The sequence below is a fragment of the Pseudoalteromonas sp. AOP31-A2-14 genome (genome assembly GCF_052378035.1).
In the GTDB taxonomy this organism is placed as follows: domain Bacteria; phylum Pseudomonadota; class Gammaproteobacteria; order Enterobacterales; family Alteromonadaceae; genus Pseudoalteromonas.
Map to the genome: position 1 here is coordinate 967,058 of NZ_JBQSXI010000001.1, position 57,047 is coordinate 1,024,104.

Here is a 57,047-nt window from a genome sequence, read left to right on the forward strand (position 1 = left end):
TTTTTCTTGATTATATAATTTTGGTTGGCTCTGCTGGCCAAGACTTCATTTCTGGCACTAAATGTAGAGCAATTGCTTTACCTATGCCTCCGTTAAGTGAACAGCACCGAATCGTTGCTAGGGTCGATGAGCTACTGGCACTCTGTGATCAACTCAAAGCCCGTTTAACCGACGCACAAACCACTAAACTTCACCTAACCGACGCCATAGTCGAGCAGGCATTATAACTATGGCGTATAACAAACCTTGGCTTGGCTTTGATGAGCAGCTTGCTAAATTACAACAACGCGGCTTGATTGTGACCGATAAAGCCGCGGCGCTGAACTACATTGAGCGCATAGGCTACTATCGTTTAAGTGGTTACTGGTACTCTTTTAGAGAGCGCTCAGGTAAGGTGTGTGAGTTAGTTTATAAAGGTAATAAAGCGCAAAAATCAAAAGAAACCACACTCTCTTTCGAAACCTTTAAAGCGGGTAGCTGCTTTACAAATGCGGTTGAGCTATATGTGTTTGATAAACGGCTACGTATGCTTGCGATGGATGCGTTAGAGCGTATAGAGGTTGCCTTAAGAGTGGATATATCGCATACACTTGGCGAGAAACATCCCTTTGCCTATTTAAAGCCTGAATGCCTATTTCCTGATTTTAGTGAAGTACTCGACGGGCGCAAAGGTGTAACAAAACATCACGAATGGCTTGGTGGTCACGCTAAACTAATAAGCCGTTCAAAAGAAGAGTTTGTTAAGCATAATAAAGCGAAGTATGGGTTACCTTTACCTATCTGGGTTGCCTGTGAGGTATGGGATTTTGGTACTATGTCGCGCTTATTTGATGGAATGCTAGAGGCTGACCAAGACGCTATAGCAAACCGTTATGGTATAAGTAATGGCCGGATATTTGCCTCTTGGCTTAGAAGCCTCAATTACTTACGTAATGTGTGCGCGCACCATAGCCGATTATGGAACCGTAATATGACAGAGCAACCAAAATTACCGTCAAAAACGGAACACCCTTGGGTAAATGACTACATTACGAATACACACGCCCAGGCCCGTTGTTATTTATTACTTCGTATCTGTTTAGTACTAATGAAACGAATAAACCCTAACTCTAGTTGGCCAGAGCGAGTAAAAGAGCACTTAGAGTCATTTCCAAACTTAGAACATTTGAAGTTAAACTTAGTAGGGATGGGCGCGCCAGTTAATTGGCTAAATGATTGGCAATAATATTACAGCCATAAAAAAACCCCTAAGCAGTTGTTACTTTCGTAACATTACCGATAGGGGCCGTGTTGCTGATAATATTAACGCAAAGGAATAAAAAAGCAAATATATTTAGTGTTTTGCTTATGGTTATTGATGGGCATTTACATAGAGCTCAATTATTTATGCTGTAGCGGTTGAAGCTACAGTTTTATCTAAATTAAAATTTAGCTAGTCACTGACTTTAGTGTGAGGTTTTAAAGGGAAGTATATGAAAAAAATATTTATAATTTTTAGTATTTGGATCGTGACAACTTTTGTTCTATCTGGTTGTGCAACAAAATTAAGCGAAAAAGCATCATTGGTCCAAATAGCCGATTTTAATATGATCAAAGATTGTATATTTTTAGGTGATGTTCACGGCTCTTCTGGTTGGGGGGGAGGTGCTGCTTCACAAGGTATGCAAAACTCAAGAAATGAGGCTCAAGAAAAAGCTTATTTACTTAATGCAAGTCATATTGTTTGGGTTAATATTTCCGGCGGATATAGCCCATTTGCTGTAGGTAAAGCTTATAAATGCACCAAAGAATAAAAAGGGGGATTCAATTTTAATAACATCAAACGACTAAGTTGAGACTTATTAAACCCATCGCCATTAAGTATTTAGTTTAATACATAATAATGCCTACCTTAGATTTTTATTTTATAAGGTTAGCAATACAATAACTAATACAGAGAAGTTTTTAGTTACACTGTAAGTTACACTGCCTGCCTGCCTTTTCCTTTTGTTATATCATTAATAATCAGATGTTTAGGTTTTTGATTTGGTGGTTGCAGGGGCTACCAGTTTGGTAGGTACAAATAATAGATTTATGAATTCACAAATAAAGGAGGCTGTGGCCTCCTTTATTTAAGTAAATTGAGTTTAGTTACCAGGACCGCATTCTAGGCACTGATTAACAATGTCTGGACCAAATTTAAGCTTGGCGTTTACGTTACGAAGTGCAGTACGTAGGCCTTCTTCAATTACTGGGTGATAAAATGGCATGTCGAGCATTTGTGGTACGGTCATTTTGTTTTGTACCGCCCAAGCCAATAAATGAGCTATATGTTCGGCTTGTGGTCCGATAAACTCCGCACCTAAGAATAGTCCGGTGCCTTGCTCTGCGTAAACATGCATGTGACCTTTGTTTTTTAGCATTACGCGGCTACGGCCTTGATTTTCAAAGCTCACTTCACCAACTTCAAAACAACCACATTCACCTAAGCGATCAGTGATTTGTTTGTAGGTTTCACCGACCATAGCAATTTGCGGGTCGCTGAATACGGCGGAAATAGAGGCACGGCGTAAGCCATTACGTATATCAGGGAAGCGTCCGGCATTTTGTCCTGCAATAGTGCCTTGATCGCTTGCTTCGTGCAGTAGTGGCAGCATGTTACTGGCATCACCGGCAATAAATATATTTGAATCGCCGCACTGCATGGTGTGCTCATCAGCTAGAGGAACGCCACGTTCGTTAAGCTCTATGCCTGTGTTTTCAAGACCCAGTTTATCGGTATTTGGTACGCGGCCAGTGGCAGCGAGTACATAATCAAATTGTTCGGTTTGTTTGTTACCATTTTTATCTGTATAGGTAAGTTGTGCTTTATTGCCAACTTGTTTCATGTCAGAAACGTCAGAGTCAGTATCAACATAGAACTCTTCGGCAAATACGGTATTTGCGTAATCTTTAATAGCAGGGTCGGTTATGGGGCCTATTGCGCCACCAACCCCAAATAGTTTTACTTTAACACCTAAGCGGTGCAGGGCTTGGCCAATTTCAAGGCCAATAACGCCGGGACCAAATACAGCAACTGATTCTGGTAGGTCTTGCCAATCAAAGACATCATCGTTGATGATTAATCGATCGCCAAAGTTATTAAATACACCTGGGTAGGCTGGGCGAGAGCCGGTGGCGATTACAAAACGTTTAGCGGTAATAATAGTGTGATCGTCAATTTGTATACGGTTGGTATCTAAAAATGTTGCATGACCACGAATTTTATCTTCACTTGGAAGTTCCTCAACAGTTTCAACAACAAAGCCTGCAAAACGATCACGTTCGCTGCGTACGCGTGCCATAACCGCTTTACCGTCTATTTCTGGTGTTGAGCTATGAACGCCAAATGCCGGAGCTGCTTCAATTGCGTGCGCTGCTTCAGCCGCCGCAATTAACAATTTACTCGGCATACAACCAACGCGAGCACACGTAGTACCATAAGGACCTGATTCAATCATTAATACGTTGGCAGTATGTTGTTTTGCGTTACGGTAGGCGCTTAAGCCAGCAGTGCCTGCGCCAATTACTACTACGTCAGTTTGCAGTTCTTTCATTGTATTTCCTTAAAATAAAAAAGGGGCTAACAGCCCCTTTTAATAGCATTGGGAGTGTTAAATACTAAGCAAAGTATTTTTCTAAATCGTCAGAGCCACCGATGTGCTTACCACCAATAAATATTTGCGGTACTGTTTCACGACCTGAAATTGCTTTTAAGCTTGTTAACGAAGTGCCAGCACCCATGGTGATTTCTTCATAAACAAGGCCTTTGCTGTGTAATAGCTCTTTCGCTTTTTTGCAAAATGGGCAGCCTGGTTTAGTAAATACGCTTACTGCTTCTGGTTTAACTTGCTCAGGGTTGATGTAGTCAAGCATGGTATCAGCGTCTGATACTTCAAACGGGTCGCCTGGCTTCTCTGGTTCGATGAACATTTTTTCAATTACGCCATCTTTTACCAGCATAGAATAGCGCCAGCTGCGTTTGCCAAAACCTAGGTCATTTTTATCTACTAACATGCCCATGCCGTCAGTAAATTCACCGTTACCATCAGGAAGTAGGGTAATGTTTTGTGCTTCTTGGTTTTCAGCCCATGCATTCATTACAAAGGTATCATTTACGGATAAACATACAATATCATCAACACCATTTTGCTTAAGTACACCAGCTAACTCGTTATAGCGTGGTAAGTGTGTTGATGAGCAAGTTGGTGTAAATGCCCCCGGTAATGAAAACATAACAACCGTTTTACCTTTGAAAATGTCATCTGTAGATACTGATTTCCATTCGTCATTTTGGCGCGTTGCGAATGTAACTTGTGGTACTTTTTTGCCTTCAATATTGTTTAACATATTTTAGTTCCTCTTGATTTGTTGATAATCATTATGCGTTTAAATTAACGATAGGTCTAATCGTTTGTTTGTATTATATTGATTTGTAAAATCGATTGAATGATTGTTGTTATATAATTGGTGCTTTGCTGTTATATAACTGCGTTACTAAACGAATGTAAAGTAATAGCGTTTTTTTAGTTTAATTGCTAGGCAATATAATAAAACGACATGAAGATTTATTGACAATTACCTTAACAAACTGAGCTGAACTTAAACTTTATCAATGAGATAAGCTTAGAATAAGGAGGAATAATATCGAATGGTGCTAATGCAAAAATAGATTGAAGAGGAGTTAAAGCGGCTTATACCCATATATAGGTATAAAAGCCGCTACTTTATATTTAATGAGGTACTTATTGACTTACTAATTCAACCACATCATTTATTTGTACGTTGGGTAGCGGTTGGTCATCAATGCTTATCGCAATGGCTGATTGTTGATATAGCTGCATCATTTTAATTTTATTTAATGTGGTAATACGATTAGACACTTTATTACCTGCAGCGTCGGTTAAATAATTGCGATGAGCAATACTGAGTACTTGGCCTTGCTGTAAGCCATTGTAGATTGTAGGTGGTAGGCAATTGTTTGCTGAAAATATTTGCTGAACACATCAATCAATTCCACTTTCTCAAAAGCACTGATACCCCATCGTAATAGAGGGAGTCAGTATTTTCCCACAAGATATACTGAACGACTTGTTGAAGTAGGCAGTCTGCAGGTAACCCAATAACAAAATCGATAAATTATTGATTTAAAGTGGAAAATATTCATATTAACACCACGTGGAGAAACGTTGATGCTGTTGAATATGCGACCTTAGAGTGGGTCAGTTGGTTTAACAATCAATGGTTATATCTTCAATTAGGTCTGTTTCACTAGTTTAATGTGAAGCAAACTACTCGTTTTAATTTAAGCGAGTCAGGTAAAGTGGCCTAACTTAAATAAATGGGTCTGCGATAAACTCGGGGCGATTCATATTCGTATTACCCTACCATTATGGTAAACTAACGCCTAATTTTGGTTAAGAGAATAGTTATCTTGTTACACATTAAGTCCGTCTCCTGCATCAAGCAAGAACGTTGTTTGTTTGCGGATCTTAATTTTAGCCTGAAATCAGGTCAAATCATGCAATTGGCGGGGCCTAACGGCGCTGGTAAAACATCTTTATTGCGTATAATTGCGGGTTTTGCTACGCCTGATGAAGGGCAGATTTTGTTTCAAGATAAACCAATTGATTGTCACTATGATGAATTTGCCCGCGAGTTATTATTTATTGGCCATAAAACGGGAGTCAATACTCAGCTCAGTGCCATTGAAAATGTACGTTTTTGGTTACAGATACAAGGTTATACCTGCCCAGCGGATCTTTATCCGGTGATGGCTAAAATTGGCTTGGTTGGTTTGGAAGATGTACCTGTTAGAACTTTATCTGCGGGTCAGCAACGCCGAGTCGCGTTAACCCGATTATGGCTCAGTGATGCCAAGGTTTGGGTATTAGATGAACCTTTCACTGCACTCGATAAAGCCGGGGTAAGTTACCTTCAGCAGCGTTTTATTGAACATTTGGATAATGGTGGTGCTATTTTGCTTACTACTCATCAAGATTTAACCGCTCAGTTTAGTGAACTAAAAACTGTGACGTTGGAGTACCACCACTAATGATTCGTCAGCATTCATATTGGCGCTTATTTTGCGCTGTATTGAACAAAGACTTACGTTTGGCGTTTCGCAAGCGTGCAGAAATTGTTAATCCCATATTATTCTTTTTAATTGTTATTACTTTATTTCCGTTAGCAATTGGCCCAGAACCCGGTCTACTTGCTCGTATGGCGCCGGGTATAATTTGGGTTGCGGCCTTATTATCGACTATGTTGGGGCTTGATAAGTTGTTTCGTGATGATTACCACGATGGCAGCTTAGAGCAACTTATTGCCTCGTCCTATCCATTACCTGTTACTGTATTAGCTAAAGTGACAGCGCACTGGGTCATTACTGGTTTGCCGTTGGTACTTATGACGCCAGTGTTTGCATTATTACTCAATTTAGAGACAACGGCGCTCAGCGCTACAGTACTTACCTTGTTGCTAGGCACACCATTATTAAGTTTTATAGGTGCTATTGGTGCAGGGCTTACTGTGGGTCTACACAAGGGGGGCATTTTAATGAGTTTACTCGTCTTACCTTTGTATATTCCGGTACTTATTTTTGCAACATCTGCTATTGATACCAGTGCAATGTCATTGGATTACAGCGGACAGCTTGCCATCCTTGGTGCTATGTTAGTGGTTGCAACCCTTAGCGCACCAATCGCCATATCGTCAGCATTGAAAGTGAGTGTAAGTTAATATGTGGAAATGGTTACATCCCTATGCAAAAGCAGAACGTGCCTACCAATTGTGTAACACGTTGTTGCCTTATTTTGCCGTTGTTACGGTGATCTGTATGTTAGTTGGTTGGGTGTGGGGACTTGCCTATGCCCCTGCAGATTATCAACAAAAAGACAGTTACCGAATTATTTTTATTCATGTGCCTTCAGCTATATTATCAATGGGAGCGTACTCGTCGATGGCGATTGCTGCGGTGGTTGCGCTAGTGTGGCAGTTACGTAATGCCGAGCTTGCGGTGATAGCGATCGCGCCAGTAGGTGCTTGTATTACGGCTATCGCACTTATTACCGGTGCTGCGTGGGGAAAGCCTATGTGGGGAGCTTGGTGGGTGTGGGACGCGCGTTTAACCTCTGAGCTTATTTTGTTATTTTTATATTTAGGGGTGCTGTCTTTATATCATGCTTTTGAAGATAAAAAAGCGGCAGGGCGTGCCGCATCAATACTCGCGATTGTTGGAGTAATTAACTTACCTATCATCCACTTTTCAGTGGAGTGGTGGAATACCTTACATCAAGGTGCCACTATCACTAAATTTGATACAGAAGCTATTGATTCTAGTATGTTTTGGCCATTAATGGTTAACATTGTTGCGTTTGCAGCCTTTGTTGGTACGGTGACATTAATGCGCTTAAAAAATGAGATTCTTCAACGTGAGAAACAACGCCCTTGGGTGCGTCAGCTTGCGGATAAGGGCTAATTATGCAGTTTGATTCTTTTTCTGATTTTATTGCCATGGGTGGCTATGGCTTTTACGTATGGTTATCGTTTGGTAGCTGTGCATTAATTTTATTAGGTATTTTGTTTATGTCTCGTAATGATACCAAACGTATTTTAACCGATGTTAAGCAGCAAATGATTCGTGAAGAGCGTATCAAAAAGGCCAAGCAGGAGCAGCAATTATGAACCCAAGGCGTAAGAAGCGTTTACTAGCGGTTGTGGCTATTATTTTTGGGGTTGGCGCAACGATTGGTTTAGTATTGTATGCTTTACAAGAAAATATAAATTTATTTTATACCCCAAGTGAGCTTATAGAAGGTAAAGGCCCAAATAAAGAAAAGCCATTTGTAGGTCAAAAATTACGTATTGGAGGCATGGTTGTACCAGGCTCTGTGGTGCGTAATGAAACGAGTCTTAACGTGAGCTTTAAACTTATTGATACAGGCCCGCTTGTGACTATTAAATACCAAGGGATTTTGCCTGATTTATTTCGTGAAGGACAAGGTATTGTTGCACAAGGTGTGCTGATAGAACCAAATGTAATAGAAGCATTTGAAGTACTTGCTAAGCATGATGAAGAGTATATGCCTGCAGAAGTCGCCGAGGCTGTTAAAGGCATTAAGCACGAGAAACCGAAATATAATATAGATTACGGTAATTAAATATGATCCCAGAAATCGGATATTTTTCCTTAACACTAGCGATGGTGCTCAGTGTTTTACTGTGTATTTTTCCTTTATGGGGAGCTCATACGGGTAACTTACGGCTAATGCGAGCAGCGCCCTCGTTGGCAATTGGTCAATTTGGCTTTGTGGTTATTGCATTTGCGGCGCTTATATATGCAAGTTTAACGGATGATTTTACTGTTTCTTATGTGGCCTATCATTCAAGTAGTACCTTACCTTGGTATTATAAGATCACTTCAACATGGGGTGGCCATGAAGGCGCTATTTTATTATGGCTGGTGATGCAAGCTGGCTGGACAGCACTTGTTGCTGCGCGTTCTAAATCATTACCTTGGGTACTGCGTGCTCGAGTACTCGGTGTACTGGGCTTTTTAGGTGTGGGCTTTATGCTTTATACCTTATTGCTTTCTAGTCCATTTGAACGTTTATTACCCTATTTTCCTGTTGAAGGGCGTGACTTAAATCCATTATTGCAAGATCCTGGGATGATAATTCATCCGCCACTTTTGTATATGGGTTATGTTGGCTTATCTGTTTCATTTGCATTTGCTATTGCTGCACTATTAACTGGTAAATTAGATAATACGTGGGCTAAGTGGTCACGTCCTTGGACAATGACAGCATGGGGATTTTTAACCTTAGGTATTACTATTGGCAGCTGGTGGGCTTATTCTGAGCTTGGCTGGGGTGGCTGGTGGTTTTGGGATCCTGTCGAAAATGCATCATTAATGCCTTGGCTTGTAGCTACTGCATTACTGCATTCGCTAACGGTGACTGAAAAGCGGGGGGTGTTTAAGTCGTGGACGGTATTACTAGCCATCGCTGCATTTTCATTAAGCTTATTAGGCACGTTTATTGTACGCTCAGGTATTATTGTATCGGTGCATGCATTTGCTACCGATCCTGATCGTGGTTTATTTATCTTGGCCTTTTTGGGCATCGTAGTGGGTGGGGCTTTAACCTTGTACGCCTTACGTGTATCACAAGTGCGCAGTGAAGGACGCTATAAATTTATGTCACGCGAAGTGGCGTTATGGCTCAATAATATATTTTTAATTGTGGCCACATTAATTGTTTTACTAGGTACCTTATTACCGATGGTTCATAAAGAAATGGGGCTGGGTAGTATATCAATTGGCGAACCGTTCTTTAATAAGATGTTTGCGATTTTAATTGTGCCATTCGTTATTTTAATGGGTATTGGTCCATTACTTCGCTGGAAGCAAAATAAACTTATTTCACTACGTAATAAACTGATGTTCGCAGCATCTATGAGTGTGATCGTTACTGCTACGTGGTTATATTCAAGCTATGACGTAGTTGCACCACTGACTATGCTGGCAACAACCTTGGCCGTTTGGATTTTATTCGCTACTGGTGCTGATCTGTATAGTAAAGTATCGGTGCAAACAAGCCTAAAAGAAGGCTTTAAGCGTTTAACACTTAGTTACTGGGCAATGGTACTTGGCCATGTTGGTTTAGCGTTTGTGATTGCTGGTGTAACATTAACCTCTGCTTATTCTGTCGAGCGTGATGTGGCAATGGACCCCGGCGATGTTGTGCAGTTGAATCAATATGAATACCGTTTTGAAGGTGTAAACACCATTCGTGGCCCTAATTACAGTGGTCATGCGGGGGAAGTGAGTGTGCTTAAAAACGATAAGCTAGTAACCGTTTTACACGCTGAGAAACGCCGTTATGATATTGGTATGCAATTTATGACTGAAGCCGCAATTGATGCCGGCTTTACCCGCGACTTATATTTAGCGCTTGGCGAACAGCTAAGCCATGGTGCATGGTCATTACGTATCTATCACAAACCTTACGTTCGCTGGATGTGGATTGGCGGTATTTTAATTTCACTAGCAGGCTTTTTAGTCTTGGGTGATAAACGTTATCGCACGAAACTCAAAACGCGACAGGAGCGTGATGTATGAACCGTAAAGCTGTCGCTATTTTACCGTTATTAATTTTTGCCTTTTTGTGTGTGTTTTTATATCAAGGTTTATTTGCTAATCCAAGGGAGTTACAAACAGGGCGGATTGGCCAAACTATGCCAGAATTTAATTTACCTGACTTAATGCAAGATGATAAGCGCTGGACACAAAATGACTTAGACGGTGATGTATACTTGCTCAATGTATGGGGCACTTGGTGCCCAACGTGCTTAGTGGAGCTTGACTATTTAACTCAGCTACGTGAGCAAGGGGTTAATATTATTGGTTTATATTATGTACAAAGCTATGATTCTGACTTTGACGGTCCATTTGATATGCAAGCACTACGAAATGATGTATCAAGCATGCTCGCGCGAACAGGTAACCCTTATCAGTTTAACATTTTAGACTTAGACCGAACCCTAGCTCTTGATTTAGGAGTCTCTGGTGCACCTGAGACATTCTTAGTAAACAGCGAAGGGGTGATTTTGTTGCATCACACTGGCGATATTAATCCACGTGTTTGGCGCGCTAAATTTGCACCATTAATGCAGGAGCTCACACCATGAAATATATTTTAGCCTGCTTTTTACTCGTTATGAGTATTACAGTTCATGCTGAACAAGACCGTTATCAATTTGCTAATGATGAACAAGCTCAGCGCTTTAGTGAACTAACAAAAGAGCTACGTTGCCCTAAGTGTCAAAATCAAAATATTGCTGATTCTGATGCTGTAGTAGCAAAAGATTTACGTGATAAAGTGCTTGCGCTAGTTCACGAAGGTAAAAGTAAGGATGAAGTGATTGATTATATGATTGATCGCTATGGTTACTTTGTGCACTACGATCCACCAGTTACCCCTGCTACTTTGGTGCTGTGGGTATTACCTGTATTGATAGTTATTGTGGGCTTTGGTTTTATTGTTATTCGTCAGCGTAAAGCGTCTGTTAAACAAACGTGGAGTGCTGAGGATGAAGCATTACTGGCAAAACTTATCAAACAAAATCAACGTCAGGAGCAAAACTAAATGGCATTAATGTGGGCTTCTTTTGCATTACTCACTCTGCTGGCATTGCTCTTTGTTTGTGTGCCTTTTTTGCGTAAAGAAAAGGTACAGCAGTTAGATGCTAATGCGAACTCAGAACTAATTAATATTTATCATCAACGTTTAGAAGAATTACGTGCAGATCTTGAAAATAAACGTATTGAACAGCAAAGCTATGATGAGTCAATAATCGAATTGAAATGCCGCTTACTCAATGAGCTATCATTCGAAAAATCATTGAATAGTAAAGGTAATAATCGTATTTTCGCGCTTACGGGTAGTGCCTTTTTAGTGGTGTTGACGGGAGTGTTTTATAGTTTTACTGGCAGTGAAACACAAATAAAAAACTGGCATGATGCAATGGCTAACTTAGCAAGTTTCGGTGAGCGTGCTGTTATGCAACAAGGTGAGCCCCTTACCCCTAATGAATTACAAGCGTTTGCGCTTGGCCTTAGAACTAAACTTGACCAAAGTGGTGACGACGAAGTCGCGTGGATGTTATTAGGCCGTGTTGCCATGTCGTTGAATGAGTATGATATGGCGCAGCAGTCATTTGATAACGTGTTGCGTATGAATCCAGATAACCAACAAGTATTAGTGAGCTATAGTCAAGTATTACTACTTGAAGGCAATGAAGCTAATATGACCCGTGCAGCAGGTATGTTGTCAAAGGTTTTAAAAGATGATCCGACTAATTTAGATGCTATTTCATTATTAGCGTTGATTGCCTATGAACGTAAAGATTGGCGACAAGCAAAGTTAGCTTTTGAAGTGCTGTTATCGAGTATGGACAAAAGCGACTTACGTTATTCCATGATTAAACAACGAATTGAAGAAATTGATCAGCAAATTACCTCACAAAGTGATACACAAGCATCGGAATCTATATCGGTCAAAAGCAACCCAGTCAGCCATACTGCAAAAATAGCTATCACTGTAGATATAGCGCAATCACTCATTGAACAGTTGCCCACAGAAGGTACTTTATTTGTATTTGCTAAAGCAGCAAATGGGCCACCCATGCCGCTTGCGGTAGTAAAACTTACAGAGTATCAATTCCCACTAACTGTTGAGCTTAGTGATAGTAATGCGATGGTTGAGGGACTTACTTTATCAAGCGTTGAAGATATTATATTAACGGCGCGTATCTCAAAAGATGCCACGGTAATGCCATCAGCAGGAGAGCTTGAAGGGCTGTCAAAAACCCTAAAACGCAGCGAAACGACTAACTATCAGTTAAAGATTGATACCGTAATACAATAAGGATAGAAAATGTTGATACGAGGACTTTTTTTGAGCGCAATAATGATACTGAGTGGTTGCGCTCAAGTTCCAGACGAAAAGGTCGATGAGCGGGATCCTTTACAGTCTTTTAATCGTCCTATGTACGATTTTAATATGGATGTGCTGGATGCTTATTTATTGCGTCCGGTGGCTGTAGGTTATGTGGCGGTCACTCCGGTAGCGGTCAGAAGTAGTATTGTTAACTTCACTGATAATATTTCTGCCCCTACCGATGTGATCAATGCATCTCTTCAGGGGAAAGCTGGTAATGCGGGCATTAGTATGGCGCGCTTTTTAGTAAATTCTACGGTGGGTCTTTTTGGTTTATTTGATGTTGCAAGTTCGCTCGGGTTGAATATAGTCGATGAGGATTTTGGGCAAACTCTAGGGGTATGGGGCGTTGGCGATGGTGCTTATCTAATGCTACCTGGTATGGGGCCGTCAACAGCACGTAACCTAAGTGGCGATGTGGTAGATGGCTTTATACTGCCTAAAATCACACTAACTACACCAGAAACAGTGCTCGTGTTTGCACTAAAAGCTGTTGAGGCACGAGCATCACTTATTCCACAAGAAAGCTTATTAAATGAGTCACTCGACCCGTACATATTTATGAAAGATATCTATTTTCAACGCCAGTTATATGAACTGCACGATGGTAACCCACCGATTGAAAAAGAGCCTGATGACTTTGATGAAGACTTTTTAGATAGTCTATAATTAATACGCAAGTATAAAAAATGCCAGTAAATTACTGGCATTTTTATTTATATCCCTTTGCAGTGATATAAATTTATTAGTCACCGAATACAGATATTTGCTCACTGGCCCAGTTTAACGCATCGTGATAAGCGTCAGTCACTTTTTTATCCGCTAACCTGTTGAATAGACTCTAAAATTTAAACTGCAATTTTATCTTTATCTAATAAGGTAGGGGAGCCCTTTTTTAGAGTTGCCTTTTTTAGAGTTTCAAGGGTAAAGATGGTATAGGCTAGCTTGCTATCAGTTAAATCTTCTAAGGCGAAGTTAAATTGGCTTCCTTCGTTCTTTTTTCAGGTGGCTTCATCACCGTCAATGCCTGGGAAAACATTATCTATCCCATCACGAAAAAGTAACTCGTAACCTATTAGCTTTTTATCACGGGCTTAAGTTTGTTGGCGAGCAGCATAAAAATACATAAAAAGTCGATCCAAATCAGTTAATCGATACACCTGCAACATATTGTAAAATATTTTAAATTGCATTAATAAAAAGGTTAAAGTAAATCTATAGTGCTGAACTATTTATAATTATTGTTATAATTTTGGGTAAGCAGAATAAAATAACCATTACCTTGCGATAAATATAAATGTTTGTAATTATTAATACAAAGTGAATAGTGTTAAACGCAGCCGAGTGGAGTTATCGGCTAAAGCCATGATATAGTCAGATACTGAGTTGGTTTTTATACCAATAATGTCTTTTATAGCAGCAATGTGAGTCATTATTAGGATTAAGAGCCAAATTTTAAACGTCTACTGCTTAGATTGGAGGCAAATTTGGAAATTGGAATGATAATTTCGCTAGGACTGTACTTTGTAGTCATGCTGGGGATAGGTTTTTACGCATACAAACAATCTACCGGTGATGTATCAGGCTATATGCTAGGTGGTCGTAATCTGCCACCGAGTGTTGCTGCGTTGTCGGCAGGTGCGTCTGATATGAGTGGCTGGTTGCTCATGGGCTTACCCGGGGCAATGTATTTATTTGGTTTAAGTAAAGTATGGATTGCAATTGGTTTAGTTGTGGGTGCTTGGGCAAACTACTTTTTAGTGGCGCCAAGGCTTCGTGTTTATACTGAAAAAGCTAATGATTCTATTACCATTCCAGACTATTTTTCTAATCGCTTCGCCGATAATAAAAATATTCTTCGTGTAATTTCAGCTATTGTGATCATCGTTTTCTTCACCTTATATACATCATCCGGCGTAGTTGCAGGTGGTAAGTTGTTTGAAAGCTCATTTGGTATGAGCTACGAAATGGGTCTTTATGTTACTACCAGTGTGGTGGTGGTTTACACCTTGTTTGGTGGTTTTTTAGCCGTAAGTTTAACTGACTTTGTGCAAGGGTGTATTATGTTTATCTCTTTGCTTGCGGTGCCAATAGTTACTTACACCATGCTTGACCAGCCGGTATTAGATACACTGTCCAGTGCAAGTTATGATTTATTACTGAGCTCGCCAAAAGAAGATGAAATACATTCATTAAATATGCTGGATTGGTTTGCCGGAGGCTCAACAATTGCAATTATTTCAGCGTTAGCGTGGGGCCTAGGCTACTTTGGCCAACCGCATATTATTGTGCGTTTTATGTCAGTACGTTCCGTGAAAGATATGCCCGCAATGCGTCGTATTGGTATGTCTTGGATGACTTTATCAGCAATCGGTTCTGTGCTTACTGGTTTATTTGGTGCAGCATTTATAATAGAAAACCAAATGCCACTTGAAGATAAAGAAACAATCTTCTTAGTTTTATCGGAAGTAGTGTTTCATCCACTAATCGCTGGCTTTTTATTAGCTGCTATTTTAGCGGCCATAATGAGTACCATTTCGTCTCAGTTGCTGGTTTGTTCAAGCTCATTAACTGAAGATTTTTATAAAATATACTTGCATCGTGATGCGTCTCAAAAAGAGCTTGTGTCAGTGGGCCGAATTAGTGTGTTATTAGTGGCATTATTTGCAATATATTTAGCTTATGACCGTGATAGTTCAATTTTAGACTTGGTGAGCAATGCATGGGCTGGCTTTGGTGCCGCATTTGGTCCATTGGTGCTGATCAGTTTATATTGGAAGCGTATGAACTTTTATGGTGCGTTAGCGGGTATGGTTGTTGGTGCATTAACAGTATTGGTGTGGATATACGCGCCAATAACCATCGATGGCAAAGCATTAAGTTCGGTTGTTTATGAAATTATACCAGGCTTTATTTTATCTAGTATCGCCATTGTTGTGGTAAGTCTGGCAACCCCTGCGCCTGATGATGAAATAGTTGAATTATTTGATGAAGTAGAACGTTTACTTTAATAAAAATATAACAGCATAAAAAAAGGGACAACACTTGTTGTCCCTTTTTTGTTTGCCCAGCGAAGCTGGCAAACCCGATAGGCTGAAAGATGCCTTATCACCCTGACTAAGGGGAAGATAATCTGAATGGCAAGGGCGTCACTGGCCAACGGTGGGGTCTGAAGGAAGCCATAAGAAGTTAGAGGTACACAACTAACCGTAACCTGTTTCGGCAGTATTGGTGGGTCAGCGTGCAAAATAGCGCAACGCCCTATACTTAGTCAGACCAATACTGTGCTTGAGGGTGGGATTTCTAACAGGGAGCCAGTGCAGTAACTGGGGAAGCCTGGCATCTAAACTTAATGAGAGTAAGTGGCCTAAATTCAAGGTGAAAGCCAAGATTTAGTGTCGGTGTGAGGTGGCAGATGAACCCGTAGTAGTGAGTAAGGCTAGGCCGATGAAAGCCAGTAATGGTGTGGAGGGGAAAACCAAGCCGACCATCAACATTATGTTTGATGGGGTCAACTTTAGCCAAAAGCTTTAATTGATTGCGAAGGGGGGAAGTATTCTTTAAGCGTATGAAAGACGGGAACTTTTGTTTATCGGCTCACAAGTATTTCGACGGAAATAGCCAAAATATGACGGCCAAACAGGAATGTAGACGCTGAGAATTGAAGGGCGAGCAATGGAGTAATGACTGACCACTTAGGCAGATTGCCAAAAAAGGCTAGCACACCTAATGTCATCATGAAGAATCAGCGATAAGTAGAGTGACACGAGCAGACATACCGCAAGCAAAGGCAGAAAATGACAGTTTACTACAGCTTGTACGGACAATTATTAGACATTAATAACCTGTACAAGGGATTCAAAAAAGTGAAAGCAGCTAAAGGAGCGGCCGGAATAGATAGGCAGACCGTAGGCGCATTCGCCCTGAATTTAGAAGCAAACTTAAAACAACTGCAACTTGAGCTGCAAACCAAGCAATATAGGGCACAACCTGTCAAACGGGTGGAAATACCCAAAGATGATGGCGGTGTCAGAATGCTAGGTATCCCCGCAGTTCGAGACCGAATAGTGCAACAAACACTATTGAACATACTCCAACCGATATTCGACATCGACTTTCACCCATCGAGTTATGGGTATAGGCCGAAACGAAGCTGTCATGACGCTATCAGTAAAGCAAGTGTATTTATCCGTAAATACCATCGCGACTGGGTCGTAGACATGGATTTGTCGAAGTGTTTTGACCTGCTTGATCATGCTTTGATAATTAGGAGTGTTAGACGCAAAGTGACGGACGGTAGTATTTTAAAACTGATTAATCAGTTCTTAAAAAGCGGAGTAATGATAGGTGAACACTGGGAGGCTAGTACGATAGGAAGCCCACAAGGTGGCGTAATTAGCCCGTTATTGGCCAATATCTACCTAGATGCTTTCGATCAAGAAATGAAAAAGCGTAATCACCGAATAGTGAGGTATGCAGATGATATCTTGATTTTGTGCAGCACAGAAAAAGCAGCGCAAGAAGCACTTAAGGCATCCACCCAGATACTAGAGCGAGACTTGAAATTAACCGTGAACCAAAATAAAACCCATATTGCTCATAGCAGCAAAGGAGTGAAGTTTTTGGGAGTAGAGATAGGTAGCCAGTGGACACGGATACAAGCATCAAAACTCATCGGGTTTAAACAAAAAGTGAAGCAATTAACAAAACGTAACGGCGGCATAAATTTAGCAGAAGTAATAAAACGGCTAAATCCAGTTGTGCGCGGTTTTGTAAATTATTTTAGTATAGCCAATTGTAAACGAGAGCTAAAAGCCTTGGCAGGTTGGATCAGACGAAGACTAAGGGCAATACAGCTGAGGTTGTGGAAGAAGCCATCAAGGCTACATCGACGACTAAAGCAGTTAGGAAAAAAGCCACCGTTTAAGTTCATTAAGATGAACTCGTGGCGTAACTCACTAAGCCCTTTATCTTGTGTATCGATGCCAAACCAATGGTTTGAGGAGCTTGGTTTATATCCAATAGAAAAAGTGAATACGGGATGGCTTGCTTTATCGGCGTTTAGGAAATAAGTTGATAAAATGTGAAGGGTACAGGAGCCGTATACGAGGTCCGTACGTACGGTTCTGTGAGAGGGATGAGGCATAAGCCTCACCCTACTCGATATATTGCTTGTCCTTATTTGTGCTACACATTTAGGACTTAAAAGTAAATTAATTGGCCGGTTTATCTTTGGCTTCTTTGGTAGACTCGGCGGTTGGTGCTTTGGTTTTTTCGGCTTTTTTTACCGATTCTTTATTGCCTTTTAATACGGCCATAAACTGATCTTTTTCTTTTGCTATTTCAAGTGCTAACGACTCTATTTGCTGTTCACTTAATGGCACATCGACTTTTTCAAGTATTACTTCAAGTGATTCTGCAATATCGAGCATTTTATCATACGCATCCGCTTCTTTTTTGCTTGTAAACGTCATACGCTCGACTCCACTTCTTTCTACCACATATTTAATAACAACAGCCATGATCTCTCCTGCCAGCTTAGAAGGTAAATAACTACCTCAATTGAATACTGTTTTTTTATACAGTAAAGGTTTGCTGTCATTTTTGCAAGTGAACATTTTTATTTTTTATTATAGGTACATTGACAAAAAAGCGTCAGTCTACTTTAGTTAGTAAGGTCGAGCTTTTAGCTGACTTTATTTGGCGTTAGTCTAAAAGTAAGGCTTTTATTTTTAAATTTGCAACTATTAACAGTGTCCATGTAAGGACATCACGGAGGAAGAACATGAAGTTTATAACTTTAATAGTGGTATTACTACTGAGCTTATCATTTTCACATGTAGTAACAGCTGAGCCGGCTAAAAGTAAACCGATGAGTGAAATGAAAAGTGACAAAGTGAATATTAACAGCGCAAGTGCTGAACAATTGGCTATGCTGCCTGGAATTGGTGAAAGTAAAGCACAAGCAATTATTAATTATCGCACGAAGAAGGGAGAATTTAAGTCAGTTGAAGAACTGACACAAGTAAAAGGAATTGGCGATAAGCTACTGAGCAAGTTAGAAGGTAAAGTGACGCTCTGAGAGCTGTATAGCACAGGGCGAATTATTCGCCCTGTTTAAATTGCTGTATTGCTTTTGTTAAATGAGGTTTTGCAAACATGATCTCTACAGGTACAGTTAAAAGTGGGTAGCATAGGCCCGCTAAAAGTATAAAAGGTAATAATAACCAACCTTTTATACAAGCAAGTACAAAAAATACCGGGATAAGCAAAAATAGCTTAGCAATTCTCAACAGGACCTTACTACTTGCGCTGAGCTCACTTAATGCAATTGCAATGATTTGCTGACGCTCACGTATTTTAAACTCACTAAGAGCAGGAAGTTGGCTTGAAAAAAAGACCCACATATTAAATCGATTTCTTAGTAATTAGCCGACTAGCTAATATTGCGATGAAACTTAGTGCAAACAGTGCAAAAATAATTTCCATCCATGCTGGCATGCTAAGCCCTAAAAATTGCCAGTCAATATTACCGCAATCACCTGTTGCAGCAAAAAAGCTAGGTAGCCATTCATGTAATGGTATGATGCTTGGAAAGTTTGGTTCAAATTCGCAGCTAAATGCAAAAGGGTCGGTCGTGGTTTGCATTGCAATGTGCTCACGAGCAATTAAGAATCCCCAAATACTTGCAAGGCCCCAGCTAGTAAAGCCCATTACTCTAAATATTAATTTTGTTGGGTTAATCGCACCAACTAAGCCTGCTGCTAATAAACCTAGCATGGCAGTGCGTTGATAAATGCACATAATGCACGGTGCCAAATTCATTTGATATTGGAAAAATAAAGCGATAACTTCAAAGATAAAAGCACTTGCGGCCAATGATAACCAACTGGCGCGTTTTTGTGATAATTCTGTCAACCAATTCATAGTTTGTCCTGTAACAATTTAAAGTCTGATTATCACTTATCTATGAAAGCCTCTGCAAGCTAAAAACGGCTAAGTGGTGAGTCTTAATACTTAATAGTGGCTTTGTGTCGTAATTTAAATACAGAGAATTCTATGGTTACAATATTGTCGTTGACTTTGCTTGTTAGTTTGGTTTCGTCTGGTACAATCAGTCAGTTAATTTAAAATAAAACTGTGCGAATACGTGAGTAGGAAGTGAATGAGAATTTTTAAAGCTAAAAGCCCGGCTGGATTTGCTGAGGAGTACATTGTCGAATCTATTTGGAATGGTGACTTCCCCCCTGGATCTATCCTTCCTGCTGAGCGCGAACTTTCAGAGTTAATTGGCGTAACGCGCACTACTTTACGTGAAGTACTCCAGCGTTTGGCACGTGATGGTTGGTTAACTATTCAACATGGGAAACCAACACGAGTAAATAATTTTTGGGAAACTTCAGGGTTAAATATATTAGAAACGCTGGCTCGTCTTGATGAAGATAAAATGCCAGAGCTGACAGATCAGCTGTTATCAGCACGTACTAATATTAGCGCTATTTATACTCGCGCAGCGATCAAGCTTGCACCTGATCGCGTTATTGAAATTTTATCTCAAAGTCATGAACTAGAAGATAGCGCTCAAGCATTCGCAGACTATGACTATAAAGTACATCATGAGCTTGCTGCTGCGGGGAATAACAGAATATATGTACTCATTCTCAATGGGTTTAAAGGATTTTACTCTAAGATTGGCTGCCATTACTTCTCAGATCCAGGCACGCGTGAATTAGCGCGTCAGTTTTATAAAGACTTAACTATCTTAGCTGAAAAGCGCGAGCATGATGGTGCTATTTCTATGATGCGTAAATATGGTCACCAAACAGGTGAAATTTGGCAGAGTATCCGTGGTGATATGCCAGAAGATATAATGGATTAACTCTTAATTTTTAAATAAACCTGCTATGGCAGGTTTTTTTGTGCCTACAATTTAAGCCATTATAAGCATCAAAATTATTAATGGTAGATATCGAAAAATTCGATTGTCATTTTAAATCAGTTAATTTTAGAATAATGTCACTTTTATGTGATTTTGCCCTTGGAATTGATGTTTTCAATCCCATATATTAGGCAAGTATTGCGTAAGCAATTGGAAATAAACTCAACTATTTGGAGAATAACATGGGTGTATTAGTAGGCCGTCAGGCACCGGATTTTACCGCAGCAGCTGTACTTGGTAACGGCGAGATCGTAGATAGCTATAACCTTCACGAAGCAATCAAAGGTAAAAAAGCAGTTATCTTCTTTTACCCATTAGATTTCACTTTTGTATGTCCTTCAGAGTTAATCGCGTTTGATAAGCGTTTTGAAGAGTTCCAAAAGCGCGGCGTAGAAGTAATTGGTGTGTCTATCGACTCTCAGTTCTCACACAATGCATGGCGTAACACTTCTGTTGCAGATGGTGGTATTGGCGAAGTTAAATACCCACTAATTGCAGACACTAAGCACGAAATTTGTAAAGCGTATGATGTTGAGCATCCTGAAGCGGGCGTTGCATTTCGTGGTTCATTCTTAATCGATGAAGAGGGTAATGTTCGTCATCAAGTAGTTAACGATTTACCGCTTGGCCGTAACATTGACGAAATGATCCGTATGGTCGATGCACTTGCATTTCACAGCGAGAATGGCGAAGTATGCCCTGCTGGTTGGACTGAAGGTAAAAAAGGTATGGATGCAAGCCCTGAAGGCGTTGCTAAATTCCTTTCTGAGAACGAAGGCGACCTATAATTATATAGGCACTTGTTAATTGATAAAAAACCTGCCAATTGGCAGGTTTTTTTATTGGTTATTCAAACTAAAACGAAAAAGAAACTTTAGTATAGAAGTAACGACCACGAGGGTTATGTACCGCAGAGGCGTAGCCATATAGATCAGAATCACCATCACCAATAACAAAAGGGGGCTTTTCATCAAATAAGTTATTTACACCCAACGATAATCTTGTTGATTCAGTTATGTGATAAGCGGTTTGTAAATCGACCAACACTTGTGAGTCAACCATTCGTGAGGTTTCTGTATCAAAGTCCAAGTTGCCGTCAAAATCAATATCTGGGGTATCCTCAAACTCACCAACATAACTGATATTCATATTGGTATTAAGCTCACCTAGTTCCCAATTAGTTGAAAATATCCAGCGGTGCTCAGGATAGCCATATTCTCCAGTATAATCGCGGCCATTTTTTTCAAACTTGTCTTGATACGCCCATTCTAGATTAAACTTTAACAAGCCTAAATCATCCAATGAATGGTTGTAGTTAACTGAAAAGTCTATTCCTGACACTTCTTGTGAGGAGACGTTTTCGAATGTGCTATATATTTTTTGGATAACACCAAGACTATCACTACCTGATGGAGGTAAGCGTACGCATACCGTGCTGTTTTGATCATTACATTCGGCATCATAAATAGGGCCAAACTCTTGTTCGTCTATCTTATTATCTTGAGTGATACTCCATACATCAACACTCAAACCAAATTCGGCTGTTGGAGCCCAAATAAAGCCGACATTCCAAGATTCTGATTCTTCTGGTTGCAGGTCTGGGTTACCCGCAAATTGAATGTTGTAATCAAGAGCATTACAATCAAGGCCAGTAGCTTCACAGCGATAGTTATCAACAAAGAATTGACTCTTTTCTGAAGGGCCTAAACCTATTTGTGCAAGTGATGGCGCTCTAAAACCTTGTGCCCAAGAGCCTCGTACTGTGATTTCATCTGTTGGCGCCCAACGAAGTGCTACTTTTGGGTTTGTTGTGGTGCCAAAATCACTGTAATCATCGTGGCGTCCTGCTAGTTGCAGTTCTAAGTTATCGGCAAGTGGTATTGAGAACTCAACGTAAGCAGCATACTGATCACGTTCAGCCGCAGCAGAAACAGACTCAGTACCAAAAATTAACCCTCGTTGAAATTGGTCGTCAGGAATATCACTAACATCTTCTTCTCGATACTCTATACCCGCAGCCATCATCACAACATCATCGCCAAAAGTGAATGCTTCGCCAGTAATATTAGCATCGAAAGAGGTCATATGTGACTCTCCACGACGTGTTAAACTTGTGGTAATACGGTCAATCACCGCAGGATCATTATAAGTACCACCAAATGGATTATAATTACCTGCATTAATTTCTTGTTGTAAAAAGTCTGTTCTTACCCAGCCTTGTGTGCGATCGCCTGTTTGTAGCGATTTACTGCGACCTTTTTGAACCGCAGTTTCCCAGCTCCAGTCATTTATTTCACCCTTTAAACCGGCAACAAAACGTAAGGTGTCAGATTCAATATCCCATTGGCGTGCACCTGCATCTACAGTTCTGAAGAAGTTAATCCCCACTTGTTGACCGAATGGGTTATTAGGGTGATTAGCTGGCACAGTTAAGCCTGCATCTTTATCTAATGGAGTCGGCGCACCCTGTGCAACTGAACTATTATGTTGTACAGCCAGTTCCATAAAAGCAGTTATGCCAGTATCAAAGTTATATTCAAACTGTGAGATAGCACCAACACGCTCAGAAGCTGGAGTGATATAGCCAAAAGGACCATAATCAAACACACAGCTATTACTGCTACTTATTTGATCTGCAGGGCAGTTTGGATCTGCCATTTGAGTGCCATTAACATCAAATGTACCTGGAAAGCCTCGTGATGAGCGAAAGTCTTGACCGCCATAAGGGGCTTGGTTAGCTGTGCCAAGACTTCCCATTTCATTTGAACTAAGAGTCGTGTTCTTATAATAACGGTGTTTGTCAAACTAGTTGTCGCGATCACTACGTTATGCACTCTCAGCCTTGACACTATTTTGTTCAGGGTTTAAGTACACTTCTTTTGGTAAATCCCAATTACGGATATTACCGCTCCAGCGCTCAGGGTGAGCATCTTTAGCACCTTGATAAACTTCTTTTCTATTAGCCAATATGTCACCCGCTAATCCTGAATGCCTTTGATGTGGGCTGACGTATTTGATGCCACTATGTTTGTGGTTAAAATTATACCAGTGGCTAAATTTCAACACCCAACTACGCGCCTCATCAATTGTTGAAAACCCTTTATACGGATAGTCAGGGCGATATTTACACGTTTTAAATATCGACTCAGCATAAGCATTATCATTGCTCACCCTAGGACGATTAAAAGACGACACGACACCTAAACTATAAAGTGTTTCAAGCATTGATGAGCCTTTCATTGGGCTTCCATTATCCGAATGCAGTACCAGAGGATTATCTTTAACTCCTTCTTTTAAATGAGCTTTCTTAATTAATATTGATGCATTTTCTGCTGATTCGTCATCATGAATTTCCCATCCAACAATCTTTCGACTAAATATATCGAGTATCAAATATAAATAAAAATGCAGCCCTTTAGCGGGGCCTGGTAACCAAGTAATATCCCAACACCACACTTGGTTTGGCCCTGTAGCACAGTGTGTCGTCGGTACTTTTCTCTCTTTTATCTGACTACGTCCGCGAGCGTTTTGCTGTTTTTCTTCATGAAGAACACGATAATATGTTGATTCAGAAGCAAGATAAATACCCTCATCTGCTAATGTAGGGACGATTTGGCTTGGTGGTAAGCTCTTAAAATCATCGCTATTAACGATGGCTAATATGTTATCTCTCTCTGCTTTTGATAGCTTATTTTTTGGCTCAGGGCGCTGAGATATTGGTCTACCATCTGTTTTTATGTTCCCGTCAACAGTCCAACGTTGATACGTCCGGACACTGATCCCAAGTTCACGGCAAGCTTTAAACTTTGGCGCACCAGAACTCACAGCTTCATTAACTAGTTTAACTGCTTGAATGCGAGCTGAGTCGAGGATCATTCGTCCTCGGCTTCCCCCCAGATCGCATTTGCTTTTTTTCTTAACACCAATAGTGCTGCGGTTTCAGCGAGTGCCTTATCTTTTCGACGTAGCTCCTTTTCTAATTGATTGATCTGTTTTTTATCTTTCTTTGTTTCGGTGGAGAAGGCTTTTTCTTGCTCTTTAACGTTAGCGTTTGCATCTATACACGCATTTCGCCAAGCCGATACTTGTTCCACATAAAGACCTTTGCCTCGGCAATATTCCGCTAACTCAGCTTGATTTAAAGAGGCTGTTTCCAACACGACTGAGAATTTATTTGCTGATGACCACTGCTCAGCATTCTTTCCATCACCTGGCACTAAATGCCCCTTATCAATTGCTTGTTTTCGCCAATTATACAAGGTTGATTCACCAATCCCCATCTCGATTGATAATTGGGCTATTGCTATATTATTTGGAGGCATCATCTTCTGAAGAGCCGACTCTTTGCTTTGCGCTGAATAATGTTTCATTGTTACTCCACGCCCTCTGTTTAATGGTTGAATATTAAGCGCGACAACTAGTCTGACAGAGAGGGATAATCAACAATGACAGATGCACTACTTTTATCTGAAGTTGTACCCCAAACTAAGCTTGCAGTCGTCTCTTCGTAATTAGGGCCATCGGTACCACCGTAGCCTAAGTTAACTTCAAGGCCATCGATATCCTTTTTCAAAATAACGTTAACGACACCTGCTACTGCATCAGAGCCATAAATAGCAGATGCACCATCTTTTAAAATATCAATACGTTCGATTGCTGAAACAGGGATGCTATTGATATCCACAAAAGAGTTAGTGATACTTTCAGCAAACGCGCTGATTGCTACGCGTCGACCATTAATTAATACTAAAGTTGCGTCAGCCCCGAGTCCTCTTAAGCTTACAGCGGCGGAACCATTTGCAGTTGAGTCTTGGTTATTACCACGAGTTGAAAAAGTACCGTTACCAGCAGCAGGCATTTTTTCAAGTAATTGTTGAAGGTTGTCGTAGCCCATATTATCAATGTCTGCACGGCTAATTGATTGTACGGGAGATGGACCTTCCATATCTGAGCGTTTAATACGAGAGCCAGTCACTTCAATGCGTTCGACATTTTCAGCTTCTTGAGCGGCACTTGCTGACGCAGTATAACTGCCCATAAATGCAAGTGTTGCACACGCAAGAAGAGTGGGGGAAAATGGAATTTTTTGTTTCATCCTTCAGTCCTTGTTGTCAAGTTATTAATTTTTTTGGTTTATTTAACCGGGGGTATTAATAGCATGTTGCATTATTGTAAGCAAGTGGGCGGAAGGTCTAATATAGAATTTTTTACATATATTAAATAACGTGTAATCAAAAACGCCTAACTGAGTTAGGCGTTTGAAGGAGATTATATTTTGTGTTTCATTAACCGTTCTTTTTCGCGAGACCAGTCTTTACTTTTACCGTCCTCACGCTTGTCGTGCATTTTTTTACCTTTCGCTAAGTGAAACTCGAGCTTTACCCAGCACTGCTTCCAGTACATGGCCGTGGCAACTAGTGAATAGCCATCACGCTCGGTTGCACCTACTAGGCGGTCTAGTTCGCGCCGGTTTAATAGTAATTTTCGATAGCGCATTGAGTCGCAAATTACATGACTAGAAGCACTGATAAGTGGCTGAATTTGACTGCCAAGTAAAAACGCTTCGCCGTCTTTTAGGTGAATGTAAGTCTCAGAGATGTTTACTTTGCCAGCTCGGATGCTTTTTACTTCCCAGCCTTGCAGTTCAACGCCTGCTTCAAACTTGTCGTGTAAAAAATACTCATGACGCGCCTTCTTATTGAGCGCGATGGTATTACTTGTCGATTTAGATGATTTTTTCTTAGCCATAGTGGCTCATAATATACGTAAAGCACCGCTTTTTACATCGATTTTTTAATTTCTGACTAAAAAATAGAATTTAGGTCTGTTGGCCTCTAAGGGGGGATTTGTGCAATCTAGAGGCGATTTAATCGGGGCACGAGATTTTGTAACCTAAAATAGGCGCTAAGTATAATTGAGCAAAGCTAGCATGTTCTGATCATGACCTTTATCTAAAAATCAAAATACGATGCTACACATTCAATCAGGAAAAGCTAACAAACCTAATTGCACCAGTAAAGTTTGGGGAAAAACGCAAAGCTTGCTAAAATTCTCCCACACAGTTGGGAGTGAGTATGCCACAAATAGAAAAAAGTGCGCTAGTAATGTATAGCAGCCAAGAGATGTTTAATTTAGTGAATGATATTAACGCGTATCCAGAGTTTTTACCAAATTGCTCAGACGCTAAAATTATTTCTCAGGAAGAAGATAAAATGACCGCTAGTCTTGAAATTTCAAAAGCGGGTTTAAAAAAGTGGTTTACCACTGAAAACACCATGATTGATGAGCACACTGTGGCATTACAGTTAGTTGATGGACCATTTAAAGCATTACATGGGCGCTGGCATTTCAAGATGCTTGATGAGCAAGCCTGTAAGGTTGAGCTCAAACTTGAATTTGAGTTTGCCAGTAAACTCATAGAGCTTGCTTTTGGTAAGATTTTTAATGAAGTGGCTAAGAATATGGTTAATGCGTTTTCTAAACGGGCAAAAGAAGTATATGGGCCGCGGTCATGATTAATGTTGAAGTGGTTTTTGCGTTGCCGGATAAGGCGACTTGTTTAAACATACAAGTACCCAAGGGCACTCATGCTGAACAAGCGGTGATTAATTCAGGGATTATTGAGAAATGTCCTGATATTGATGCTAGCAAATTAACCTTAGGTATTTGGAATCGCACTTGTAAATTGGACCAAGTGCTTGAAGATGGAGATAGAATAGAAATTTACCGTCCGTTAATAGCTGATCCTAAAGATGCTAGGCGCCGTCGCGCTGAAAAAGCAAAAGAAGAAGGTCGAGCTAATAAAGTGACCGGTGGTCGTCCAATTGATAAATCCTAAAGTGGGTTGAGTATATTTTATACCCACACAAAAAAGGTTAGCCGTAGCTAACCTTTTTACTGCTTTAGTAAACTAGTTTACTCTTCAAGCGGAGTATTGAACTCACTTGGTTGTTCATAGTCACCTGAAATACTAGATAACTTTTCATTTTCAAAATTAATAACGAGTGACTTACGTTGCTCATTTTTACGATCTTTGTTAAATACATACAAGTAATGCCAAGTGCTTTTATCAAATGCATCTTCAGCGACGGGCTTACCAAGTACATAAAGGACTTGTTCACGAGTCATATTAACGCGGAGCTTATCTACATCTGTTTGCTCTAAAAAATTACCTTGCGGAATATTAATTCGGTAAACCCAACTAGAACAACCTGCGAGTGTAGTAAATGTGAGGGCAACGATAAGCCAAAAAGAAAAAGTTTTTAACGACTGCATTGTTTATTTGGATCCTTATTTTTTATAATCTTCATGATACCGATTAGTCACTGAAGGTAAAACCCTTTTAATCAATTGTTTTAACCTAAATGTATGTAGAGCGATGGTTTGACCATGAAGTTAACTAAAAGTTTAATTGTGAATAGCCAAATATTACAACAGCCGCCTTATAATTGGCATTTATATATAGTGCAAACTCGTCATGGTCATTGGTATACAGGTATAACGACCCATGTTAATAAGCGCCTTACGGCGCACCAGGCTGGGCTAGGTGCGAAAAACTTAAAAGGTAAAGGGCCGCTTAAGCTTATATATCAGCAGTGGGCTGGAGATCGTAGCGCGGCAAGTAAGTTAGAAATACAACTAAAAAAACTCACTAAGCAGCAAAAAAAGCTATTTGTTAACGCTAATGGGATTTATTAGTCGTTAATTTAAGTTGTCGCTGAGTCTGCTTTAAATTCCTCAATTGAAAGCAGGCTCTTGCTAGGAGCGAGTCGCCATTGTGAAGGTTTTTCGACTGAGGTAAACGATAAGCTAAGTTTGCTTGGCCTGAATCTAAACGCATAAATAGCTTAGTTATTTTCGACAACGGTGATGCAAATGAATGCGCCAATAGATAGCTCATCAAACTTGCTAAAAGTGCAATACCGATAGCAAAGCTAATGGGCTGCCATTGTAACTGAGTAATATTTGCAAGTACTTCTTTTTTCGGCACTTGAGTTATGGCAAATAGATCTGTGTTTTCAATAAGGCTTGCTGCTTTATACGTTGTAGCTCTTGGACTAATAATGTGTCGTTAGTTTTATTGGAATTTGCCCGTTTCGAGTCTTTGGTCATATTAGTTTGTCATAATGTGGGTTTATAACATAGAAAAAGCCCACAGCAAAAGCATGTGGGCTTGGGTTTCTAACAAGCGAAATTGTTACTTTCCAGGGATAAACAACTTAGTGTTAAACTACTTTTTTCATCGCTGACATATAACCACGAAGTTTACTACCGATTATTTCAACAGGATGCTCACGAAGAGCTGCGTTGATAGCAATTAGCGTTTGGTTATCCACTTGGTTGCTTTGCTCACTTAGGCCTTTACCAATAACGTCAGTATCAATGGTTTTCATAAAGTCTTGTAGTAGTGGCAAGCAGGCATGGTTATATAAATAACAGCCATATTCTGCGGTATCTGAAATCGTGCGGTTCATTTCAAATAACTTTTTACGTGCGATGGTGTTAGCAATAAGCGGCGTTTCATGAAGTGATTCATAATAAGCCGACTCTGCAATAATACCTGCCGCTGTCATGGTTTCAAACGCAAGTTCAACACCTGCTTTAACCATAGCAACCATTAAAATACCTTGGTCAAAGAACGTTTGCTCGTCGATCTCTGCATCAGTATTTTGCTGTTTTTCAAAAGCTGTTTCAGCTGTTTCTGCGCGCCATTTATGTAGCTTTGCATCATCTTCAGCCCAGTCAGCCATCATGCCACTTGAGAACTCACCACCGATAATGTCATCCATATGTTTATTATAAAGTGGGCGCATAATAACTTTAAGCTCTTCACTTAGGTCAAATGCTTTAACTTTAGCTGGGTTAGATAGGCGGTCTAACATATTGGTAACACCACCGTATTTAAGTGCTTCGGTGATTACTTCCCAACCATATTGAATTAGCTTTGACGCGTAGCTTGCGTCGATACCTTTTTCGACCATTTTATCGAAACATAAAATAGAACCCGTTTGTAGCATGCCACATAGAATAGTTTGCTCGCCCATTAAGTCTGACTTTACTTCAGCAATAAATGATGAATTAAGTACACCCGCACGGTGTCCACCTGTGCCTGCTGCATAGGCTTTTGCTTGTGCTAAACCATGGCCTTGTGGATCATTTTCAGGGTGAACGGCAATCAGTGTTGGTACACCAAAACCACGTTTATACTCTTCACGTACTTCAGAACCTGGACACTTTGGTGCAACCATAATAACGGTAATGTCTTCACGAACTTGCATACCTTCTTCAACGATATTAAAACCGTGCGAGTAAGCAAGTGTCGAGTTTTGTTTCATTAATGGCATGATAGTGTTTACAACGTTGGTGTGTTGCTTATCAGGAGTTAAGTTTAAAACTACATCAGCGGTTGGAATTAGCTCTTCGTATGTGCCAACGGTAAATCCATTTTCAGACGCATTTAGGAATGATTGACGACGCTCGCTAATCGCTGACTCACGCAATGTGTATGAAACGTCTAAGCCTGAATCACGTAAATTTAAACCTTGGTTTAAGCCTTGTGCGCCACAACCAACAATTACTAGTTTTTTACCCTTAAGTGCATCAACACCGTCACTAAACTCAGCCAAGTCCATAAATTTACATTGTGCAAGCTGTGCAAGTTGCTCACGTAAAGGAAGGGTATTAAAGTAATTCGCCATGATGAGTGTCCTATTTCATATTTGTTAGATGCAAGTGCTTTATGCCTTGCTTACATTTACAATAAGAAATAATTCTCCTTGCGTAAAATGATATATTTGCATTAAAGTATTTCATTATATGAAATAGTTGGGCAGTCTACGATTTTATGAGTCATAAGCATTTACATTACTTCTTAGCTTTAGCTAAAACGTTACACTTTGCTCGCGCCAGTGAGCTTTGCCATATTAGCGCGCCTACGCTAAGCCGTAATATAAAACAACTTGAACAAGAGGTGGGGGTCGCGTTATTCACACGTGATAATCGCACGGTAAAATTAACCCGAGAAGGACTGTCATTTATTGATTATGCCAATGCTACACTTGCTAATTGGCAGCGATTTCGCACTAATGTGAATGACCCGGAACAGCCTATATATGGTGATGTGAGTATTTTTTGCTCGGTAACAGCCTCTTATAGCTTTTTATATCAAATTTTAGAGCAATTACGACTTCGCCATCAGTATATTGAAATAAAACTTAATACCGGCGATCCTGCGTTAGCCCTTAATCGTGTGTTTGATGGGCAAGAAGACATGGCGATTGCCGCAAAGCCAGATAAATTGCCATCACAAATTGCTTTTGCAAGTATTGGTTACTCACCGCTGGTATTTATTGCTCCTAAAATAGAATGCTCATTAAACGATCAGCTTTTGAAATGTGGAAACCAAGTACCTTGGTCAAAGTTGGCTTTTATAGTACCAGAGCAAGGTTTTGCCAGGCAGCGATTGGAGCAGTGGTGGTTTAAAAATAATATTCGAGCCAAAATTTATGCCCAAGTTGCGGGTCACGAGGCGATGGTATCTATGGTGAGTCTAGGACTTGGTATCGCTATGGTGCCTAAAATAGTACTCGATAATAGCCCGTTAAAGGAAAAAGTTCAGGTTATTAGCGATCACGCTTTACCGCCAAAAGGCTTTGAAATTGGTCTTGCGGTGCTAAGAAAGAACTTAGCAGACCCAGCATTAGAAGCATTATGGCAAATTGCGCAAACCTTAGACTTTCAAAAAAGTGATTTGGAAGTAACGGCAAATGTATAAAAAATGTGAATGATTGTAATTAACTAGGGATTAGTGCGTTGCACCTTGCTATGATGAATGTCAACTTAATCTCTTATTTGGTTATTTGTAGTAAAACAATGAAGTTAATTACAACAGCCTGTGTTGCCTTAAGCATATTGTTTAGCACTGTATGTAGTGCAACAAATGCACATCAAACTGTGACCTCTGAATCTGCTGAGCAGATCACTATAGGGCAATGGTATATAGGTTTAAGCGCCGGCATTGGCGTGATGACAAATCCACTGCAAAGCGGTGATAACTTACCCCTTATTGTAGTGCCTGAAATAGCCTATTATGGAGAGCAGTTTTTCTTTGACAATGGTCGTGTGGGTTATAGCTTAATACAAACCGAAAAACATATAGTTAATTTAGTTAGCGAGTTTAATCCCGAGACACGTTTTTTTGTTGATTGGCATCCAAGTAATATTTTTGCTTTACAATCTTCCAGTAGCTTAGCTTTACAATCTTCCAGTAGCTTAAATGTTGAAGCTGACCCCAGTCCTGTAAAAAACATTCCAAACCTTAATGATTTAAACAAGCGCCGGTGGGCTCTTGATATGGGGTTAAGTTATCACTATATTCATAAAAATCATGTTTTTTCAGTGCAAAGTCTTGCTGATGTGTCAGGTGTTTATAATGGCACTCGAACAGGCTTGCAATGGCAAATGATGAGAAAATATGCCGATTGGCAAGTTAAGCCTAGCTTAGGTATTTGGTATAAATCATCTGAACTTAATACTTATTTCTATGGTTTGTCTGAAAAAGAGAGTCAAAATGGTGCATTTGGGGTTGGCAGTAGCTGGCAACCTTATGCTAAAATCGATGCTCGTTATGCGCTAAGCAAAGCGAACTCATTGCGTTTTAATGTTGGCTACTACGATTATTCAGAAGTAGCGGATAGTCCTTTATTTAATAAAACGTACTCGATGACTGCCTTTATAGGATTCGATCATATTTTCTAATATGAAGCATTTTCTTTTAATTCTAGTAGTAGGATGTTTATTGGTATGGCCAAATTTTGGCGTATCTAAAGCAGCTTCACTTAATGTTACCCCTAAAGTGTGTGTGATTTCTGATCAGCAAGATTTTTGCGATCTTGAGCTGAATTTTGATTGGAAAATAGCCGAGCCGTTAGATGTGTGTTTATACCAAGATAGTGAACAGCTTTTTTGCTGGCAACAGGCGCAGTTAGGGCGCTTGAATTATAAAGCGCGTGTTCAGGTTGAGACCTTATACTCCCTTATCAATCCTCACACGGGCGATCTACTAGCAACGGCGCGTATTGAAGTGCAAAGCACCCAAGCCAAAACTACCAGAAGACGATTGCGTTCACCGTGGAGCTTTTTTTAATCTAGGAGCTGCAAATGGCACAGATTTTACTTGTCGAAGATGATTTAGGGTTACAACAATTAACCAAAGATTATCTTGAAAATAATGGCCTTGAAGTGGCGGTTCTTGACCGTGGCGATGAAGTGTTTACCTACCTTGAAAACCATAATGTTGACTTAATGATCCTTGATGTGATGCTGCCAGGTAAAGACGGTTTTAGTGTTTGCCGTCAGGTGCGCGACAAATTCAGCCTGCCTATTTTAATGTTAACAGCCAAAGGTGAAGACTTTGACCAAGTAATTGGCTTAGAGCTTGGTGCAGATGATTATGTGATAAAACCTGCAGAGCCAAGAATGTTATTAGCACGCATTAACGCCTTATTACGCCGTGGTCAAGCAACCGTGAAAGCTCCTGAAGAGCTAACATTTGGCGATTTAAATATTGATAAAACCAGCCGCATTGTAAAGCTTAAAAGTAACGAAATAACACTCACTTCCCACGAATTTGAATTGCTATGGCTACTTGCGTCAAATGCTGGTGATGTATTGAGTCGTGAACATGTTCACCAGCATATGATTGGTCGCCAATACGACGGGCTAGATCGTACTGTTGATGTACGTGTTTCACGCATTCGTAAAAAGCTTGGTGATAATAGTGATAAACCGTATCGAATCAAAACAGTATGGGGTCAAGGCTACTTGTTTGTCTCTGATGCGTGGGATATGTAACTATTAATGGGGAAGTTATTCGCAAGTTTATATTTGTATATTATTGTTTCACTTGTTTTAGTTAGCGGGGCCATTGAGCAACTTTGGCCTTATGAAGATACCCAGCAACAAATGGCGCTTGATAATGAATTTGGCCAATCTCTTTGGTTACTTTCCCAAACCCCCGCAGGCCTTGAAAAAATAACTCAGCATTACAACAGTGAACTACTTGCTAGTAATGATTTGATGTTACCAACCTTACAACAGACAGAGCTTGAAAACCGTCACTATATTTACTTATTTGATAGCCAGAAAGATGCTATTTGGTATATAAAATTAAACGATAACGAATTATTAAAAGTTGGCCCGATAGAAGTCTCAGCTCCGGGGTTTTCATCGGTATGGCCTTATTTATTGCTATTGAGCGTCGTTGGGTTACCTATAGGTCTTTGGAGCTTTTTACTATGGCGTGACTTTGAAAAGCTGCGTTTGGCGTGTGAAGCTGTTGATGGCTCACAAGGTTTTGAATCAAGCGCATCATCTAAATCATTTTTCTTACCCATTACCGACACTCTCAGTGCGATGCAACAGCGTATTCAGCACTTATTGACTGCTCAAAAAGAGTTAACCTCGTCAGTTTCACATGAGTTTAGAACGCCACTGGCACGGCTTAAGTTTGCCCTTGCAATGTTGGAAGATAAAGTCAGCGACGAAAAAGCCTTTGATTACATTGATAATATGCAGCTGGATATCAGTGAGCTTGAATCACTCGTTAAAGAAATATTGGATTATGCACGTTTAGATAGCGAGCAGCCAAACTTAAATATTCAACAATGTGACTTAGTTATTGTAATACAAAGCGTACTTGAAAAGCTTGGCTTTGCCTCAAATTTAACTCTTAATACACACTTGCCAGCGAGTTTAAATTATCGCTGTGATAGTCACTTTATAGCGCGATCAGTGCAAAACTTAGTCGGTAACGCACTTAAGTATGCTAAGCAACAAGTTAAAGTGTCGTTGTATGAACATAAAGATGACCTGATACTCGCCGTTGAAGATGACGGCCCAGGCATTGATATTGCGCAGTGGGATAACGTATTTAAACCATTCACTCGATTAGATAAAAGCCGAGATAAAAAAACGGGTGGATTTGGTTTAGGGCTTGCCATAGTGGCTAAGATTGTTTCATGGCATCAAGGGGATTGCCAACTAAGCAATTCTTCTTTAGGTGGCGCAAAGTTTATAATTCTCCTTCCCAAGCGAGTGTCATAACTGACATTTAACAGACACAGCATATAAAAAAAGCGCCATTTCAAATAATTGAAGGCGCTTTTTTGTGAATAAAACCAAATTAACAACAAGTAGTAAAGTAATAGGCAAGGCAAAGCCAGGTAAGTTCAACTTAATTGGAGAAAATTATGGGTTTTCTAGTAAGGGCATTAGCATTTTTTCTAGTCCGTTAAGCTTTACTTCGTAGATCATTGCTAATTGGGTACCTAAATGCCCATCGGGAAAACCTTGCCGCTTAAACCAGACTAAATAAGGTTCGGGTAATAAAAGTAAGGGACGCCCTGCATATTTTCCAAATGGCATCTTGGTATTAATAGCTGTTTTTAATTGCTGGGTATCCATGCTTTACTTTTTTAGAGTTGAGTGAGCCGCAGTTTAATATAGTTAGTGAAAAGAAAATAGGTTATACGGGCAGGAATAGCCTATTTATAGTAGGCGCTGACCCTTAAACCCTGATTTGATTAAACACTAATTGATTAAAAGTGAGCAATACGATCGGTGCGTTGCTTTCACGTAATGTTTTATGAATAGGTTTACAATAAGTAATAAAAGGGAAGGGCTAAGTTTAAGCTTTGAAAATTAAATGTAGGTGGTTATCAGTCCCTTTAATAATAACCACCTATTACATTATGGAAGTAATTTTTGCTTTACGTGCTCAGCAAAACCACTACCGGCTTCTAAGTAGAAGTTGTAGGTAAAGTTCACGCCCATTTCCTCTAGTTCTTTTTGCTGATCAGGGTAGTTGGCAATGGCCGTTACTTGGCCTTTATATCCTGAGGCCTTAAGTTGCTCTAGGGCGAATATATTCTGCATGTGTTTAGGCATTGCTAACATGACCATTTCGACGTGAGAGTGATTAACACGTTGCCAAAAGTCAGGATCGGTTGCATCGGCTATTAATACTTTGCGACCGCGCTTGATATGTTTATCGACTACTTCCCGCTTTATATCAATACCAGCTACAATACCAGGGTGTGTGGCGTTAATTGTTTCATAGGCACCGGTACCAATTCGGCCCATACCAAAAACAACTATTTTAGTATAATTAAGATTAACCGGTTGCTCTTCAGCTAAGCTAGTGTCGCTTTCAAAGGGTAATAACCAACGCTCTATCTTGACGTAAGCTTCGTTAGAATATTTATTTAAGGGTGAAGCGATAACAAAAGTGATAGAGACAGCAATGGCCATCACCGCCAACCATTCAGAGGTGATCATTCCACTACTTGCTGCGACCATACAAACAATTAAGCCAAACTCACTGTAATTAGATAGGCTAAACGCATTAAGTAATGAAGTGCGTGCACGTAATTTAAACATGTTTGTTAGCACATAGTAGAGAATAACCTTCAAAGGTAATAACGCAACGAGAATGAGTGCAATAAGTAATGAATTTATAGTGAGATCAGCGCCAAGGCCAATAGTTAAGAAAAAGCCCACGAGTAGTACGTCTTTTAAACTGAGTAATGACTTTGCAAGCTCACTGGCTTTTTTATGTGGGGCGAATATCATACCAATGATAAGCGCGCCCAAATCACCTTTAAGGCCAACAAACTCGAATGCTTGATAGCCTGCAACTAACGCAAAAAAGAAACCAAATAAAGGGAGTAGCTCACCATATTTTGAGCGATCTAAAACCCAAAACATCATAGGTCGTAATAACGGTAATAAGGCAAACAACAACAGTGCCCAGGGACTTGGTACTTTCCCCGTGCTTATTACTAAAAATACTACGGCAAAGATATCTTGCATTACCAAAATACCAATAGAGACTTTACCGTGTAAGCTTGCCATTTCACCTCGTTCTTCAAACACTTTTACCGCAAATACGGTGCTTGAAAAACTAAAAGCAAAACCAACCAGCAATGCACTTTGCCAAGTTAATCCATTAAATAACGGCACTGTCATTGCGCCAAGTACTAACATTAAGGAACAAAATAAAGCACTACAGAGAATAATATGTAACGAAGCTGGCGCCCATACATAAGGTTTTATTAGGTTACTTACCTTAAGCTTTAAACCGATACTAAATAATAGCAGTACAACGCCTAGGCTAGCGATACTATTGAGTAGTTCAGTTGTTTTGTAGCCCATTAAATTAAGTGCAAACCCGGCAAGTAAAAAGCCGATTAAAGGAGGAAGCTTTAATTGATAAACAGCGAAGCCAAAGATAAATGCTGTAGCGAAATATAATAATTCCATAATGTTTCGTGTTACCTCACCAAGAGTTTTAGTGTAGCTAAATATCAACTGCATGGAAATTAATTAGCGCTCTTAACACATAATAAATGTAGTTGTCGCTTTTTCTCGCGTAAAAAATAGCCACTCAGTACATTTTTATTAGCGAAAAATGCAAAAGCGTTATTTTTTCACTGACATTGGCTTTTAAATGTGGTTAAGATGCAATTACAAAGGAAATTAAGTCGGTACGGCGCAACATAGTTATTCTTAAAGCTGACGACTTGTGGAGAAATAGATGTTTAAAAAAATTCTTGCATCAGTCGGTATTGGTGCAGCAAAAGTAGATACAGTTCTAGAGACTGAGCATTTACAGCCAGGACAAATTTTTAACGCGCAAATAGTCATTCAAGCTGGTGATGTAAGCCAAGAAATTAGTGGTCTAGATTTAGCACTCATGACTCGTGTTAAGGTGGCTAATGAAGACGGTGAATATTTTACTAACCACATTATTGATAAGTGGCGCATTACCGATATTGGTTCAATCGAGCCTGGTCAGCAAAAGACAGTGCCATTTGAAGCGCGCCTTCATTCTGAAACACCGATAACCGAAATTAATGCGGGTTACAACCAATCGTTTGTTTGGGTTGAAACGGGTTTAGATATCCTAAATTCGGATAATAAGTGCAATTTCTCAGATTAGATGGCCAGCTGTTATAATTCGGCCATTTTCTCGCCAAAGGAAATTGCTTTAATGAAATATAAACAGCTGACACAAGAAGAAAGATACCAGATTTACGCGTTAATAAAAGCAGGAAATAACCAAAAGCAGATAGCTGAAGAACTAACTCGTTCACCGTCATCTATTTCTAGAGAGCTAAAACGCAATAAAGGACTTAAAGGCTATCGGCCTAACCAAGCCAATAACTTTGCTGAACAAAGACGTAAGTCATCTTTCAAAGCAAGTAAGTTAACAGAGGACGTCACTCACTGGATTAATAAATTGTTGCATGACGGACTTTCCCCTGAGCAAGTGGCAGGCCGCTTAGCTTTAGAGAAACAGGTCGTTTTACATCATGAAACAATTTATCAATATATTTACAGAGACAAGGCTCGTGGTGGCAAGCTACATAAGACACTCACTCGTGCATGTAAAAAGTATAAAAAACGCTATGGAAGCTATGATAAACGTGGACAGATAGTTAATCGAGTCAGCATTGATGAACGCCCAAGTATTGTGGATTCAAAGTCTAGGATTGGTGATTGGGAGGGCGATACAGTGATAGGTAAAGGGCGTAAAAATGCGCTTGTCACAATGGTTGAACGTAAAACGTTATATACAGTCGTTCACAGAATTGAAAGCAAGCATGCGAAAATAACAGCCGATGCGCTGATCACGTGTATGACACCATATAAAGGTAAGGTTATTACCGTGACGTTAGATAATGGAAAAGAGTTTGCTCACCATGAGCATGTTGCACAAAAATTAGAAGCTGATGTGTATTTCGCTCATCCCTATTCATCATGGGAGCGGGGCATAAATGAGAATACCAACGGCTTACTTAGACGCTTCTTCCCCAAGGGAACTGACTTTATGGCGCTAAGTGAAGCAGAGATACAGGCGGCAGTTGATAAGCTCAACCATCGGCCAAGAAAAACAAGAGGGTATAAAACCCCTCATGAATTATTTACGGGGCAATCAGAAGTTCTGGTGGCTGCATAATGATTGCACTTAATACTTGAATTCAAGTATTGATTTAGCGCTTGACCCAACCGATAAAGATCATTTGCATATTTACCCTAATGAAGCGGTAAATACGTTTATGCAAGCGATGGATAAGCTAGGGTTTAATTTAGTTAAGGCGGATGTTGAAAAAGGTTTTTTACGGGCAAGCACCTTTAGCTCGGTATCAGGTTGTTATCAAGAGTTGGAATATAAACCTAATAGTCGCAGTTTGTTTGGCATTCAAGAAGTAGAACTCTCGTTTGTGCCAGAGGCGCATAAAACCCATGTATTAATTGAGATCGACCGTGCTTTTCGTGGTGATGGCTACGTTGATTTGACTATAGAGCATGACCATGTGAATTTATCGCATTTATGCGATCAGTTAGAGCACTTATTCGCTTAACGAAGGCTTATTAATAATTTTAATAGCCTTGCAAGACTAAGTTTTTTAAGAAGATTTTATGACTTTTCAGAGCAAACCATTTTCTCAACTAACCACTTATGAGTTATTTAGTATCATGCGCGAGCGAGTTGATGTATTTGTGGTTGAACAAAACTGCCCCTACCCAGAAATAGATGATACCGATATTGAGCCCGCAACGATGCATTTGTATCGTTTTGAAAATGACAATGTGGTTAGTTATGCGCGCTGCTATTTAAAAAATGAAGCTTACAGTGCTTTTGGTAGAGTGCTCGTTGCAAAAACGCAGCGCGGTAAGGGGATTGGCTTTGAGCTGGTGAAAGAGGCTATAGATTGCTGCTTTTCACACTTTCCTAAGCAGGATATTTATATTGGTGCACAAACATACTTGCTTGATTTTTATCGCTCATTTGGCTTTGACTTGCAAGGAGAGGTGTATTTAGAAGATGGAATTGCACATCAAGATATGATTTTAAAAAAACCATCAACTAATTAGGTTGATGGTTTTTTTATTAAGATTAGTAAATAGAGTTTACAAATACTAAGGCGATTGCCAGAGGGCAAATAAATTTAATATACCAAGGCCAAACCTTCCAAAATAAACCACTAGCTACTTCTGGTGCACCTTGTTTAATTTCGCTAAGTAGCGAATTACGATACCAAATCCAGCCGGCAAATATACAACACATCATACCAATTAATGGCTGTGTAAACTTTGTTGTTACAGTGATCACTAAGCCAAACAAGCTATCAAAATTAAACACAATCGAGAAGCTGATAAGCGCAATGATGCCGCCAATTATCCACGTTGCATAGATTCGGTTTATATCAAAACGTTCAACAACATATGATACGGGTGCTTCAAGCATTGAAATAGAAGAGGTAAGGGCAGCAATACTCATTAATGCAAAAAAGGCAAAACCGACAAATAAGCCAACGGTACCCATACCATCAAATAGTGCCGGAAGCACTTGAAAAACTAGGGTATCCTCAGAAAGTAATGAACCATCGTTCGCAAATATTTCTACTCCTTGTGCTTGGGCAACATACATGGCTGGAATAATTAAAAGACCAGCAACAAATGCAATAAGTACGTCGATAAGTGTGACGTATGCACCTAGAGAGACTAAATTTTCTTTTTTACTAATGTAAGAGCCATATATAATCATCACACTAGTGCCTAGTGATAGTGAAAAGAATGCTTGTCCAAGGGCACTAACTAATAACTCAGGTTCAAAAATAGAGCTGAAATCAGGCACCAAATATGCTTTTAAACCGATCATAGCGCCTTCTTGAAACATTACATAAATGATCAGCGCAGATAAAATACTTAATAATGCAGGCATTAAACGCTTTGACCATTTTTCAATACCGTTTTCTACCCCTTTACTGATAATACCAATAGTTAAAATGATAAAGGCTGAGGTAAATATAAGGTTTCTTGAAAGTGACTGGTCACTTAGCCAGCTTGCAGCTGAAGTGCTGCCAACTAATGTTGCCGCAGGCGCTAACGTCGCGCTGATCATCCAGCCGGCCACAATTGCGTAAAAACTTAAAATAAAACCGGCACACAAAATACCACTAAAACCAACAATAAATGCAAAGTGCTTTTGCCAGCCTGCATTAGAAATCTTTCGAAGTGAGGTGACTGCGTTGGCTTGGCCGTGACGGCCAATAGTAAGCTCGGCCATTAGTGCTGGGTACGCTAGGAAAAAAGCAAGTATCAAATAGGCAATTAAAAATGCAGCGCCTCCATTACTGGCTGTTTGGGTGGGGAAGCCCCAAATATTACCTAAACCTACCGCCGAGCCTGCGGCGGCCATTATAAATCCAAATCGGGAGCTAAACTCCCCTCTAACTGCGCTCATAATTATTATGACTTCTTTATTTTGTGACGGCGCTGATAATCTACTGTAAATGCTAAAAAATAAAAAGTGCTTATTTAGTTCAATTGGAGAAAAACCATTTTCAGGTATCCAACTTAGTTATAGCAATGGCACTTAAGGTAAGCACTATTTCTAATAGACATTTGTTTTAATAGAGAAAAATAGGGTTTACAGTGTGTAAACTGTAACGAACATGTTAAAACTTTGATGGGTTATGTATTTTTAAAGTAAAACATGCACCGCCTAAGCTGTTACTTTGGCTAACGTTTACACTGCCATGATGCCAATCGACTACTTTTGCGACAATCGCTAAACCTAACCCGAAGCTTTTATGCGCACGATTACGATGGCTTTGCTCTTGGAAGAATGGTGAAAATACTTTATGCCAATTTTTTTTATCAATGCCAGGACCATCATCTTCAACTGTGATAGTTAGCGTCGTCGCCTCGTTTTTTGCGGTAACTAAAATTTGCTTATGAGCAAAATCGCTGGCGTTAGTAATTAAATTTGTTATTGCGCGGGCTAACCAATGTAAATCAGCGTAGATGATGGCTTCATCATTTTGAATAGCAAGCGTTATTTGCTGTTTGGTAAGCGTAGGAGTGACTTGCTGAACTAAATTATTAATATAAGGTTTTAGTTCGCTATGACTATAAGTTAATTGGTTAGCGCGCTGCTCAAGTGTGGCAAAAGCTAAGTAGCTTTTAAGCATAGATTCCATTTGGTCTAAATCTGTTTCCATACGCGACAAATAGTGTTGAATTTTCTCATGGTCTTGACTGTCAAGCGCTGCATCTAGACCAAATCTTAAACAGGCTATAGGGGTACGAATATCATGAGATAAGCTTGACGCCATTAGTTTATTTTCATCAAGAAGTTTTTCTATCTGGCTTGCCATACGATTAAAGGTCAGTTCAACATCTTTTATATAGGTAAAGTGAGAAACCTGAATACGCGCGGTTAAATCACCACTAGCAAACTTTTTTGCTGCACTATTAAGTACATTTAATCGTTTTGCTAATGGGCTGATAATAAAGCCCATCAAGATACATAAGCAGGTGTAAAATAGCAGTGTTAATAACAAGTCATTTTGTTGAGGTTGGCTATGGGACTTTTCTAAACGTAGTTTTAAATGGTAGTCAGCCAGTGCCTTATTACTATAAAGTAGGTAGTAACCTTGCTGATCTTCTAAAATGATCCCATCTGATGAATACATTTGTGCCACAAGCGATGCAGGTAGTGCCAGTGAATTGGTAAGGCGATAATTCAAAGGTAAATTAAAATCTGTTGCTAAACTTTGGCTAAACTGCGCACGTTCTTTGACTGGCTTACTGGCAATTTGTTTGGCAAACCCCGTTAACAATTTACTTTGTAAGTAAAACTCATCCTCTGGTGTGTGTGTTTGTTGGCTAAAGGCATCAATCAGCCAGCCTAAAATTGCAATCGATAGCAATGCGCTACTTAATAATGACCAATAAAGTTTTTTCATTATGCTAATACAATAAATTGTTGTGCATAATAACTCACCATGCTGATGCTACTAATAAATAACCACGACCCCAGATAGTTTTTATTTTTTCAGGGTGTTGGGAGTCGTCATTAAATTTACGACGAAGGGCAGATATAAGGACATCGACACTACGATCTAAACCATCATATTCACGGCCTTTCGTGGCTTTAAAAACCGCGTCACGAGAAACGACCTCACCGGCATTGTTAGCTAGGTATTGAAGTAATAAATATTCTGCACTGGAAATGTTATGCTCTTGTTCATTAACGAATACGGTACGAGAGAGAGTATCTATTTTGAGTGAGCCAACGGTGATAGTGCTCTCATCAGCCTGGTTACTTGGTTGTTCGGTATTTTGACGAAGAGCGGTTTTAATACGCGCTAACAGAGCACGAGGGCGAATAGGTTTCATAATATAGTCACTGGCACCGACTTCAAGGCCAATGACTTCATCCATTTCATCGTCGCGCGCGGTGAGCATTATAATCGGTGCTTGATAAAACTGCCTGAGTTCACGGCACACGCTAATACCATCTTGCCCTGGTAGCATTACGTCAAGCAATACGAGGGCGGGATTATGGTTTTTTACCATACTGACGACCTCATCTCCGCGTGCGCATATAAGGGTGTTATAACCTTTTTCAATAAGGTATTCAGCAATCCATTGTGCGAGTGAACTATCATCTTCAACTAATAAAATGTTGCCGTAGTTATCCATAATTCTGCCTTAATGAAATTAAAATAAGCGCCAGCGACGTTTTTTTTGACGGTTCTTATATACCCATTGTAGCTGTACTTGTGTCGTTGCTATTGTTTTGCCATTATTACTATTAATTAGCTCAAAAGATACACTATGGGCTGAATCAAATGCATAGCTAAACTCGCCTTGCTCTTGGTTTAACCAGCACTGCATAATGTGTTTAGTATCTGCATCACGTAAACAATAATTACCGGTATTGGGCTGCATCCAGCTTAGGGTTACATCAGCGTAGCAATTACGTCCTTCGCGCAGCGCAACACAGGTATCAGGTATGGCCGTAAGTTTTTTACTGACGGTGTGGGCTTGTTCAGCCGACACTAAATTACTTATTAAAAATAAGCTTATCAGCCATTTAAAATACATATCTTACGCCTACCTTGGCTTTATGTTGATATCCTTGTGAAACAATGGGGCTGTTACTTATTTCCTCAGAAAACCAGGTTGATAGCCAGCCACCTAAAAACACCCAATGCTGATTAATTGGATATTCTCCATGCAACTCTAATACTAAGCTGGCACCGCCATCCGTTTGATAAATAGGGCGGTTTATAGTGGCTTCAGTTGAATCAATGCCAAAGTAATAATTTATAAAGTCGCTTGAGTAAGCGCTAACACCGACACCGGTGCGAAATTCCCAGTTACGCCAAGGTATAATTTTGCTAAAAAAGCTGTTGATCACCCAGCCATTATGAGCGCCGGTAACGTCATGTAAATATTCAAAAGAAACTTGGGCGCTTTCAAAGCGTCGAGAGAGGCGTACGCCCACATCAAAGTCATAGTGGCGACTATTAATACCAACTAATTCTTCAATAACCGTGTCGTTATAGAAGGTTAAGCCACTTTCATCAAAACCAGCTTGTACGTTCGTACCAAGGATATCTAATCCCCAGTTGTATTTATCAATAATACTGTAGCCGATAACAATACCGCCACTGAGTTGGCTCTGGTCGATATCAAGGTAAAAATTATCGTAGGAAAGGGCTAAATTTAAATCAACTTCAAGGCCATCGTCATATGAATCCATACCGATTAAGTATGAATCTTCTATATAATAACCAGCTCCAGCACTCCAGTCCCAAGTAAAACCGGATGAAGGCTCTAAATTATTATCGGCGTAATAGCGGTTGCTGGCAAAAGATTGCACACTCACAAAGAGGGTTAAGACGACAACAAAAAAATTAATTATTTTACTGCTTACAAATGTCATCCCGAGTCCCGTGAGTTATTATTATAATAAAGGCTGTAAAGCATATTATATTGTTAAAGGGTGACTAGAATCTGTAAAAAAGTGTAGTAAGCAGCAAGAGTCGTGCTTGCTGCGAATGTCTTGGTTGTGTTTTATTTATTGGACTTTAATTTTATCAATTAAAATACTACTTAAATAATACTGCATCATCGGTGTTAAAGCACTGACTTCTGTACGATCGCAAGGCCCCTGAACTTTGGTTAAATTACTAACTTTAGCAATTGTCTGGTAATTAGGTGTAGAAACTGTTTTGTTTGCGCGTGCTAGGCGTGCCTGGTCAGTATTTTGCTGGTGAATAAAAGAGGCCACCTCAAGTTCATTGGTGATAGTCTCTTCTTCGGTAAAGTCATAAATAAGCGCCTCACGATGAAAGCTAGCACTATCTATTGATGACTTTGCAAACCACACTACATCACCAGATGCGCGATGAGTTAAGCGCATACTTACTTGTGCATTAATTGTCGCACATTGTTGGGCTGGATATTGACTGGCAATTTCATAAAATAATGAAAATGGCTTCTCGGGTGTATAAATAGGGTATTCAGTATCCTCGACTAAATTCAAATCAAGCTGATGTATTGAAAGTGTAAAGTCTGCTTGCTTAGATTTAATAACCTTGAGGTTTTTTTCTTTTAGCGCGTCACTAATTTGTGTGTATAGGGTGTCTGTAACACTGGCTTTATCTGCAGAAATTGACACTGTTTGATTACGCTTAATTTGGTGTGCAGGCAATTGTACCGACTTAACTTTGGGTGAGTTATGCTCAGTTTTATACATTACTTGGTAAGTTTTACTTTTTAATAACGGTTTTTCTGGCATTGTTAATAACGCAGCTGGCTCCGGTGAAACAGCACAACCAGTTGAAAACAATGAGAAAGCACAAATAGTGAAAAAACGATTATACACTTTACAACCTTTTGAAAACACAATGTTGCCGACATTGTACGTTAGTCCTAATAAAAGTTCATGGTATTATATACTAAGAAACCTCTTAAAAAGATGAAAATAACAAAATATGAAGTATATGAAGTTTTCTTTTTTTTTAATATTGTTGGTCGGTAGCTTTTCAATAGTTGCTCAGACCAGCGATCCCGGCTGGCAATCGTTTATCAGTGACTACAATCGTTATCTAGAACGAAAGCTTGCAAGTAAAGGAATACCCGGTGCCGCAATTTCCATTGTTAATGGTAAAGACTTCAGTTTCACTAAAGGATGGGGATTAACAAAGCGTGGCAAGGGGTTGGCGGTTAACGAACATACTCGCTTTCGTTTAGCGTCGGTTTCTAAAACATTCGCAGGGTCACTAACTGCTAAACTAGCTAGCCAAGGTAAATTTTCCTTAGATGATCCGGTTAGTAAGTATATTCCAGGTTTTGCTAATACTGTCTATAAAGATGATCTCAAAGTTTTTCATATTTTAAGCCACTCCAGTGGATTGGTGCCTAATGCGTACGATAATTTAATTGAGTCGCGGATGAAGTATCCTGATATCGTTGCTAAGTTACTGGCAGTTGAACCTATTTGTAAGCCCGGACAGTGTTATGGCTATCAAAATGTGATGTTTAGCTTGATTGATGATGTGATCACCAAAAGTACTAATATGAATTATAAAACCTGGCTGAATGAGTTTATTTTTGCGCCCTTACAAATGCAAGATGCGAGCTTAGGGTATGATGCTATGGTCGCTGATGAAAATTATGCTCTACCTCATGTCAAAGGGCGTAAGCGTTGGCACACCGCGCGCTTAAAGGCAAATTACTACAAAGTAGGCCCTGCTGCCGGTGTTAACGCAAGCGCCAGCGATATGGCTATTTGGTTAAAAGCACAGCTTGGGCTTTACCCTAGTGTATTGTCAAAAGATGCATTGGCAGCGCAAACACGCCCTTACACCCATACAAAAAAAGAAATGCGCTGGCGTGTCTGGCGTGGGCATGTAAAAGATGCCTATTATGGCTTAGGCTGGCGTGTTTATAATTATGATAATGAAACAATGTATTATCATAGTGGTTGGGTTCAAGGGTATCGCAGTGACTTAGTAATTTTGCCGCATTTAAATATTGGCTTTAGCCTGATTTTAAATGCTGAAACAGGTTTAATTAATGAGCTTACCACTGAATTTATTAACCGCGTGCTTGATTACAAGCATGTCGTGCTGGCAAATAATAATAATTGAAGTGAAATATAATATATTTATTTTCAGTTTGTTCTTTAATTTATTGTCGTTGCAACGAGGCATAAGTACAGCGGCTGAAAGGACAAAAAATGGTCGTTTATCAAATAAATTATAGACACAAACAAGCCAGCTATGGCGCTGGCTTTTTTGTGTTATTAAAGATTAAGTACGTGGTAACTGAATCTTTTTTTCTTCACTTTGGCGATAAAGTACAATAGTGTGGCCAATTGTTTGCAATTTATGTGCGCCGGTTTCTCTGGTGATTGCTTCAAAAATTAAAGATTTAGTTTCACGATCGTCAGTCGGTACTTTGACTTTAATTAATTCGTGAATTTCTAATGCACTTTGAATTTCAACTAAAACACCTTCGGTTAGACCGTTGGCACCTAATAAAACCACAGGCTTTAGACTATGGGCTTGACCTTTTAAAAACTGCTTTTGTTTGTTAGATAATTTCATGTAGTTACAAATTTTACTGAATATGGCTTGAATTAAGGGTATTCTAACGCCATCTAGACAATATTACTAATTAGTTGCGTGTTAATTTATGGCAAATAAAAAACATTCGGCCAGTTCACAGCGTTGGTTGAAAGAACATTTTGATGATCAGTACGTTCATGAGGCCCAAAAGAAGGGATGGCGTTCTCGAGCAGTATTTAAACTTGATGAAGTTCAAAAAAAAGATAAATTATTGCGCCCCGCGATGACGGTAGTTGATTTAGGGGCCGCGCCGGGTAGTTGGTCGCAATACTTAGCTGAAAAGGTGGGTGATAAAGGCCAAGTTATTGCATGTGATATTTTGCCTATGGACTCTTTAGCGGGCGTTGATTTTTTACAAGGTGACTTTCGTGAAGAAGCAGTGCTTGATGCGTTATTAAAACGTATTGATGGTAAAAATGTAGATGTGGTGCTTTCAGATATGGCACCAAATATGAGTGGTAATAGCTCAGTTGATCAAGCTGGTAGCATGTATTTAGTAGAGTTAGCGCTGGATATGTGCAACCAGGTATTGAAGAAAAACGGTGCATTTATAGTCAAGGTTTTTCAAGGTGAAGGCTTTGAGCAATACTTAAAAGATGTCCGAAATAGCTTTAAAACAGTGAAGATACGTAAGCCCGACGCATCACGAGCACGATCACGTGAAGTATATATAGTAGCGACAGGCTACAAACTGTAGTACAGTTGTCAGGCGTTAAGATGAATTTAAATTAATTGGATACAAGAGGTTAACCCCTTGAGCGATATGGCGAAAAATCTAATACTCTGGCTGGTTATTGCAGTTGTGCTAATGTCAGTCTTTCAGAGCTTTAATGGCGGCGATCAAGTTGATCGTCAAACTAGTTACAGTCAATTTGTAAAAGAGGCACGTAGTGGCTCTATACAAGAAGTATCTATTGAACGTACCAGCGGTACGATCACAGGTATTAAATCAAGCGGCGAACGTTTTCAAACGATTATGCCAGTTTATGACAAAGATATTTTAAATGATTTGCTTAAAAGTGATGTAAATGTCAAAGGGGTTAAACCCGAAGAACAGTCATTCTTAACCAGTATTTTAATTTCTTGGTTCCCAATGTTGCTGCTAATAGGTGTTTGGATATTCTTCATGCGTCAAATGCAAGGCGGTGGCGGTAAAGGTGCAATGTCATTCGGTAAAAGTAAAGCACGCTTAATGAGTGAAGACCAAATTAAGACCACTTTTGCTGATGTTGCTGGTTGCGATGAAGCCAAAGAAGACGTTACTGAGCTGGTGGACTTTTTACGTGACCCATCAAAATTCCAAAAGCTCGGTGGTAGTATTCCTAAAGGCGTATTAATGGTTGGTCCACCTGGTACGGGTAAAACCTTACTAGCTAAAGCCGTTGCCGGTGAGGCAAAAGTACCATTTTTTACTATTTCAGGTTCTGACTTTGTAGAAATGTTTGTTGGTGTTGGTGCATCACGTGTACGTGACATGTTTGAACAAGCTAAAAAAGCCGCACCCTGTATCATCTTTATTGATGAAATCGATGCCGTTGGCCGCAAACGTGGCGCTGGTATGGGTGGTGGTAATGATGAGCGTGAGCAAACACTAAACCAAATGCTCGTTGAAATGGATGGTTTTGAAGGTAATGAAGGTATTATCGTAATTGCTGCGACTAACCGCCCTGATGTGCTGGATCCGGCATTACTTCGTCCAGGTCGTTTTGACCGTCAAGTTGTGGTTGGCTTACCTGACATCCGTGGCCGTGAGCAAATCTTAAAAGTACACATACGTAAAGTGCCATTAGGCGACAACGTAGAAGCGAGTGTTATTGCTCGTGGTACTCCAGGCTTCTCTGGTGCTGATTTAGCAAACTTAGTTAACGAAGCCGCACTTTATGCTGCTCGAGGTAATAAGCGTGTCGTTAGTATGGCTGAGTTTGATGCCGCTAAAGATAAAATCATGATGGGCGCAGAGCGCAAGACCATGGTGATGAGCGAGCAAGAAAAAGCGATGACGGCATACCACGAAGCGGGCCACGCAATTGTTGGACGCTTCGTACCAGAGCATGATCCTGTTTATAAAGTATCGATTATTCCTCGCGGTCGCGCTTTAGGTGTCACGATGTACTTGCCTGAGCAAGACCGTGTTAGCCATTCAAAAGAATTGCTTGAATCGATGATCTCTAGCTTATACGGTGGTCGAATCGCTGAAGCACTTATTTATGGTGAAGAAAAAGTCACCACTGGTGCCAGTAATGATATTGAACGTGCAACTGACATCGCGCGTAAAATGGTGACACAGTGGGGTTTAAGTGAAAAATTAGGGCCGTTACTTTACGCTGAAGATCAAAATGAAATGTACATGGGTGGCGGTGGCCGTTCTATGAGCATGTCAGATGAAACAGCAAAAGTAATTGATACTGAAGTTCGCTTACTCTCAGATCGTAACTACGAACGCGCTGAAAACATTCTAAAAGAAAACATCGATATTCTACATGCAATGAAAGATGCATTAATGAAGTATGAAACAATCGATGCCAAGCAAATTGACGATTTAATGGCTCGTGAACCGGTTCGTGAACCGCGTGATGCCCATGACCGTCGTGATGATGATTCAGACAAGAAGCCACCTGCAGAAGAAGCTAAAGAAGCAGAGGCAATTGCTGAAAAAGACGATAAATCAGCAGAAAAAGATGAAACAAATCTTGATGATAAAGCTGAATAAACGTTAAAATAGCTAATCCAAAAGCCCCGCTGGTCGGGGCTTTTTTGTAATTAATTTAATAACGTATAAGTATCAATGCAATGGATGTATTGAAGGTGATAAATGACCATTGTTAGCTTACCCCGAGGCCGTTCTTTACACCTCGATACCCCAGTGATTATGGGGATTTTGAATGTCACTCCTGATTCCTTTTCAGACGGTGGTCGATACTATAAGACCGACAACGCTGTCATTCAGGCTAAAACTCTCTTAGACGATGGCGCAACTATTCTTGATATTGGTGGTGAATCTACGCGACCCGGGGCTCCTAGTGTAAGCCTCGAAGATGAACTAGCCCGTGTGATCCCAACGATTAAAGCAATACGCAATCATCAAAACAGTAAGTTGAACGATTGTATTATTTCCATTGATACCAGTAAAAGTGAAGTGATGCGTCAAGCCATTGAAGCGGGTGCTGATATCATTAATGATGTGCGGGCATTGCAAGAGCCAGGTGCGCTCGAAGTGGTTGCAGCCTTTTGTGATGTGCCTGTGTGTTTGATGCATATGCAAGGGCAGCCAAGCAGTATGCAAAAAAGCCCACTTTACGATGATATATTTAAGCAGATAAAGCAATTCTTTGCCGAGCGCATAAAGGCGTGTGAAACAGCGGGCATTCAGCACGCACGGATTATCCTCGATCCAGGCTTTGGATTTGGCAAAACCTTGAGCCATAATTACCAGCTACTGGCTAAATTTAATGATTTCAACAGTTTTAATTTACCGGTATTAGCAGGGTTGTCACGTAAGTCCATGCTAGGTAATTTATTAAATAGACAAAGTGACGAGCGTTTAGCAGGTAGCTTAGCCGGGGCGCTTATTGCGGCGCAAAATGGCGCAAAAATTATACGTGTACATGATGTAAAAGAAACCGCAGATGCGCTTGCTGTTTGGCAAGCATGCGAACAAGGAATTAAAGATGAGCAGAATTAGAAGATATTTTGGTACCGATGGTGTGCGTGGCATGGTTGGCGAGTACCCAATAACCCCAGAGTTTGCATTGAAGCTAGGCTGGGCTGCAGGGCGGGTGCTTTCTAAAAATGGCACTAAAAAAGTAATTATTGGTAAAGATACTCGTATTTCTGGTTATATGTTAGAGACTTCACTTGAGTCTGGTTTAATTGCTGCAGGTATTGATGTGGTATTACTTGGGCCTATGCCAACTCCTGCTGTTGCTTATTTAACCCAAACGTTTCGTGCCGAAGCGGGCATTGTGATCAGCGCTTCACATAATCCTTATCATGATAATGGTATTAAATTCTTTTCTGGAGATGGTTTAAAGCTTGCAGATGACGTTGAACTTGAGATAGAAGCCATGCTGGATGAGCCAATGAGCTGTGTTGCCTCTGATAAGTTGGGTAAAGCGAGCCGACTAGGAAGTGCCGATGGTCGTTATATTGAGTTTTGCAAAAGTCAATTCCCACAAGGGCTATCCTTAGAAGGGCTAAAAATCGTATTAGATTGCGCTAATGGCGCGACCTATCATATTGCGCCTTTAGTAATGCGTGAACTAGGTGCAGAAGTGATTTGCCATGCCTGTGAGCCTAACGGCGTCAATATTAATGCTGATTGTGGTGCAACTCACGTAGATACTTTAAAACGTAAAGTGCTAGAGCTGGGGGCCGATGTGGGTATTGCTTATGATGGCGATGGCGACAGAGTGATGATGGTTGACCATAATGGCCGCGTATTTGATGGTGATGATATTGTTTATATTATTGCTTGCCAAGCTGCCCGTGATGATATGCTCGGTGGCGGTGTGGTTGGTACGGTAATGTCAAATATGGGGCTTGAAAATGCCTTGAAAGAAAAAGGCATTGAGTTTGCTCGAAGCCAAGTGGGTGACCGTTATGTGATGGAGCTACTGCAAGAAAAAGATTGGAAAATTGGCGGGGAGAGTTCAGGGCATGTCTTGAACCTTGATTTGATAAGTACTGGCGATGGTATTATTTCAAGTTTACAAGTATTAGCGGCAATGGTGGCGCAGAACCGTACTTTAAAAGATTTAGGCGCAGGTTTTACTAAATACCCAATGAAAATGATCAACGTGCGCTATACCAAGGGTACAGACCCTACAACAGCTCCTGAAGTACTTGCTGCAGTTGCTGATGTTGAACAAAAACTGGCAGGTAAAGGACGTGTTTTATTACGTAAGTCGGGTACCGAACCGGTTGTACGGGTGATGGTAGAAGCAGCACAGGAAAGAATGGTACTCGATAGTGCACAAAAAATTGCTACAGTTGTCGAATCTATGAGCAAACAAACTGGTTGATAACAATAACCTCTTGTAACTTTGGGTGAGTCGAGTTAATATCTCGCCCGCTTTCTAATGTGGAGTGGAAAAATGGCAACACGCAAGCCAATGGTCGCAGGCAACTGGAAGATGAATGGCTCATTAGAGCTGGTCACGGAATTGTCAAAAGCAATTAACAACGTAAAATCAACAGAATTGGACGTTGTGGTATTTCCACCCTTTCCATTATTAACAGCTGTGGTTGATAGTGGTTTAACAACCGGTTCGCAAACTGTTTCTCAGCATCAAGCTGGCGCATTTACCGGTGAAGTGGACGCTGAGCTTATTAAAGCATTAGGGGCAACATACACTTTAGTTGGTCATTCTGAGCGCCGCAGCATATATGGTGAAAGTAATGACGTTGTGGCTGACAAATTCTCTCGTGCACAACAAGTAGGTTTAACGCCTATTTTATGTGTAGGTGAAAGTGAACAGCAGCGACAGCAAGGTGAGACTGAATCAGTGGTTGGCGCACAAATTGATGCGGTAATCGACAAATTAGGCCTAGCAGCATTGAAAGATTCTGTGGTAGCATACGAGCCCGTTTGGGCCATTGGCACAGGTCAGACTGCATCGCCTGAACAAGCACAGCAAGTGCACAAATTTATCCGTGACAAAATTGCTGCCAATGACAGTGATTTAGCACAAGGGCTGACTATCCTTTATGGTGGCAGCGTTAACGAAAAAAATAGCGAATTATTATTTGCACAAGCAGATATAGACGGCGGACTTATTGGTGGCGCTAGTCTAAAAGCAGACTCATTTACTGCCATCTGTGAAAGTGCAAAAGGGACCGTATAAGATGTACGAAATTTTACTAGTAGTTTATTTAATTGTCGCTTTAGCTTTAGTGGGTATGGTTTTAATCCAACAAGGTAAAGGCGCTGATATGGGGTCTTCATTTGGTGCTGGCGCGTCAGGAACTGTTTTTGGTTCTTCAGGTGCGGGTAACTTTATGACTAAAGCTACAACAACTTTAGCAACAATCTTTTTTGTGTTAAGCCTTGTATTGGGTAACTTAACGACAGGGCAAATTAAACAGACAGACGAGTGGGAAAATCTTGAAGCAGCACCGGCTGTAGAAACAATTACTCCAGCAGATGATGATGTGCCTGTTAGTGATAGTAAAGAACAAAGCTCTGACGTACCAAATTAGTTTAGTGAACACTAAACAAGTTAGATGATATATTCCTCAAATAAATTATAGAATTTAACATCTAAAGACAAAGTTTTAAAATGCGGTTGTGGTGGAATTGGTAGACACGCTACCTTGAGGGGGTAGTGCTTTAGGGCGTGGGGGTTCAAGTCCCCCCAACCGCACCATATTCAAGGCCTATAATTCAATGAATTACAGGGCTTTTTTTATGGAATTCAATATAAATCAGCGATAATTTTAATTTATTAGATAGTATCGGTGCATCTCAGCTACTTCATTACCACCTACATTACCATCGTGTTTTTTTAGCATTTTGATGCTTGTCCGCCATTCTTTGCAATCCAGTTTAAATTTACACTTGCTGCGATTAGTTGACTTGCATATGTGCTTATAGACTTTCCAATACTTAGGTACTTAATACCTGCATACCAGTGGATTTATAGTGAGGCTTAACGAATATTTTGTTAAGCGGGGCTAAAGAGAATGTTCCTCAGGAAAATTTATATTTTTAATGACAGGCTCACGACAAAACGGCGGCCAAATTCTTCGATTTTCATTAAGGAACTAGTGTTGTTAGTTTTGGCGCTGCGGGTAAGGGTTTCATTGGTGACATTAAATACATCTAAGCGAAGACTCGCGCTGGTTGAGTAAAACCAGCTGAAACTTAAGTCGGTACTGGTGTGATCTTCAACATAGGTATCAGCGTTATTACTGATATCTCGATGTTCTAAAAAGTCACTACGATAGTTTATATTAATTGCGGCTTGCCATTTATCATCACTGACTAAAAAGCGCAGGTTACCAGCCCAATCTGAGACCCCTTCAACAGCAAAGTTATTTGCATTTGGGGTTATAACGTCAGCATTTGTTATATGAGTTAGGTTTGCAGATAATTGGCTTTGTAAAAACCATGGGCTGTATGGCGGCAGCTGCCATTGTGAACTAGCCTGCAAACCATTCACTGTCGCTTCGCCATTGTTACTATGTTGTAGTGAAATATAATTTAGCCCTTGATAGTTAATCGTTTTAGTTTGTTCGACTATAAAATTATCCATATTATGATTAAATGCTAGAAGCTGTAGGCTTGAGTCCTCTTGTAACCAATTAACTGAAAGTGTACTGGTATTAGCAATAACGGGCTCTAAATTTGGGTTACCCAGCTCGGCATAGGGTAAACCACCGGAGTTTACATGCAGCTTGGGATTAAGGTCCGAATAATTAGGCCGATTAATAGAGCGGCTATAACTTGTTCGCCATTGCCAATATACTGATGGTTGCCACTTAATATTAATTGAAGGTAGCCAGGTATTATGATGATGGTAGTGATTCAAAGGTGCTAACTCACCATCAGTTGTAAGCTGAGCGCCTTGCGTTTTATTTAATGTATCACTGTAACGTAGCCCTGCGTTTAAAGTAACGTTTGCTAATTGCCACTGCGAAGATAAATACCCCTCATTTGATTCAAAACTGACTTCATAGCTATTAAGGTGATCGTTATCACTAACATTTTTAAACGGTAAATTAATATCATAGAGCTGAAATAAATTGCTTTTTGGGATCAGCCACGATTGTACTTCTGAGTTTATAAAACCAGCATTAAAACCATTCTGTAAGGGTTCAAGCCAGCGGCCATCTAATTTAGGTAGAGCGTTTAAAGATTGGGCATCTAAACTAATATCTCTGCGGGTATAGCTATACTGTTGTGTTGAACTTAAAAAACCAAATTGTAAATGCTGAAAACCAGAATCAGTTGCACTTTCCCAGCTGCCATCAACTCCCCATTCACTCACTCGGTTAAGCACATTGATAGTTCGTTTACTCATTTGATTGATATGTGAATAGCTACTAACAAGGCCTAAATTCTGGTTAAAACGGTAGTCATTTACAGCGTCAGTTTGTAAATCAACGTAGGCATCCATAGGAGAAAGTGCAGCATGCACTCTTGTAATAGGATCTTTTGTTTCACTTTTTGCTTCACTACGGCTATAAAAAGGAGAAAGTGATAAGGGGATATATTCATTTGGTTGCCAACGCGCGTTAACTTGCACCGTTTGATTGGCATAATATAGGTTGGACTCTTCACGACTGGTTTTAGCATTTACATTATTAAAGTAGAACTCATCTATACTATTTTGTGGCGTTGAAATCTCGCCTATTGCACCCTGACTCTGAGGGTTTATGCCTAGTCTATGTTCATCAAACGAAAAGTCAGTATCGGACCTGAACCAAAGAGTGTTGAGCGTTAAATGATCAGAAACTTGCCATGCTAAAGCACCGTAATAAGTGGCGCGAGTGCGATCTTCCTCTTCAATGGTTATTACTAAACCATCTGTAGGCACTAAAATGTTATCGTCTAATTCTGGCCACTGATATTTACTCGGGGCATCACTATTGTCACCCCAGTGCCAGCTTTCAAACTGATATTGGTGTTGTAGGCGGTTTTCGTAGTTTATCTTGAAAATAACACCTATGTTATCGCTTTTGCCATTAGCGGTTAAACCGAAGCTCGGTTGAAAATTACGGTCACCTTCTAAAGTTGCTGCGGTTAACATTACTTCTAGATTATTTTCTTCATATGCCAACGGATCATCGCTTAATAAATTTACAGTTGACCCTATAGCGCCACTTGGCAAGATTGGATCTGTGGTTTTAAATACCGTGATATTTGAAAATAACCCAGCGCTGAAAATATCAAACCTATGTTGCTGCCCATACTGATTTGAGTTACGTACATTTTCTGTATTAGCTAGGCGGCGGCCATTAAAAAGCGTTAGTTGGTATTCAGGACCTAACCCCATGGCATTAATGTTAAGTGCTTCACCTCGATCACGAGTGATACTCAAACCTGGTACGGCTTGTAATGTTTCGGCTAGGTTTTCGGCTGGTAATTGTTTCAGCATAGCACCTATAGCAACTTCACTCTCACCGGCATAATCACTTTTTACTTGTTGCGCATAACTTACAGCCTGCTGGTAGTTTGTATTAGAAATCTGTGTAGGGTGAACTTTAGGTAACTGACCGATCACCGTGACTTCTTCTAATAATTTATCTTTTGTAACTGATGGAGACACTTTTTTTGAGGTTGGAGCATTAAAAATAACAATACCATCACTTGTTTTTAGCCAGCTTAATCGATGAGGTTTCAGTAATTTATTAAGTGTGCTTTCGAGCGTTATACCCTGGGTTGATTCTTGCGCCAAGCCCTTGAGTAATTGGGTATCGTAAATTAATGCCGTATTATATTGTTCTGACAAACGGGTAAGTTGCTCTATTAAACTTGAGTTCGTTGCCTTCGTTGTAAAACTAAAGCCTGTAAGTGCTACACATAATAAACAGCTTATACGTAACATCTATGAACGACCCTTCAATTTCATTAAACTTCTAGTGTGAATAGTTTAGATGACTAACTTATGACAATGGCCTAAATTGAGGTGTAAATATAACCAACTATTGTTCAATAGGAGTCAATACAACACTGTCGTCAAAATTATTAATTTCAAGCTGGTTTAATTGTGCTATTAATTTAGCTGCACCCACAATATCGGTAGTTTTAAAACGTCCGCTAACACGCAAGTCAGTATCAACATTATTTAACACTAATGGTTTTTTGGTATAACGATTAAGCTGAAAAACTGCATCGTTGATTGTTACATTTTCTAAATCTAGCCAGCCTAGTTGCCAGTCAGGTTGCGTTGTTTTAAATGTAGTAACAACAATATTATTATCGGTGACACGTGCACGTTGACCTTTAACTAGTTCCACTTGTTGTGAGTTATCTGATGTATTTACAGCAACTGTGCCATTAAACACATCAATGATGGTTTCATTAAGTGTTTTATCAACATTAAAAGCGGTACCTAACACGCTGATAATTGCGTTGCTAGTATTAAT

Annotated in this window: 55 protein-coding genes, 1 tRNA gene and 7 pseudogenes (2 of these 63 running past the window's edge); 38 read left to right on the forward strand and 25 right to left on the reverse strand. The window is 40.0% G+C overall.

Annotated elements, in window-relative coordinates; genetic code table 11:
* The 3 genes from ACT3S9_RS04480 to ACT3S9_RS04490 form a co-directional block, all read left to right on the forward strand.
* On the forward strand, positions 1-227 hold the 3' portion of the coding sequence (locus ACT3S9_RS04480) for a restriction endonuclease subunit S (RefSeq protein ID WP_444750789.1). It extends 1,138 nt beyond the left edge of the window; 227 of the gene's 1,365 nt are visible here — the last part of the coding sequence; its start codon lies off the left edge, out of view; it ends in the stop codon at positions 225-227.
* 2 nt (positions 228-229) lie between these two features.
* Entirely contained in the window at positions 230-1,225 is a 996-nt protein-coding gene (locus tag ACT3S9_RS04485; RefSeq protein WP_444750790.1) for an Abi family protein, read from the forward strand.
* Positions 1,226-1,472: 247 nt separating this feature from the next.
* Positions 1,473-1,793, forward strand: coding sequence for a hypothetical protein (locus tag ACT3S9_RS04490; protein ID WP_441835294.1), 321 nt, complete (start codon positions 1,473-1,475; stop codon positions 1,791-1,793).
* A gap of 333 nt (positions 1,794-2,126) precedes the next feature.
* On the opposite strand, the gene ACT3S9_RS04495 is transcribed toward ACT3S9_RS04490, so the two are convergent.
* The 3 genes and pseudogenes from ACT3S9_RS04495 to ACT3S9_RS04505 form a co-directional block, all read right to left on the reverse strand.
* Complete coding sequence (locus ACT3S9_RS04495; protein WP_444750791.1) at positions 2,127-3,575, reverse strand: dihydrolipoyl dehydrogenase; 1,449 nt, start codon at positions 3,573-3,575, stop codon at positions 2,127-2,129.
* A gap of 64 nt (positions 3,576-3,639) precedes the next feature.
* Positions 3,640-4,368: a glutathione peroxidase gene (locus ACT3S9_RS04500; protein ID WP_441835296.1), complete on the reverse strand. Its 729-nt coding sequence runs from the start codon at positions 4,366-4,368 to the stop codon at positions 3,640-3,642.
* Positions 4,369-4,763: 395 nt separating this feature from the next.
* A pseudogene (locus ACT3S9_RS04505) lies at positions 4,764-4,973 on the reverse strand (FlgT C-terminal domain-containing protein); the annotation flags it as partial.
* A gap of 479 nt (positions 4,974-5,452) precedes the next feature.
* Between ACT3S9_RS04505 and ccmA the strand changes: the two are divergent.
* From ccmA to ACT3S9_RS04555, 10 genes are read left to right on the forward strand one after another with little or no spacing between them, the layout of a single operon-like run.
* Positions 5,453-6,073 (forward strand): cytochrome c biogenesis heme-transporting ATPase CcmA, encoded by a 621-nt coding sequence (gene ccmA, locus ACT3S9_RS04510; protein ID WP_441835297.1) that lies wholly within the window; start codon positions 5,453-5,455, stop codon positions 6,071-6,073.
* The gene (gene ccmB, locus ACT3S9_RS04515; protein ID WP_441835298.1) at positions 6,073-6,759 is read left to right on the forward strand and encodes a heme exporter protein CcmB; all 687 of its coding nucleotides are present in this window, start codon (positions 6,073-6,075) and stop codon (positions 6,757-6,759) included. Before ccmA ends, ccmB begins: the two co-directional genes overlap by 1 nt.
* A 1-nt stretch (position 6,760) precedes the next feature.
* Positions 6,761-7,498, forward strand: a complete 738-nt coding sequence (locus ACT3S9_RS04520) for a heme ABC transporter permease (RefSeq protein WP_441835299.1) — start codon at positions 6,761-6,763, stop codon at positions 7,496-7,498.
* Between the two features lie 2 nt (positions 7,499-7,500).
* Positions 7,501-7,704, forward strand: a complete 204-nt coding sequence (ccmD, locus tag ACT3S9_RS04525; protein ID WP_441835300.1) for a heme exporter protein CcmD — start codon at positions 7,501-7,503, stop codon at positions 7,702-7,704.
* Complete coding sequence (ccmE, locus tag ACT3S9_RS04530) at positions 7,701-8,180, forward strand: cytochrome c maturation protein CcmE (RefSeq protein WP_441835301.1); 480 nt, start codon at positions 7,701-7,703, stop codon at positions 8,178-8,180. The genes ccmD and ccmE overlap by 4 nt, the downstream gene beginning before the upstream one ends.
* A gap of 2 nt (positions 8,181-8,182) precedes the next feature.
* Positions 8,183-10,141, forward strand: a complete 1,959-nt coding sequence (locus ACT3S9_RS04535) for a heme lyase CcmF/NrfE family subunit (RefSeq protein ID WP_441835302.1) — start codon at positions 8,183-8,185, stop codon at positions 10,139-10,141.
* Positions 10,138-10,710 (forward strand): redoxin family protein, encoded by a 573-nt coding sequence (locus ACT3S9_RS04540; RefSeq protein WP_441835303.1) that lies wholly within the window; start codon positions 10,138-10,140, stop codon positions 10,708-10,710. Before ACT3S9_RS04535 ends, ACT3S9_RS04540 begins: the two co-directional genes overlap by 4 nt.
* Positions 10,707-11,168: a cytochrome c-type biogenesis protein gene (locus tag ACT3S9_RS04545; protein ID WP_441835304.1), complete on the forward strand. Its 462-nt coding sequence runs from the start codon at positions 10,707-10,709 to the stop codon at positions 11,166-11,168. The genes ACT3S9_RS04540 and ACT3S9_RS04545 overlap by 4 nt, the downstream gene beginning before the upstream one ends.
* On the forward strand, positions 11,169-12,449 hold the full coding sequence (gene ccmI / locus ACT3S9_RS04550; RefSeq protein ID WP_441835305.1) for a c-type cytochrome biogenesis protein CcmI: 1,281 nt from the start codon (positions 11,169-11,171) through the stop codon (positions 12,447-12,449).
* A 9-nt stretch (positions 12,450-12,458) separates the two neighbouring features.
* On the forward strand, positions 12,459-13,190 hold the full coding sequence (locus tag ACT3S9_RS04555) for an MlaA family lipoprotein (protein ID WP_441835306.1): 732 nt from the start codon (positions 12,459-12,461) through the stop codon (positions 13,188-13,190).
* Positions 13,191-13,372: 182 nt separating this feature from the next.
* On the opposite strand, the pseudogene ACT3S9_RS04560 reads toward ACT3S9_RS04555, so the two are convergent.
* Positions 13,373-13,597, reverse strand: a pseudogene (locus ACT3S9_RS04560) (EAL and HDOD domain-containing protein); the annotation flags it as partial.
* Between the two features lie 423 nt (positions 13,598-14,020).
* On the opposite strand from ACT3S9_RS04560, the gene putP reads away from it, so the two are divergent.
* Entirely contained in the window at positions 14,021-15,532 is a 1,512-nt protein-coding gene (gene putP, locus ACT3S9_RS04565; RefSeq protein ID WP_444750792.1) for a sodium/proline symporter PutP, read from the forward strand.
* A gap of 786 nt (positions 15,533-16,318) precedes the next feature.
* Entirely contained in the window at positions 16,319-17,593 is a 1,275-nt protein-coding gene (gene ltrA / locus ACT3S9_RS04570) for a group II intron reverse transcriptase/maturase (RefSeq protein ID WP_086960535.1), read from the forward strand.
* A gap of 141 nt (positions 17,594-17,734) precedes the next feature.
* On the opposite strand, the gene ACT3S9_RS04575 is transcribed toward ltrA, so the two are convergent.
* Positions 17,735-18,043 (reverse strand): YebG family protein, encoded by a 309-nt coding sequence (locus ACT3S9_RS04575; RefSeq protein ID WP_441835308.1) that lies wholly within the window; start codon positions 18,041-18,043, stop codon positions 17,735-17,737.
* Between the two features lie 263 nt (positions 18,044-18,306).
* On the opposite strand from ACT3S9_RS04575, the gene ACT3S9_RS04580 reads away from it, so the two are divergent.
* Positions 18,307-18,603 carry a ComEA family DNA-binding protein gene (locus ACT3S9_RS04580; RefSeq protein ID WP_441835309.1) on the forward strand — a complete coding sequence of 99 codons (297 nt, stop codon included), beginning with the start codon at positions 18,307-18,309 and terminating at the stop codon, positions 18,601-18,603.
* A gap of 22 nt (positions 18,604-18,625) precedes the next feature.
* Here ACT3S9_RS04580 and ACT3S9_RS04585 read toward each other — a convergent pair whose 3' ends face one another.
* The gene (locus ACT3S9_RS04585) at positions 18,626-18,928 is read right to left on the reverse strand and encodes a DUF6170 family protein (RefSeq protein WP_441835310.1); all 303 of its coding nucleotides are present in this window, start codon (positions 18,926-18,928) and stop codon (positions 18,626-18,628) included.
* Position 18,929: 1 nt separating this feature from the next.
* Positions 18,930-19,448, reverse strand: a complete 519-nt coding sequence (dsbB, locus tag ACT3S9_RS04590) for a disulfide bond formation protein DsbB (RefSeq protein WP_441835311.1) — start codon at positions 19,446-19,448, stop codon at positions 18,930-18,932.
* A 238-nt stretch (positions 19,449-19,686) separates the two neighbouring features.
* Here dsbB and fadR point away from each other — a divergent pair, with 238 nt between their 5' ends.
* On the forward strand, positions 19,687-20,400 hold the full coding sequence (fadR, locus tag ACT3S9_RS04595) for a fatty acid metabolism transcriptional regulator FadR (RefSeq protein WP_441835312.1): 714 nt from the start codon (positions 19,687-19,689) through the stop codon (positions 20,398-20,400).
* Positions 20,401-20,642: 242 nt separating this feature from the next.
* On the forward strand, positions 20,643-21,248 hold the full coding sequence (locus ACT3S9_RS04600) for a peroxiredoxin (RefSeq protein ID WP_441835313.1): 606 nt from the start codon (positions 20,643-20,645) through the stop codon (positions 21,246-21,248).
* A 67-nt stretch (positions 21,249-21,315) separates the two neighbouring features.
* On the opposite strand, the pseudogene ACT3S9_RS04605 reads toward ACT3S9_RS04600, so the two are convergent.
* From ACT3S9_RS04605 to smpB, 4 genes and pseudogenes are all read right to left on the reverse strand, one after another.
* A pseudogene (locus tag ACT3S9_RS04605) lies at positions 21,316-23,250 on the reverse strand (TonB-dependent receptor domain-containing protein); the annotation flags it as partial.
* Between the two features lie 36 nt (positions 23,251-23,286).
* Positions 23,287-24,830, reverse strand: a protein-coding gene (locus ACT3S9_RS04610) for an IS3 family transposase (protein WP_110957763.1) whose coding sequence is annotated in 2 segments (ribosomal slippage) — positions 23,287-24,365 and positions 24,365-24,830 — 1,545 coding nt in all. Because the reading frame shifts where the segments join, the coding sequence is not laid out codon by codon here.
* 65 nt (positions 24,831-24,895) lie between these two features.
* Positions 24,896-25,555: pseudogene (locus tag ACT3S9_RS04615) on the reverse strand (TonB-dependent receptor plug domain-containing protein); the annotation flags it as partial.
* A 173-nt stretch (positions 25,556-25,728) separates the two neighbouring features.
* Positions 25,729-26,208 (reverse strand): SsrA-binding protein SmpB, encoded by a 480-nt coding sequence (gene smpB / locus ACT3S9_RS04620; RefSeq protein ID WP_441836651.1) that lies wholly within the window; start codon positions 26,206-26,208, stop codon positions 25,729-25,731.
* A 326-nt stretch (positions 26,209-26,534) separates the two neighbouring features.
* On the opposite strand from smpB, the gene ACT3S9_RS04625 reads away from it, so the two are divergent.
* Together ACT3S9_RS04625 and ACT3S9_RS04630 are read left to right on the forward strand one after the other, a co-directional pair.
* Positions 26,535-26,975 (forward strand): type II toxin-antitoxin system RatA family toxin, encoded by a 441-nt coding sequence (locus tag ACT3S9_RS04625; RefSeq protein ID WP_441836650.1) that lies wholly within the window; start codon positions 26,535-26,537, stop codon positions 26,973-26,975.
* Positions 26,972-27,298 carry an RnfH family protein gene (locus ACT3S9_RS04630; protein ID WP_441836649.1) on the forward strand — a complete coding sequence of 109 codons (327 nt, stop codon included), beginning with the start codon at positions 26,972-26,974 and terminating at the stop codon, positions 27,296-27,298. The genes ACT3S9_RS04625 and ACT3S9_RS04630 overlap by 4 nt, the downstream gene beginning before the upstream one ends.
* 77 nt (positions 27,299-27,375) lie before the next feature.
* On the opposite strand, the gene ACT3S9_RS04635 is transcribed toward ACT3S9_RS04630, so the two are convergent.
* A complete protein-coding gene (locus ACT3S9_RS04635) occupies positions 27,376-27,735 on the reverse strand; it encodes an outer membrane protein assembly factor BamE (RefSeq protein WP_441836648.1) in 360 nt (119 codons plus the stop codon).
* A 114-nt stretch (positions 27,736-27,849) separates the two neighbouring features.
* Between ACT3S9_RS04635 and ACT3S9_RS04640 the strand changes: the two genes are divergently transcribed.
* On the forward strand, positions 27,850-28,158 hold the full coding sequence (locus ACT3S9_RS04640) for a GIY-YIG nuclease family protein (protein WP_441836647.1): 309 nt from the start codon (positions 27,850-27,852) through the stop codon (positions 28,156-28,158).
* Here the strand turns inward: ACT3S9_RS04640 and ACT3S9_RS04645 are convergent.
* Both ACT3S9_RS04645 and ilvC read right to left on the reverse strand, forming a co-directional pair.
* Positions 28,142-28,450: a hypothetical protein gene (locus ACT3S9_RS04645; RefSeq protein ID WP_444750793.1), complete on the reverse strand. Its 309-nt coding sequence runs from the start codon at positions 28,448-28,450 to the stop codon at positions 28,142-28,144. The two genes, ACT3S9_RS04640 and ACT3S9_RS04645, sit on opposite strands and share 17 nt — an antisense overlap.
* Positions 28,451-28,685: 235 nt before the next feature.
* A complete protein-coding gene (gene ilvC, locus ACT3S9_RS04650) occupies positions 28,686-30,158 on the reverse strand; it encodes a ketol-acid reductoisomerase (RefSeq protein ID WP_441836508.1) in 1,473 nt (490 codons plus the stop codon).
* 146 nt (positions 30,159-30,304) lie between these two features.
* Here ilvC and ilvY point away from each other — a divergent pair, with 146 nt between their 5' ends.
* The 5 genes from ilvY (at position 30,305) to ACT3S9_RS04675 (ending at position 34,563) form a co-directional block, all read left to right on the forward strand.
* On the forward strand, positions 30,305-31,234 hold the full coding sequence (gene ilvY / locus ACT3S9_RS04655) for an HTH-type transcriptional activator IlvY (RefSeq protein WP_441836507.1): 930 nt from the start codon (positions 30,305-30,307) through the stop codon (positions 31,232-31,234).
* 98 nt (positions 31,235-31,332) lie between these two features.
* Positions 31,333-32,217 carry a MipA/OmpV family protein gene (locus tag ACT3S9_RS04660; protein WP_441836506.1) on the forward strand — a complete coding sequence of 295 codons (885 nt, stop codon included), beginning with the start codon at positions 31,333-31,335 and terminating at the stop codon, positions 32,215-32,217.
* Position 32,218: 1 nt separating this feature from the next.
* Positions 32,219-32,605: a DUF3019 domain-containing protein gene (locus ACT3S9_RS04665; RefSeq protein WP_441836505.1), complete on the forward strand. Its 387-nt coding sequence runs from the start codon at positions 32,219-32,221 to the stop codon at positions 32,603-32,605.
* 14 nt (positions 32,606-32,619) lie between these two features.
* Complete coding sequence (locus ACT3S9_RS04670) at positions 32,620-33,312, forward strand: response regulator (RefSeq protein WP_441836504.1); 693 nt, start codon at positions 32,620-32,622, stop codon at positions 33,310-33,312.
* 6 nt (positions 33,313-33,318) lie between these two features.
* Positions 33,319-34,563 carry an ATP-binding protein gene (locus ACT3S9_RS04675; RefSeq protein WP_444750794.1) on the forward strand — a complete coding sequence of 415 codons (1,245 nt, stop codon included), beginning with the start codon at positions 33,319-33,321 and terminating at the stop codon, positions 34,561-34,563.
* Between the two features lie 144 nt (positions 34,564-34,707).
* On the opposite strand, the gene ACT3S9_RS04680 is transcribed toward ACT3S9_RS04675, so the two are convergent.
* Complete coding sequence (locus tag ACT3S9_RS04680; RefSeq protein WP_441836016.1) at positions 34,708-34,923, reverse strand: DUF3820 family protein; 216 nt, start codon at positions 34,921-34,923, stop codon at positions 34,708-34,710.
* 285 nt (positions 34,924-35,208) lie between these two features.
* On the reverse strand, positions 35,209-36,780 hold the full coding sequence (locus ACT3S9_RS04685) for a cation:proton antiporter domain-containing protein (protein ID WP_441836017.1): 1,572 nt from the start codon (positions 36,778-36,780) through the stop codon (positions 35,209-35,211).
* 274 nt (positions 36,781-37,054) lie between these two features.
* Between ACT3S9_RS04685 and ACT3S9_RS04690 the strand changes: the two are divergent.
* From ACT3S9_RS04690 to ACT3S9_RS04705, 4 genes and pseudogenes are all read left to right on the forward strand, one after another.
* Positions 37,055-37,423 (forward strand): annotated as a pseudogene (locus tag ACT3S9_RS04690) (sporulation protein); the annotation flags it as partial.
* Positions 37,424-37,510: 87 nt separating this feature from the next.
* Positions 37,511-38,479 carry an IS30 family transposase gene (locus ACT3S9_RS04695; protein ID WP_086959932.1) on the forward strand — a complete coding sequence of 323 codons (969 nt, stop codon included), beginning with the start codon at positions 37,511-37,513 and terminating at the stop codon, positions 38,477-38,479.
* Between the two features lie 28 nt (positions 38,480-38,507).
* A pseudogene (locus tag ACT3S9_RS04700) lies at positions 38,508-38,885 on the forward strand (sporulation protein); the annotation flags it as partial.
* A gap of 58 nt (positions 38,886-38,943) precedes the next feature.
* Positions 38,944-39,399, forward strand: a complete 456-nt coding sequence (locus tag ACT3S9_RS04705; protein ID WP_441836019.1) for a GNAT family N-acetyltransferase — start codon at positions 38,944-38,946, stop codon at positions 39,397-39,399.
* A 22-nt stretch (positions 39,400-39,421) separates the two neighbouring features.
* On the opposite strand, the gene ACT3S9_RS04710 is transcribed toward ACT3S9_RS04705, so the two are convergent.
* The 6 genes from ACT3S9_RS04710 to ACT3S9_RS04735 form a co-directional block, all read right to left on the reverse strand.
* Positions 39,422-40,771 carry a sodium-dependent transporter gene (locus ACT3S9_RS04710; protein ID WP_441836020.1) on the reverse strand — a complete coding sequence of 450 codons (1,350 nt, stop codon included), beginning with the start codon at positions 40,769-40,771 and terminating at the stop codon, positions 39,422-39,424.
* Positions 40,772-40,985: 214 nt separating this feature from the next.
* Positions 40,986-42,278 (reverse strand): ATP-binding protein, encoded by a 1,293-nt coding sequence (locus tag ACT3S9_RS04715; RefSeq protein ID WP_441836021.1) that lies wholly within the window; start codon positions 42,276-42,278, stop codon positions 40,986-40,988.
* Between the two features lie 34 nt (positions 42,279-42,312).
* Positions 42,313-43,017 carry a response regulator gene (locus ACT3S9_RS04720; protein WP_441836022.1) on the reverse strand — a complete coding sequence of 235 codons (705 nt, stop codon included), beginning with the start codon at positions 43,015-43,017 and terminating at the stop codon, positions 42,313-42,315.
* Between the two features lie 18 nt (positions 43,018-43,035).
* Entirely contained in the window at positions 43,036-43,422 is a 387-nt protein-coding gene (locus ACT3S9_RS04725) for a DUF3019 domain-containing protein (RefSeq protein ID WP_441836023.1), read from the reverse strand.
* Entirely contained in the window at positions 43,412-44,266 is an 855-nt protein-coding gene (locus tag ACT3S9_RS04730) for a MipA/OmpV family protein (RefSeq protein WP_441836024.1), read from the reverse strand. Before ACT3S9_RS04730 ends, ACT3S9_RS04725 begins: the two co-directional genes overlap by 11 nt.
* A gap of 135 nt (positions 44,267-44,401) precedes the next feature.
* Complete coding sequence (locus ACT3S9_RS04735; protein ID WP_441836025.1) at positions 44,402-45,211, reverse strand: hypothetical protein; 810 nt, start codon at positions 45,209-45,211, stop codon at positions 44,402-44,404.
* A 109-nt stretch (positions 45,212-45,320) separates the two neighbouring features.
* Between ACT3S9_RS04735 and ACT3S9_RS04740 the strand changes: the two genes are divergently transcribed.
* Complete coding sequence (locus ACT3S9_RS04740; protein ID WP_441993334.1) at positions 45,321-46,478, forward strand: serine hydrolase domain-containing protein; 1,158 nt, start codon at positions 45,321-45,323, stop codon at positions 46,476-46,478.
* Positions 46,479-46,640: 162 nt separating this feature from the next.
* Here the strand turns inward: ACT3S9_RS04740 and yhbY are convergent, their stop codons facing one another.
* Positions 46,641-46,937, reverse strand: coding sequence for a ribosome assembly RNA-binding protein YhbY (gene yhbY / locus ACT3S9_RS04745; protein ID WP_441836146.1), 297 nt, complete (start codon positions 46,935-46,937; stop codon positions 46,641-46,643).
* Positions 46,938-47,025: 88 nt separating this feature from the next.
* On the opposite strand from yhbY, the gene rlmE reads away from it, so the two are divergent.
* The 7 genes from rlmE to ACT3S9_RS04780 all read left to right on the forward strand — a co-directional run bounded on the left by rlmE (position 47,026) and on the right by ACT3S9_RS04780 (position 53,323).
* Complete coding sequence (gene rlmE / locus ACT3S9_RS04750; protein WP_441836145.1) at positions 47,026-47,655, forward strand: 23S rRNA (uridine(2552)-2'-O)-methyltransferase RlmE; 630 nt, start codon at positions 47,026-47,028, stop codon at positions 47,653-47,655.
* A gap of 66 nt (positions 47,656-47,721) precedes the next feature.
* A complete protein-coding gene (gene ftsH, locus ACT3S9_RS04755; RefSeq protein ID WP_441836144.1) occupies positions 47,722-49,668 on the forward strand; it encodes an ATP-dependent zinc metalloprotease FtsH in 1,947 nt (648 codons plus the stop codon).
* 102 nt (positions 49,669-49,770) lie between these two features.
* On the forward strand, positions 49,771-50,640 hold the full coding sequence (gene folP, locus ACT3S9_RS04760) for a dihydropteroate synthase (protein ID WP_441836143.1): 870 nt from the start codon (positions 49,771-49,773) through the stop codon (positions 50,638-50,640).
* Positions 50,627-51,979, forward strand: a complete 1,353-nt coding sequence (gene glmM / locus ACT3S9_RS04765; protein WP_441836142.1) for a phosphoglucosamine mutase — start codon at positions 50,627-50,629, stop codon at positions 51,977-51,979. The genes folP and glmM overlap by 14 nt, the downstream gene beginning before the upstream one ends.
* 72 nt (positions 51,980-52,051) lie before the next feature.
* On the forward strand, positions 52,052-52,801 hold the full coding sequence (gene tpiA, locus ACT3S9_RS04770) for a triose-phosphate isomerase (protein ID WP_441836141.1): 750 nt from the start codon (positions 52,052-52,054) through the stop codon (positions 52,799-52,801).
* Between the two features lies 1 nt (position 52,802).
* Entirely contained in the window at positions 52,803-53,156 is a 354-nt protein-coding gene (gene secG, locus ACT3S9_RS04775) for a preprotein translocase subunit SecG (protein ID WP_441836140.1), read from the forward strand.
* 82 nt (positions 53,157-53,238) lie between these two features.
* Positions 53,239-53,323 (forward strand) — tRNA-Leu (locus ACT3S9_RS04780).
* A 333-nt stretch (positions 53,324-53,656) separates the two neighbouring features.
* On the opposite strand, the gene ACT3S9_RS04785 is transcribed toward ACT3S9_RS04780, so the two are convergent.
* Both ACT3S9_RS04785 and ACT3S9_RS04790 read right to left on the reverse strand, forming a co-directional pair.
* Positions 53,657-56,506: a TonB-dependent receptor gene (locus ACT3S9_RS04785; RefSeq protein ID WP_441993100.1), complete on the reverse strand. Its 2,850-nt coding sequence runs from the start codon at positions 56,504-56,506 to the stop codon at positions 53,657-53,659.
* Positions 56,507-56,603: 97 nt separating this feature from the next.
* Positions 56,604-57,047, reverse strand: a pseudogene (locus ACT3S9_RS04790) (FecR family protein) (its annotated part continues 72 nt past the right edge of the window); the annotation flags it as partial.

What these genes read in the sequence shown, in the direction of transcription:
- ACT3S9_RS04635 (WP_441836648.1), bottom strand. Translation starts at nt 27,735, where the DNA reads ATGCAGTCGTTAAAAACTTTTTCTTTTTGGCTTATCGTTGCCCTCACA.
- ACT3S9_RS04555 (WP_441835306.1), top strand. Translation starts at nt 12,459, where the DNA reads ATGTTGATACGAGGACTTTTTTTGAGCGCAATAATGATACTGAGTGGT.
- ACT3S9_RS04680 (WP_441836016.1), bottom strand. Translation starts at nt 34,923, where the DNA reads ATGGATACCCAGCAATTAAAAACAGCTATTAATACCAAGATGCCATTT.
- fadR (WP_441835312.1), top strand. Translation starts at nt 19,687, where the DNA reads ATGAGAATTTTTAAAGCTAAAAGCCCGGCTGGATTTGCTGAGGAGTAC.
- ACT3S9_RS04740 (WP_441993334.1), top strand. Translation starts at nt 45,321, where the DNA reads ATGAAGTATATGAAGTTTTCTTTTTTTTTAATATTGTTGGTCGGTAGC.
- ACT3S9_RS04630 (WP_441836649.1), top strand. Translation starts at nt 26,972, where the DNA reads ATGATTAATGTTGAAGTGGTTTTTGCGTTGCCGGATAAGGCGACTTGT.
- dsbB (WP_441835311.1), bottom strand. Translation starts at nt 19,448, where the DNA reads ATGAATTGGTTGACAGAATTATCACAAAAACGCGCCAGTTGGTTATCA.
- ACT3S9_RS04785 (WP_441993100.1), bottom strand. Translation starts at nt 56,506, where the DNA reads ATGTTACGTATAAGCTGTTTATTATGTGTAGCACTTACAGGCTTTAGT.
- ccmE (WP_441835301.1), top strand. Translation starts at nt 7,701, where the DNA reads ATGAACCCAAGGCGTAAGAAGCGTTTACTAGCGGTTGTGGCTATTATT.
- ACT3S9_RS04485 (WP_444750790.1), top strand. Translation starts at nt 230, where the DNA reads ATGGCGTATAACAAACCTTGGCTTGGCTTTGATGAGCAGCTTGCTAAA.
- ACT3S9_RS04500 (WP_441835296.1), bottom strand. Translation starts at nt 4,368, where the DNA reads ATGTTAAACAATATTGAAGGCAAAAAAGTACCACAAGTTACATTCGCA.
- ACT3S9_RS04670 (WP_441836504.1), top strand. Translation starts at nt 32,620, where the DNA reads ATGGCACAGATTTTACTTGTCGAAGATGATTTAGGGTTACAACAATTA.
- ilvY (WP_441836507.1), top strand. Translation starts at nt 30,305, where the DNA reads ATGAGTCATAAGCATTTACATTACTTCTTAGCTTTAGCTAAAACGTTA.
- putP (WP_444750792.1), top strand. Translation starts at nt 14,021, where the DNA reads ATGATAATTTCGCTAGGACTGTACTTTGTAGTCATGCTGGGGATAGGT.
- ltrA (WP_086960535.1), top strand. Translation starts at nt 16,319, where the DNA reads ATGACAGTTTACTACAGCTTGTACGGACAATTATTAGACATTAATAAC.
- ACT3S9_RS04675 (WP_444750794.1), top strand. Translation starts at nt 33,319, where the DNA reads ATGGGGAAGTTATTCGCAAGTTTATATTTGTATATTATTGTTTCACTT.
- ACT3S9_RS04720 (WP_441836022.1), bottom strand. Translation starts at nt 43,017, where the DNA reads ATGGATAACTACGGCAACATTTTATTAGTTGAAGATGATAGTTCACTC.
- rlmE (WP_441836145.1), top strand. Translation starts at nt 47,026, where the DNA reads ATGGCAAATAAAAAACATTCGGCCAGTTCACAGCGTTGGTTGAAAGAA.
- secG (WP_441836140.1), top strand. Translation starts at nt 52,803, where the DNA reads ATGTACGAAATTTTACTAGTAGTTTATTTAATTGTCGCTTTAGCTTTA.
- ACT3S9_RS04585 (WP_441835310.1), bottom strand. Translation starts at nt 18,928, where the DNA reads ATGTGGGTCTTTTTTTCAAGCCAACTTCCTGCTCTTAGTGAGTTTAAA.
- ACT3S9_RS04710 (WP_441836020.1), bottom strand. Translation starts at nt 40,771, where the DNA reads ATGAGCGCAGTTAGAGGGGAGTTTAGCTCCCGATTTGGATTTATAATG.
- ACT3S9_RS04540 (WP_441835303.1), top strand. Translation starts at nt 10,138, where the DNA reads ATGAACCGTAAAGCTGTCGCTATTTTACCGTTATTAATTTTTGCCTTT.
- ACT3S9_RS04640 (WP_441836647.1), top strand. Translation starts at nt 27,850, where the DNA reads ATGAAGTTAACTAAAAGTTTAATTGTGAATAGCCAAATATTACAACAG.
- ACT3S9_RS04730 (WP_441836024.1), bottom strand. Translation starts at nt 44,266, where the DNA reads ATGACATTTGTAAGCAGTAAAATAATTAATTTTTTTGTTGTCGTCTTA.
- ACT3S9_RS04715 (WP_441836021.1), bottom strand. Translation starts at nt 42,278, where the DNA reads ATGAAAAAACTTTATTGGTCATTATTAAGTAGCGCATTGCTATCGATT.
- ilvC (WP_441836508.1), bottom strand. Translation starts at nt 30,158, where the DNA reads ATGGCGAATTACTTTAATACCCTTCCTTTACGTGAGCAACTTGCACAG.
- ACT3S9_RS04495 (WP_444750791.1), bottom strand. Translation starts at nt 3,575, where the DNA reads ATGAAAGAACTGCAAACTGACGTAGTAGTAATTGGCGCAGGCACTGCT.
- ACT3S9_RS04660 (WP_441836506.1), top strand. Translation starts at nt 31,333, where the DNA reads ATGAAGTTAATTACAACAGCCTGTGTTGCCTTAAGCATATTGTTTAGC.
- ACT3S9_RS04580 (WP_441835309.1), top strand. Translation starts at nt 18,307, where the DNA reads ATGAAGTTTATAACTTTAATAGTGGTATTACTACTGAGCTTATCATTT.
- ccmD (WP_441835300.1), top strand. Translation starts at nt 7,501, where the DNA reads ATGCAGTTTGATTCTTTTTCTGATTTTATTGCCATGGGTGGCTATGGC.
- ftsH (WP_441836144.1), top strand. Translation starts at nt 47,722, where the DNA reads ATGGCGAAAAATCTAATACTCTGGCTGGTTATTGCAGTTGTGCTAATG.
- ACT3S9_RS04545 (WP_441835304.1), top strand. Translation starts at nt 10,707, where the DNA reads ATGAAATATATTTTAGCCTGCTTTTTACTCGTTATGAGTATTACAGTT.
- ccmI (WP_441835305.1), top strand. Translation starts at nt 11,169, where the DNA reads ATGGCATTAATGTGGGCTTCTTTTGCATTACTCACTCTGCTGGCATTG.
- ACT3S9_RS04520 (WP_441835299.1), top strand. Translation starts at nt 6,761, where the DNA reads ATGTGGAAATGGTTACATCCCTATGCAAAAGCAGAACGTGCCTACCAA.
- ACT3S9_RS04535 (WP_441835302.1), top strand. Translation starts at nt 8,183, where the DNA reads ATGATCCCAGAAATCGGATATTTTTCCTTAACACTAGCGATGGTGCTC.
- ACT3S9_RS04575 (WP_441835308.1), bottom strand. Translation starts at nt 18,043, where the DNA reads ATGGCTGTTGTTATTAAATATGTGGTAGAAAGAAGTGGAGTCGAGCGT.
- ACT3S9_RS04490 (WP_441835294.1), top strand. Translation starts at nt 1,473, where the DNA reads ATGAAAAAAATATTTATAATTTTTAGTATTTGGATCGTGACAACTTTT.
- glmM (WP_441836142.1), top strand. Translation starts at nt 50,627, where the DNA reads ATGAGCAGAATTAGAAGATATTTTGGTACCGATGGTGTGCGTGGCATG.
- ACT3S9_RS04665 (WP_441836505.1), top strand. Translation starts at nt 32,219, where the DNA reads ATGAAGCATTTTCTTTTAATTCTAGTAGTAGGATGTTTATTGGTATGG.
- ACT3S9_RS04705 (WP_441836019.1), top strand. Translation starts at nt 38,944, where the DNA reads ATGACTTTTCAGAGCAAACCATTTTCTCAACTAACCACTTATGAGTTA.
- ACT3S9_RS04625 (WP_441836650.1), top strand. Translation starts at nt 26,535, where the DNA reads ATGCCACAAATAGAAAAAAGTGCGCTAGTAATGTATAGCAGCCAAGAG.
- yhbY (WP_441836146.1), bottom strand. Translation starts at nt 46,937, where the DNA reads ATGAAATTATCTAACAAACAAAAGCAGTTTTTAAAAGGTCAAGCCCAT.
- ACT3S9_RS04600 (WP_441835313.1), top strand. Translation starts at nt 20,643, where the DNA reads ATGGGTGTATTAGTAGGCCGTCAGGCACCGGATTTTACCGCAGCAGCT.
- smpB (WP_441836651.1), bottom strand. Translation starts at nt 26,208, where the DNA reads ATGGCTAAGAAAAAATCATCTAAATCGACAAGTAATACCATCGCGCTC.
- ACT3S9_RS04695 (WP_086959932.1), top strand. Translation starts at nt 37,511, where the DNA reads ATGAAATATAAACAGCTGACACAAGAAGAAAGATACCAGATTTACGCG.
- ACT3S9_RS04685 (WP_441836017.1), bottom strand. Translation starts at nt 36,780, where the DNA reads ATGGAATTATTATATTTCGCTACAGCATTTATCTTTGGCTTCGCTGTT.
- ACT3S9_RS04725 (WP_441836023.1), bottom strand. Translation starts at nt 43,422, where the DNA reads ATGTATTTTAAATGGCTGATAAGCTTATTTTTAATAAGTAATTTAGTG.
- folP (WP_441836143.1), top strand. Translation starts at nt 49,771, where the DNA reads ATGACCATTGTTAGCTTACCCCGAGGCCGTTCTTTACACCTCGATACC.
- tpiA (WP_441836141.1), top strand. Translation starts at nt 52,052, where the DNA reads ATGGCAACACGCAAGCCAATGGTCGCAGGCAACTGGAAGATGAATGGC.
- ccmB (WP_441835298.1), top strand. Translation starts at nt 6,073, where the DNA reads ATGATTCGTCAGCATTCATATTGGCGCTTATTTTGCGCTGTATTGAAC.